Origin of the sequence: Citricoccus alkalitolerans, from assembly GCF_039528175.1 — a bacterium.
Taxonomy (GTDB): domain Bacteria; phylum Actinomycetota; class Actinomycetes; order Actinomycetales; family Micrococcaceae; genus Citricoccus; species Citricoccus alkalitolerans.
On sequence record NZ_BAAALH010000002.1, the window covers coordinates 1,765,235 to 1,822,905 of the forward strand.

Here is a 57,671-nt window from a genome sequence, read left to right on the forward strand (position 1 = left end):
CACGTGCTTCGCCTACGCCGTCGGCTGGACCCAGCACACCGTCGGTGCCCAGTACATCCGCACCGCCACCATCCTGCAGTTGCTGCTGGGCAACATGGGCCGTCCGGGTGGCGGGATCATGGCCCTGCGCGGCCACGCCTCGATCCAGGGCTCCACGGACATCCCCACCCTCTTCAACCTGCTCCCCGGCTACCTCCCAATGCCGACCGTGGAGAAGGAGGACCTGTCCACCTACCTGGACGGGATCGCCTCGAAGAAGCAGAAGGGCTATTGGGCCAATGCGGACGCCTACACCATCAGCCTGCTCAAGGCGTGGTGGGGAGATGCCGCCACGGAGGAGAACGACTGGGGCTATGGCTACCTGCCGCGACTGACCGGGCCACACGGGACCTACCAGACGGTCGAGGGCATGATGGCCGGAGAGGTCGAGGGCTACTTCATCCTCGGCCAGAACCCGGCGGTGGGGTCGGCCAACGGACGCATGCAACGGTTGGGCATGGCGAACCTGAAATGGCTTGTGGTCCGCGACTTCCAGCTGATCGAGTCCGCCACCTGGTGGAAGGACGGGCCGGAGATCGAGACCGGCGAGCTGCGCACCGAGGACATCGAGACCGAGGTGTTCTTCTTCCCCGCAGCGAACCATGTGGAGAAGGCGGGCACCTTCACCCAGACCCAACGGTTGGTGCAATGGCGTCATCAGGCGGTACAGCCGCCAGGGGACGCTCAGAGCGAGCTGCAGTTCTTCTACGAGGTCGGCCAGCGCATCCGGGCCCGCCTGGCGGACTCCACCGACCCTCGCGACCGCGCCCTGCTCGACCTGACGTGGGACTACCCAGTGGACGAGCACGGCGAGCCGGAGGGCGACGCCGTGTTGCAGGAGATCAACGGGCGGCACCTGACCGGACCCGACGCCGGGAAGCACCTGTCCACGTTCAATGAGATGAAGGCGGACGGCTCCACCGAGGGCGGCTGCTGGGTCTACACGGGCGTCTACGCGGACGGCATCAACCACGCCGCGGACCGGGAGACCGGTGTGCCGGACGGTCCCGCCGGCAAGGAGTGGGGCTGGGCCTGGCCGGCCAACCGCCGCATCCTCTACAACCGGGCCTCCGCGGACCCCGAGGGCAAGCCCTGGAGCGAGCGCAAGAAACTCGTCTGGTGGGACGAGGATCAGGGCCGCTGGGTCGGCAACGACGTGCCCGACTTCCCGATCACCCTGGCCCCCGGGACCATCCCGGACCCAGAGGCCGGCGGCCCTGCGGCCCTGGCCGGGGACGACGCATTCATCATGCAGGCCGACGGCAAGGGTTGGCTGTTCGCTCCGAAGGGCATGGTGGACGGGCCGCTGCCCACGCACTACGAGGCCCAGGAGTCCCCGGTCCCGAACGTGATGTACGCGCAGCAGCACAACCCCACCCGGGTGACCGTTCCGCGTCCAGACAACTACAGCAAGCCCAGTGCCGGGATGCCCGGCGCGGAGGTGTATCCGTTCCTGTTCACCACCTACCGACTGACCGAGCACCACACGGCTGGCGGCATGAGCCGCTGGCTGCCCTACTTGTCCGAGCTGCAGCCCGAGATGTTCTGCGAGGTGTCGCCGGAGCTGGCGGCCGAGCGCGGGTTGGAGCCCTATGGCTGGGCGACCATCGTCTCGCCGCGAACGGCCATCGAGGCGAAGGTGCTCGTCACCGAACGCATGCGGCCGTTGAGGATCGGCGGCGCGGAGGGGCAGACCGTCCATCAGATCGGCCTGCCCTACCACTGGGGCGTGGGCGGTGACGCCGTGGTCAGCGGAGACTCCGCCAACGACCTGATCGGTGTGACCCTGGATCCGAACGTACTCATCCAGGGGTCCAAGGTGGCTGCCTGTGACATCATCCCGGGCCGCCGTCCCCGGGGCACCGACCTGCTCGACTTCGTCGCGGGCTATCAGCGGCGGGCAGGCCTGACGGTCGACAGCGGCAACGAGGGCGTTACGGGAACCGGTGAGGACGCCGGGCCGGCGGCGGACCCGATGGCACCGTCGGAGATGACGAGCGCACGGCCGCACCCGCCCACGGACGGGCCGGTCCTGCCGCACGACCCACCGGGTCCGCTCGGCCGGAACCCAGACCAGCAGCACAGCCACCGACCCCCGGCCACCGAATCACGCACAGGAAGGGAGGACTAGATGGTGCAGATGACACAGGGCCCGGATGCGACTGTAGAGGGCAACCCCACGGCGGACGCTCACTACGAGCACCCGCACCCGCGCAAAGGCTTCTTCACAGACACCTCCATCTGCATCGGCTGCAAGGCCTGCGAGGTGGCCTGCAAGGAGTGGAACCGCAACCCGGTCGACTCGGATTACACGCTTTCCAACTCCTCCTTCGACAATTCCGAGGGCCTCGGGGCGGACACCTGGCGCCATGTGGCGTTCGTCGAGCAGGACCGGCAGCGCGTGGAAGAGGCCCGCGAGTCCGGACGCGCGCTGGTCAGCCTGGGCATGCCCACCCTCCGGCGAGCGCCCGGAAGCGGAGCCGGGGGAGCGGACGACGCCGGCGCCATCCGTCCCAGCACCCGCACCGGTACCCGCTCGGGTCCGTTGGACGGCCCGATCGACGCCAGCCTGGTCGGCGGTCTGCAGGCCGGACCCGATATGGGCGGTCTGGACGTGCTGTCCTCCCTCGGCTCGGCGGTTGATTCCTCGGCCGTGGACATCACCCCGCCGGACACACCCGAGTTCCGTTGGCTGATGTCCTCGGATGTCTGCAAGCACTGCACCAACGCCGGTTGCCTGGACGTGTGCCCCACTGGTGCGCTGTTCCGCACCGAGCATGGCACCGTGGTGGTCCAGGACGATGTCTGCAACGGCTGCGGGACCTGCGTGGCCGGTTGCCCGTTCGGCGTGATCGAGCGTCGCAAGGACGGCATCGCGCAGCCCAAGACGGACCGGTCGCCGGCGCCGGGTGTGCACGCCCAAGCGTCATCGACGGTGAGCGAGAAGGCGGAGAAGGCGGAGAAAAAGGCCGCGAAGAAGTCGTCTCAGCACCAGAAGGCCGCCCAGCCGAAGAAGAACAAGAACTCCGGCGTCGCCCAGAAGTGCACGCTCTGCTACGACCGGATGACGGATGGGCAGACCCCCGCCTGCGCCCAGGCCTGCCCCACCACCTCCATCCGGTATGGGGAGCGCGAGGACATGGTCGCCTCCGCGCAGGAGCGCGTGGCCCAGCTCCACGCGCAGGGCCGCACCGAGGCCCGCCTCTACGGCGCGAACCCGAAGGACGGGGTCGGCGGCACCGGTTCCGTGTTCCTCCTGCTGGACGAGCCCGAGGTCTACGGCCTGCCACCGGACCCGAGGGTCCCCACCCGGGATCTGCCCCGGATGTACGCCCGAGCCGGGATCGCCATGGCCGGCATGGTCGCCGCCGCAGGACTGGCGTTCCTCGGTGGGGGTCGCCGGTGACGACCTCCGAGTTCGACAGTTACCGTCCGCCAGAGGAACCCCGCCGGCGCCGGCGCCGGGACCGCCCGGAGCAGGACAACCGACGGCACCGCAGTGGCCTGGCTCCGTCCACCTCGGACGGCGGCCGCGAGATGGCGATGGTGCCTGAACCACAGTTCAGCAACACCGCATCCAACTCCTACTACGGCCGTCCCATCGTCAAGGCCCCGCCGTGGGACGAGCGAGTCGCCGCCTATCTCGTGTGCGGCGGCATCGCCGGGGGGTCCTCCCTGCTGGCCTTCGGTGCCCAGTTGACCGGTCGGGACGTACTGCGCCGCAACACGCGCATCACCGCCCTGGCCGCGGCCGGCGTCGGCGCCGTGGCCCTGGTGGCGGACCTCGGCCGTCCCGAGCGGTTCTACAACATGATGCGCACCGTGAAGCTGTCCTCGCCGATGAGCTTGGGTTCCTGGGTGCTGGCCGGCTTCAGCACCGGTGCCGGCGTGGCCGCGGCGGCGGACGTGGACCGCATGCTGGGGGAGAAGCTGCCCCTGGGGCCGCTGCGCGGGATGCTGCGGGCCGTCGAGGGGCCGGCCGGCGGACTGGCCGCGCTGCTCGGGGCCCCGCTGGCCGGGTACACCGCCGTACTGCTCTCGGACACCGCCATGCCCACCTGGAACGATGCGAAGGAGGACCTGCCGTTCGTGTTCGTCAGTTCCGCCTCCATCGCTGCCTCCGGAATGGCCATGATCACGACGCCGGTGCGCCAGACGGCGCCCGCCCGGGCACTCGCGATGCTCGGCGTGGTGGCGGATGTCGTGGCCACCCGCTACATGGAGGCCCGGATGGACCCGGTCGCGGTGGAGCCGCTGGAGACCGGCCGTCCCGGGATGCTGATGAAGTGGAGCGAGCGGCTGGCGATCGCCGGCGGCGTCGGCACCCTGCTGGGCGGCCGCAACCGCGTGGTGGCTGCCGTCTCCGGCGCCGCCCTCGTCACGGCCTCCGCGTTCACCCGCTTTGGGGTGTTCTACGCCGGCAAGGACTCCGCCCGGGACCCGAGGTACACGGTCGAGCCGCAGAAGCGGCGCCTGGCCGCCCGCCGTCGGGCCGGCATCACGGACGATTCGATCACGACAGTCGGTTAGCGGCCGTCCCTTCGAATCACCGGTGGCGAGGCGTACGGTGTTGCACATCACGCCATCTGTCCTCGTCACCCAAGGAATCCCATGGTCACCAAAGACCCCACCAGCCGGCTCAATGCCCGCGTCATCGGCATTTGCATCGCCGCTGCGCTGGGCGGTTTCCTGTTCGGCTTCGACACCTCGGTCATCAACGGCGCGGTGGATGCCCTGTCCGAACACTTCTCGCTCGGGGCGGGGCTGACCGGGTTCGCCGTGTCCTCGGCGTTGCTCGGCTGTGCCGTCGGTGCCTGGTTCGCCGGCCCCGTGGCCAACCGGCTCGGACGTGTGCCGGTGATGCTGCTGGCCTCGGTCCTGTTCCTGGTGTCCGCGATCGGTTCCGGCCTGGCCTTCGGCGTCTGGGACCTGATCGTCTGGCGTGTGATCGGAGGTCTGGGCGTGGGGGCGGCCTCGGTGATCGCCCCGGCCTACATCGCCGAGGTCAGCCCCGCCGGGGTTCGCGGACGTCTCGGCTCCCTCCAGCAGCTGGCCATCGTCACCGGCATCTTCGTGGCGCTGCTCTCGGACGCGATGTTCGCCAACCTGGCCGGGGGCGCGGCCGAACCGTTCTGGTGGGGGCTGGAGGCCTGGCGGTGGATGTTCATGGCAGAGGCCGTCCCCGCGGCCCTGTATGGGATCTTCGCCTTCCGGCTGCCCGAGTCGCCGCGGTTCCTGGTGGGCCGGGGGAAACTGGACCAGGCCGCTCAGGTGCTCTACGACTTCACCGGGGTGGAACAGGTCAACCTGAAGATCCAGGAGATCAAGAACACCTTGGACTCCGAGAAGCGGGAGTCCCTGCGTGACCTGGCCGGCTCGTTGATGGGGCTGAAGCCGATCGTGTGGGTCGGCATCGCCCTCTCGGTGTTCCAGCAGTTCGTCGGCATCAACGTGATCTTCTACTACTCCACCACGCTCTGGCGTTCCGTCGGGTTCGAGGAATCCGATGCCCTGACCGTCTCGGTGATCACCTCGGTGACGAACATCGTGGTGACGATCATCGCCATCCTGCTGGTGGACCGGGTCGGCCGGCGTCCCATGCTGCTCGTGGGCTCCCTCGGCATGACGTTCTCCCTCGCCCTGATGGCCGTGTCGTTCTCCTTCGCGGTCACCACGACGGCCCCGGACGGCACCACCAGCGCCGAGCTGGGCGGTCCCTGGGCGACTGTGGCGCTGGTGGCGGCCAACGCGTTCGTGGTGTTCTTCGGCGCCACCTGGGGACCGCTCGTCTGGGTCCTGCTGGGGGAGATGTTCCCCAACCGGATCCGCGCCGGTGCCCTGGCCGTGGCGGCCGCAGCCCAGTGGGCGGCCAATTTCACGGTGTCCACCACGTTCCCGATGCTGGCCGACGTCGGGCTGAGCCTGGCCTACGGCCTCTACGCGGCCATGGCCGCGCTGTCCTTCGTCTTCGTGTGGAGGTTCGTGGCGGAGACCAAGGGCCGAGAACTGGAAGAGATGACGGACTCGGTCAACGCACGGCGATCCCGGACGCGCTCACCGTCTCGCCGATGACCGGATAACCCGGCACCTCACCGACCACGAGCAGGCCGCCCGAGGTCTGCGCGTCGGCCAGGAGCAGCAGGTCGTCCTCGGTGACGCCGGCCCCCGGAGTGAGGTGCGGCCGCACCCAGTCCAGGTTGCGTCGCGTGCCGCCGGAGACGTATCCGTCCCGCAGTGCCTCGGCGGCCCCGTCGATCAGGGGTACGGCGGCACGGTGGATCACGGCGCCCACGCCGGAGGCCCGGGCCATCTTGTGCAGGTGTCCGAGCAGTCCGAAGCCGGTGACGTCCGTGGCGGCGGTGCGGCCCGCGGCCAGGGCGGCCGCGGCGGCCTCCCGGTTCAGGGAGGTCATCGACTCGATGGCGGCCGGGGAGGGCTCGCCGGTCTGCTTCACCCGGTTGTTCAGCAGCCCGACGCCGATCGGCTTGGTGAGGGTGATCGGCAGCCCGGGCTGTGCGGCGTCGTTGCGCAGCAGCCGGTCCGGGTGGGCGGTGCCGGTCACGGCCATGCCGTAGATCGGTTCGGGGTTGTCGATGGTGTGGCCGCCGATCACGGGAGTGTCGGCGAGCCGGGCCACGTCCAGGCCACCCCGGAGCACCTCGGTCAGGACCTCCATCGGCAGCACGCCCCGGGGCCAGCCCACGAGGTTGATCGCGACCACGGGGGTGCCGCCCATCGCGTAGATGTCGGACAGGGCATTCGCGGCGGCGATCCGTCCCCAGTCGTAGGCGTCGTCCACCATGGGGGTGAAGAAGTCCGCGGTGGACAGGACGGCGAGCCCGTCCCGGATGAGCACCGCCGCGGCATCGTCACCGTCGTCCAGTCCCACGATGACGCCGGGATTCGTCTGCCCGCCGAGCCCACGGACGGCCTCCTCCAACTCACCCGGCGGGATCTTGCACGCGCAGCCACCGCCGTGGCCGTACTGGGTGAGCCGGATCTGAGTGATGTCGTCTCGGGTGGTCTCGTTGGGCTCCATGGCCACACCCTAGCCCGCTGCCCGTCGGGCTGCCCGGCCCGCTGCGGATCTGCTGGTAGTTTCAGGGGCGGAAGCGTCTGTGTCCTGGTGGTCACCCCGGTCTTCAAAACCGGTGAGACCGAGCATCTCGGTCTGGCGGGTTCGATTCCCGTCCGCTTCCGCCAACGTCACCGCCCGCAGATGCCGCGGGCCGGCCGATCACCACCACCGCAGAGCGGTACCGGAAGGAGAACCCGTGACCGCTGCACCACTGGACCGCGCGGAGGATCCCCGGCGCCGGATCCCGCGCACGGACACCCTGCTCGCCCTGCCCGAGATCGTCGAGGCGCGGCCCCGTCTCAGCGAGGCCGTGCTCCGCTCCCTGATCACGCACGCCCAGTCGCGCGCACGGAGCGGGGAGATCACCCCGGAGGACGTGGTGCCAGCCGTCCGCGCCGCCGTCGCCGCCCGGAACGCCACCACCCTCCGGCCGGTCCTCAATGCGACCGGCGTGGTGGTCCACACGAACCTGGGCCGGGCCCCGCTGCCGCAGGCCGCCGTGGAGGCGCTCGTCGCCTCCAGCGGTTACGTGGACGTGGAGCTGGATCTGGCCAGCGGCCAGCGCTCGAAACGGGGCACCGGCACCCGGGGGGCCCTGCTGGCCGCCCTCCCCGCCGCGGTGCTTGAGGCCGTGCCAGACGGGGTGGACGCCCTCGTCGTCAACAACGGCGCCGCGGCCCTCGTCCTGGCCACCACGGCCCTCGCCGGGACCGGGGAGCTCATCGTCAGCCGGGGAGAGCTCGTGGAGATCGGTGCCGGCTTCCGGCTGCCGGACCTCATCGCCTCCACCGGATCCAGGCTGCGTGAGGTCGGCACCACCAACCGCACGCACCGGGCCGACTACGCCGACGCCATCGGTCCGCAGACCACCGGCCTGCTCAAGATCCACCCCAGCAACTTCCGCGTCGACGGCTTCACCTCCTCCGTCTCGATCGCGGAGCTTCGCACGCTGGCTGACGAGGCGGAGATCGACCGTGGTGATGGCAGGCCGTTGCCGCTCATCGTGGACATCGGCAGCGGTCTCCTCACACATGACCCCCTGCTGCCGGACGAGCCGGACCTGGCCGAGGCCCTGACCGCGGGGGCCGACGTCGTGATCGCCAGCGGGGACAAGCTGCTCGGCGGGCCGCAGGCCGGGATCCTCCTGGGCCGCAGCCGCACCATCCAGCGATTGGCCACGCACCCGCTCGCCCGCGCCGTGCGGGCAGACAAGTTGACCCTGGCCGCTTTGGAGGCCACCCTCACCGCCGGTCCCAGCCCGGTGGCCCAGTCCCTGCACGCGGACCCCGCGCGTCTGCGCGAGCGCGCGGACCGGCTCGCTGCCGCCGTCGACGCACCGGTGGTGGCGCACGAGGGCCGGGTCGGGGGAGGGGGCGCCCCGGGCGTCCCCCTGGCTGGATGGGCGGTCCGTCTCCCCGAGGAGCTGGCGCCGCTGCTGCGCACCGGGGAGCCCGCTGTGCTGCCCCGTGTCCACGACGGTGCCTGCCTGGTGGACCTGCGCTGCATCCCCGAGCCCGACGACGGCCGGCTGGCCGACGCGGTCCGCGCGGCCCAGACGCGGCTCGCCTGCACCAGGGGTCCCGGCAACACCGGTGACCTTCCCGACCTGCCGCCCGGGCCCGGGCGCTGACATGTACGTCGTCGCCACCGCCGGGCACGTGGACCACGGCAAGTCCACCCTGGTCCGCGCCCTGACCGGCATGGAACCGGACCGCTGGGCCGAGGAGAGGCGGCGGGGGTTGACCATCGACCTCGGTTTCGCGTGGACGCCGCTGCCCTCGGGGGAGGACGTGGCCTTCGTGGACGTCCCAGGGCACGAGCGGTTTCTCGGCAACATGCTCGCCGGCCTCGGCCCGGCCCCGGCCGTCTGCTTCATCGTCGCGGCGGACGAGGGCTGGCAGGCACAGTCCGCTGACCACCGGGACGCCATCGCCGCCCTCGGGATCAAGTACGGGCTCATCGTGATCACCAAGGCGGACCGCGCCCCGGAGCGGGTGGACGCCGTGCTGGCGCAGACCCGGGCCGAGCTCGCCGGAACCGCGCTGGCCGGGGTGCCAGCCGTCGTCGTGTCCGCCGTGACCGGGGCAGGACTGGAGGACCTGCGGCACCAACTGGGCCGCATGCTGGCGGACGTTCCCGCCCCCGCGGTGGCCGGACGTGTCCGGTTCTGGGTGGACCGCTCCTTCACCGTCAAGGGGTCCGGCGCGGTGGTGACGGGCACCCTGACGGCCGGGACCCTGGCCGAGAACAACCGGCTCGAGGTGCTCGGCGCCGATTCCCCGCGTGCCGTCTCGGTGCGTGCCCTGCACAGCCGCAATCGCCCGCACCCGTCGATCGGACCGACCCAACGCGTGGCCGTGAACCTGCGGGGCGTCACCGCGGACGACGTTCACCGGGGCGACGCCCTGGTGACGCCCGGGGTCTGGCCGGTGGCCGGCGTCGTGGACGTCCGGCGCACCACTGGCACCGATCTCGACCAGGCGCCCGGGCAACTGCTGGTGCACGTCGGTACGGCGACGGTGCCCGCGCGCGTGCGGCCCTTCAACGCCGGGCACGCCCGGCTCATGCTCGAGCGGGAATTGCCGCTGGTGCCGGGAGACCGGCTGGTGCTGCGTGACCCCGGCAGCCGTGCTGTCTTCGGTGGTGCCCTGGTGCTGGATGTGGACCCGCCGGAGTTCACCCGACGAGGGGCCGGGACCCGGCATGCGGCCTACTTGGAGACGGTGCCCGACGGCGGCGACGCCCGACTCGAGGTCGTGCGGCGGGGCGCGGTGAGGGTGGGGTTCCTCCAACGGCTCGGACTGGTGGGTCTGGAGGCGGGGGCGGCTGGTGAGGAAGCACCTGGTGAAGACAACGGGATTCCTGAGGACGTCCGGGTGTTCGGCGACTGGTGGGTCCATGCCCCCGTACTGGACCGGTGGGCCGCACGACTGCGGGAGGCCGTGGAGACGCTGGCCATCAGCGATCCGCTAGCCGCCGGGGTCAGCAGGGGTGCGGCGGCCTCTTTGCTCGAGGTGGACGGGGACGACACCCTCGTCAACGCCATCGTCGTGGAGGCGGGTATGGAACAGGGAGGTGGCTACATCCGCCTATCCGGCCAAGGCACAGGGCTGGGCCCGGCGGAACAGGCCATCGTGACCTTGGAACACCGCCTGGCGGCACACCCCTTCGACGCCCCCGAGGGTGACGACCTCACTGCCCTGAGACTTGGCCCCAAAGAGTTGGCGGCCGCCGAACGAGCCGGCCGGATTATACGGCTGGACGGGTCAGTGGTGCTGCTGCCCACGGCCCCGGCCCGGGCCATGCGCGAACTGGCCGGGCTCGAGCAGCCCTTCACCACCAGCCAGGCCCGGAAGGCGCTGGGGACCTCCCGCCGGGTGGCGATCCCCGTGCTCGAGCACCTCGACTCCCGCGGCTGGACCCGTCGCGTGGACGGCTCATACCGCGAAGTGGTGCGGTAAGTCAAGTCCTGGCTGCCTGCTAGCGTGCACTGGAGTCATCTGGTCGGCAACGGTTAAGGGTATTGATGGAAGCGACAACGGTTGGGCTGGCGGTCCTGCTCCTGGGACTGCTCGCCTTGGTGGGGATGCTGGTGCGTGCCACCTGGAAAGTGAGCCAGAAGCTGTTCCTGCCGGTGTCCATCATCGCCGGGTTCATAGGCCTGCTGCTCGGCCCCCAGATCCTGGGGCGCCTCGCCGGGTGGGCCGGCCTGCCGGCGTGGGAAGACGGGGGGCTGTTCGGGGCTGAGGTGCTGGAGGTCTGGGGTGAGCTGCCCGGCCTCCTCATCAGCGTCGTCTTCGCCACGCTGTTCCTGGGCACACGCATTCCGTCGCCCCGGCGCGCGGTCCGACTGCTCGGCCCCCAGCTCTCGCTAGGGGTCACCTTCGCCAGTGGCCAGTACGTCATCGGTATCCTGCTGGTGGTGCTCCTGCTGGGGCCCGTCTTCGGAGTGAGCCCGATGTTCGGGGCCCTGATCGAGATCGGCTTCGAGGGCGGTCATGGGACGGCTGCCGGGATGGCCCCGGTCATGGCCGAGCTCGGCTTCGAGGAGGGCGGCGACCTGGCCCTGGCGATGGCGACCGTGGGCATCGTGTCGGGTGTCATCATCGGTGTGATCGCCGTCAACTGGGCAGCCCGCAGCGGTCGGTCCGCCGTCTTGAGCTCCGCCGCGGAGATGTCTGGCTCGGAGCGCCGCGGTATCCATCCGAAGGGCGAACGTCCCTCTGGGGCCACGCTGACGACCCGTGGATCGGCCATCGAGTCGATGACCTTCCACATCGGCATCGTGGCCGGGGCCATCCTCATCGGACAGGCGCTCCTCTCCGGACTGCAGGCCCTCGAAGGCGCGCTGTGGGCGGACACCGTGGAGATTTTCGCCTACGTGCCGCTGTTCCCGCTGGCGATGCTCGGCGGCGTCATCATCCAGGTCTTCGTGGATCGTTTCGACAAGGCCGAGATGATCGATCGCGGCACGATGGAGCGCATCCAGGGGATGTCGCTCGACGTGCTCATCATCGCGGCGCTGGCCACGTTGTCCCTGGACGCCATCGCGAGCAATCTCGAGCCCTTCGTGATCCTCGCGGTCGCGGGTGTCGCCTGGAGCGCCCTGGTCTTCTTCGTGTTCGCGCCGCGGTACCTGCGCAGCTTCTGGTTCGAGCGCGGCATCAGCGATTTCGGCCAGTCCATGGGGGTCACGGCAACGGGCCTGATGCTGTTGCGCATGGCCGACCCGGAGGCCAAGAGCCCCGCCTACGAGGCGTTCGGATACAAGCAGCTGGTCTTCGAGCCGTTCTTCGGCGGGGGCATCATCACCGCCGCTTCCATTCCGCTGCTCGTTCAGTTCGGCCCCTATCCGATGCTGGTCGCCATGGCGGTCCTCCTGCTCATCGCGATTCTGTCCGGATTCTTCTACTTCGGACGACGGCCCTCCTTCGACGTGGGAAAGGCCGATGCCTCCACGGGGTAGATCGCCGGGGCCTGGCCGACGGTGTCCGCCGGCGACTCGGGTGGGTTCAACTCGCCCTGGCCTCCGTGAGGAAGGGAACCAGCTGAACGGAGGCCTCCCGGTAGACTCTTCGGGGCGCGAAACCGTTGGCGCCAACGCGCACCCGTGCATCCCACCGCGCCGTCGTATCGGCACCTGAACCCGAGGTCAACACCGTCGTGCTCCTGAACCCCGTCGTCGTCTCCGTCCTCGTGCTCGCGGCACTGAGCCTGGCCCGGGTGAACGTCATCGTCGCCTTGCTGATCGCCGCCCTGGTGGCCGGACTGATGTCCGGACAATCTGTCGAGGACACCATGAGCCTCCTGGTGGGCGGGCTCGGCGGGCAGGGGGAGACAGCGCTGAGCTATATCCTGTTGGGCATCCTCTCGGTCATGGTCGCCCGTTCGGGCATCACCGAGAAGCTCATCCGCTGGGTCCTGCCGAAGATGCGCGGCAAACGTGCCATGACCGTCTTCGGGATCGCTGGATTGGCCTGCTTCTCCCAGAACCTGGTCCCGGTCCACATCGCCTTCATCCCGATCCTGATCCCACCTCTGCTGACGGTGTTCAACCGGATGAAGCTGGACCGCAGGGCCGTGGCCACCGCCCTGACCTTCGGGCTGAAGGCCCCCTACATGCTGATCCCGCTCGGCTTCGGGCTGATCTTCCAAAACGTCATCCTGGACGAGATGGCCGCCTACGGCATGGACGTGGACCTCGCCGAGATCTCTCTGGCCATGGCCATCCCCGTGGCCAGCATGCTGATCGGCCTGGTGATCGCGGTTCTGGTGACCTACCGCCGACCCCGCGAGTACCGGGACGCGACCGCCGGTCTGGCGGCGACCTTCCTCGGTTCCACGTCCGTCGGGGAGTCGGCTGGGGGATCCGCCGGGGGAGCAGGTGGTGCGGCCGGTCTTGAGACCCGTGCTGAGAACACCGGCTGGACCCGTCAGCACATCGTGGTGCTGATCGCCCTTGCGGTCACCCTCGTGCTCCAGGTCGTGTTCGGCTCACTCGTCATCGCCGCACTCGGCGGTGTGCTGGTCATCTTCGTGTTCCGGGGCGAATACTGGCGGACCTCCGATGAGCTCGCCCACGGAGGCGTGACCATGATGGGCACCATCGCCTTCATCATGCTCGTGGCGTCCGGCTACTCCTCCGTGCTCACCGAGACCGGAGCCGTGGACGACCTGGTCACCTCCGCGACCGGCTGGATCGGGGACAGCCAGCTGCTGGCCGCCGTCGTGATGATGGTCGTCGGCCTGCTCGTGACCATCGGCATCGGCTCGTCCTTCGGCACCATCCCGATCCTGGCGGCGATCTTCGTGCCGCTGTGCGCCGCCGTCGGCTTCAGCCCCCTGGCCACCGCGGCGCTGGTGGGCGCGGCCGGGGCCATCGGTGACGCCGGCTCACCCGCCTCGGATTCCACGCTCGGCCCCACGTCCGGCCTGAACGTGGACGGTCAGCACCACCACATCTGGGACACCTGCGTCCCTACCTTCCTCCACTTCAACATCCCGCTGTTCTTCGGCGGCATCATCGCCGCGATGGTGCTGTAGCGCCCCTGGTGCCATCATGGGTTCATGAAGACCCGGCTACCCGGCGACGGGGATCAAGGCCCCCGCGCCGGCGTCGTGGACGGCCACACCGGTCGCGGCCGTATCGAGGTCATCACCGGTCCGATGTTCGCCGGCAAGACCGAGGAGCTCATGCGGCGGGTCCGACGGGCCACGATCGCCGGGTTGCGGGTGCTGGTCATCAACCACGCCCTGGACGACCGTCGCGGAGCGAATACGGTGTCTTCTCACGCAGGAGGCAGGATCTCCGCCCGATCGGTGTCCGACTCGGCGGATCTGCGGACCTGGGTGGACAGGGCTGATCTCGCTGACGGCGGCTCACTCGACCTCGTGGCCATCGATGAAGCCCAATTCTTCGGATCGGACCTGGTGACAGTGGCGATCGACCTGGCAGACCGCGGCGTCACCGTCGTGGTGTCCGGGCTGTGCCTGACCTTCGATGATCAGGCGTTCGAACCCCTGCCTGCACTCATGGCCGCAGCCGAGTCGGTCACCAAGCTGCTGGCCGTCTGTGCCGTGTGCGGAGCCGATGCGGCCTTCCACCGACGTGTTGACGGTCATGGCGTGGTGCGGTCTCCCGACGCTGACGGTCGGGCACCCGGCACTGACATGGCGGCGCTGGGCACCGGGGCTGCGGTGCCCGTCACTGCGGAGGCGGCGCGCGCCGGCATCGGGAAACCGCTGGTGGCCGCGGCAGAACACGTGGGCGGCGCGGGACAGTACCAGGCACGGTGCCGCCTGCACCGCTGACCGGGCATCGGGCACGGGTCAGACACACGGCGCGGTCGGACACACGTTCCGCCAGCCGAACGCCAAGGTTTCGTTCAGAAAACCCTGACAGCGTGGCTCGAATGAGTTTTGTCCGCAGAGCCACGTCCACCACGGTCGGCAAGATCCTCTCGTTCCTCGGGGTGAGTGCCCTCGCCGGACTCCTCGTGGCGGGGTTGTTCCTGCCCCTGGCCGTCACCGGCGGGGCCACCGCGTCTACGGGTTCGGACATGATCGAGCAATTCCCCGCCGAGTTGCGTGAGGAGCCCGTCAGTGTGCCCTCCCGCATCCTCGCGGAGGACGGCACGGAGCTGGCCACGTTCTATGCGGAGAACCGCCAGCCGGTCGAGCTGGACCAGATCAGCCAGGACATGCAGGACGCGATCATCGCGATCGAGGACGAGCGGTTCTTCGAGCACGGCGGGGTGGACCCGCAGGGCATCGGCCGCGCGCTGGTCACCAATGCCTCTTCGGGGTCCCAGCAGGGAGCCTCCACCATCACGCAGCAGTACGTGAACAACATGCTCATCAATGCGGACATGCTCCGGGGCGAGGAACGGCTGACCATCTCCGGCACGAAGACCTATGCGGACAAGCTCAAGGAGATGAAGCTGGCGGTCTCGGTGGAGCAGGAGATGTCCAAGGAGGACATCCTCGAGGGGTATCTCAACATCGTGCTGTTCGGCGGCCGTACGTACGGCGTGGAGGCGGCCGCGCAGTACTACTGGGGCATTCCCGCCGCGGAGTTGGACATCGCCCAGGCGGCCACCCTCGCCGGAGTGGTGAAGTCCCCGAACGGCTACAACCCGGAGACCAACCCCGAGGCCTCGATGGAGCGGCGCAACATCGTGCTGAACTCGATGCTGTCCCAGGGGAAGATCACCGAGCAGGAGCACGAGGAGGCCAGCAACGCGGAGCTCGGACTGGACGTCCACCGGGAGGCCACGGGCTGCATCTCCGCGTCCCAGGCCCCCTACTTCTGCGACTATGTGCACCGCGAGATCCTCGCGAGCGAGGCCTTCGGGCCGGACGTCGAGTCCCGTGAGCAACTGCTGAACCGCGGCGGCCTGGAGATCACCACCACGCTGGATTCCGGTCTGCAGGACCAGGCCCAACAGTCCGTGGAGAAGACCGCCCCCGCCGGGGATGCCTCAGGCGCGGGTGCCTCCCTCGTGACGGTGGAGCCGGGGACCGGCAACATCAAGGCGATGGCACAGAACACCCACTACTCGCCGGAGGAGAGCGAGGACGCCGGCAACACCGTGCTGAACTTCAACGTGGACGCGGCCCGGGGTGGCGGCAACGGCTTCCAAGGTGGCTCCTCGCTCAAACCCTATGTGGCAGCGTCCTGGCTCGAGAGCGGCCGGTCCATGTATGACATGGTTGACGCCTCCCAGGACCACTGGCCGCAGGGATCCGAGTTCAAGGCGTCCTGTCAGGAGGGGGGCTCGATCTCCATTCCCGACGAGGGTGGCTGGAAGGTCAACAACGTCATAGACAACATGAAGCGGGAGATGACCGCCGACTTCGGCCTCTACTGGTCCACCAACACCGTCATGGTCAATATGGCCGAGGAACTGGACCTGTGTGACATCACGGACCTGACCACGCGCCTCGGCGTGCACCGCGCGGACGACGGCCAGCCCCTGAATCCCGCCAACCCCTCGTTCATCCTCGGCGCCGAGGAGTTCGCGCCCATGACCCAGGCCGCCGCCTACGCGGCCTTCGCGAATGACGGCCAGTACTGTGCCCCGCGCTCCCTGGTCTCCGTCAAGGGCACCAACGGCAAGGAGTACGACGTCGGGGCACCGGAATGTGAGCAGGCGATCGACCCCGAGGTGGTCGCCCAGCTGAACGAGACGCTCACCAACATCGCCCAGCGCACCGCGGATGAGACCGGCCAGACCGAGACGGTCGAGCAGTCGCCGATGGGTGGCAAGACCGGTACCAACAACGCGCAGTCCTCCACCTGGTACATCGGATTCACCTCCGGGCTGTCCACGGCCAGCTGGGTGGGGCGGTATCAGGACCTGAAGTCCCTGGCCGGCGTTCCCGTCAACGGGCAGCGCCACGAGGACTTCTGGGGCAGCACGCTGGCGGCACCCCAGTGGTTCGACTACATGGGCCAGACGGCGGAGCAGTTCCCGGCCGAGGAGTTCCGGGCGGCCCAGGACTCGCCGATCCAGGACCCCGGATCCCGTGACCGTTACCAGATGGGCGGAAACGGCACCGAACCGGGCAACGAGCCCGAGCGGCCCGGCGATGCCGCTGATGGGACTCCGGACAACCCGGATGCGGACTCACCCTCGGGGCCGGCGCCCAGCGGGACGGCCTCCGAGCCGACGCCCTCCGGATCCGGATCCCCGAGCCCGACGCCGTCGGGTTCCGGTACGCCCGCGGCGCCGTAGAGCGGACGCCACGGGCCGGCCCGGACAGGGACGGGGGTGGAGCGTGGCTCGGATCGCCCCAGCGGACCAGGTCTCGAAACCTAAGCTACTGATGAGTAGTATCTTGGTGTCATACCCAGCCACCACCGCTCCGGGAGGATCACCGTGCGCCGCCGCATATTCGAGACCGAACATGAAGACTTCCGTGATGCCGTAGCCGAGTTCGTCAGCCGCCAGGTCAACCCGAACATCGAGGCGTGGGCCGAGGCCAAGGGCCTGCCGCGGGAGTTCTGGCTGCAGGCCGGCCAGCAGGGCTTGCTCGGGCTGGAGGTCCCGGAGGAGTTCGGTGGTGGCTATCCGCAGGACTACCGCTTCAACGCCGTGGTCTTCGAGGAACTGGCCAAGGCCAGCTTCGCCATCTCCTCCTGCGTGGGGATCGACGCGGACATCGTGCCGCCCTACATCGTTGAGCTGGGGACCGCCGAGCAGCACGCTCGTTGGCTCCCAGGCGTGGCGGAGGGCTCCATCGTCACCGCCATCGCGATGACCGAACCGTCCGGCGGCTCCGACCTGGCCAACCTCAGGACCACCGCGGTGCGCGACGGCGACGAGTGGGTCGTCAATGGTTCTAAGACCTTCATCACCAACGGCTACTCCGCCGACCTGGTGGTGGTCGCAGCCCGCACCAGCCCAGAGAAGAAGGCCAAGGGCATCACCCTGTTCGGTGTGGAGGCCGGGATGGCGGGCTTCGAGCGGGGGCGCAAGCTGGACAAGGTCGGCCAGCCTGAATCCGACACCGCCGAGCTGTTCTTCACGGATGTCCGCGTCCCGGCCGCCAACATCATCGGCCAGGTGGACACCGGCTTCATCCAGATGATGAAGAACCTCCCGCAGGAGCGCCTGGGCGCCGCTGTCTACGGGCTCGCCCATGCCCGTCAGATCCTGGACGAGACGATCGGCTACGCGAAGGAGCGTAAGGCCTTCGGGCAGTCGATCGGTGCCTTCCAGCACAACAAGTTCCTGCTGGCCGAGCTCGTGACCAAGGTCGAGGTCACCCAGGCCTTCCTCGATGACGCCATCATGGCCCACACCGCCGGCGAGCTGTCCGCCGTGGACGCGGCCAAGGCCAAGTACTGGGCCTCGGACGTGCAGAACGAGGTCATCGACCACTGCGTCCAGCTGTACGGCGGCTACGGCTACATGAACGAGTACCGGGTGGCCCGTGCCTGGAAGGATGCCCGCGTCAACAAGATCTGGGCCGGCTCCAACGAGATCATGAAGGAGCTCATCGGGCGTGATCTCGGGCTCTGAGCTGAGTGAGGCGCCCTGGGGCTCGGGTACGGGGCTCTCTCACATGCCTGGGCTCGCCGGCCGTGGGCACATCGGGCGCACTGGGCGCGTCAGTGGGCCGTGGCGTAGGACTCGGCAGCGGAGATCGAGAGCGGGAACCCCACCGGGGCCGCCCCGAACAGCAGCCGTCCGGCGGCTTGGGCAGCTTCCGTGACGATCTGATGCACGGCCGGCGCCTCCTCGGCGGGGCCGTGCAGGACCACCTCGTCGTGGACGAAGAACACCAGGCGAGTCTGCAGGGGGCGGAGGCTTCCGTTGGCCGTGGCGGTGCCCGCGCGCAACCGCCGGCGGATCTCACCCATCCAGCACAGAGCCCATTCTGCAGCGGTGCCCTGGATGACGAAGTTGCGGGTGAACCGGCCAGCCGACCGGCGCGCCGTCCGGGCCCGCGACTCCGCCTCGGCCGTGGCCATGTTTCCAGTGACCTCCAGCCACTCCGGCGCGGCCGGCGGGGAGGTGCGCCCCAGCCAGGTGGAGACCTGTCCGCCCTCCTCACCGCGCCGTGCCGCGCGCTCCAGCAAGCCGATGGCTTCAGGGAACAACCGACGCAGGTGGGGCATCAACGCCGCAGAATCGCCCGTCGTCGCGCCATACATGGCACCCAGTAGCGCCACCTTCGCCCGAGAGCGCTCACCGAGTTCGGAGCCGGCGCGCCGGCCCTGCTCGGCGACGGCCAGGTAGAGGTCGTGACCAGAGCCGGCCTCGGCCAGAGCGCGGTCCCCGGACATCGCTGCGAGGATGCGCGGCTCCACCTGGGAGGCGTCGGCCACGGTGAGAAGATGCCCTGGATCGGCTCGGACGGCGTCCCGGACCACCGCCGGGATCTGCATGGCGCCCCCGCCGTGGGCGGCCCACCGGCCCGTCACCACTCCGCCGACGGAGTAGGCCGGATGGAATCGGCCGTCCCGCACCCACTCGTCCAGCCAATGCCACCCGTTGGCCGTCCACAGCCGGTACAGACGCTTGTACTCCAGCACACCGGAGATCAACCCGGAACGGCGCTGCGAGTCGGCACCGCCCTCAGCGGCCCAGGCCTTCAGGTCCCAGGCCCGGGTGGAGGCCACGCGGATGCCGGCGAGGTTGAGTCCGCGCAACAGGTCCTGGGGTGAATCCGGATTGAGGCCGGGCACTCCGAGGGTGACGGCGATGTCCTCCGCGAGGTTCTGCAACAGTAGGGGGCGCTGTCCCTCCGCCGGGCGGGGGCCCAGCTCTTCGGCGAGCATCCGCTCGTGCAGGTCGCGGCGCCAGGGCAGTCCCTCGTGCAGGATCTCCGCTGCGATGAGGGCGCCCTGGGACTCGGCGGCCAACAGCAGCATGAGCCGGTGGCGGTGCCGAGATTCCGCCACCGCATCCAGCTGGGCCACCAGCTCGCGAGCCAGCTCGGGTGCAGCGGGGGTGTCCTGTCCTCGGAGGCTGGCTGAAGGCAGATCGAAGAAGGTTCCCTGATCCGCGCGTGCGGCTGGTGGTGGCTCTGCTGCCCACGGCTCGGGGTCCAGTACCGGGACCGGGACGGTGGGCGAGTAGGGGGTGGCGGAGGACGTGGAGGTCGAAGTGGTCAGGATGCGCTGGCACAGGCCCAGGTCCCAGCACCGGCCGATCTCCACGCCGGCTTCGAGCAGCGGCCGGTAATCCCGCGCCACGGATGCGAACACCCAACGCACGGTCTCGGGGTCCAGTCCGAGCCGAGCGGGCAGCGCGCGCACCAGGTCGGGGAGCGCGGCGGCGGTGACGGGCGGGAGGAATTCGAGTCGGCCGTCGTCGACCACCACGGGTAGCCACCGCCAGGGGCGACCGGACGGGCCTGGCCGTTCGGACTGGCGGTCCTGCCCCGGCTGGCTGGATGGCCCGGAGTGTGGGCCGGGTGCCGGATCGGGGGCCGGGCCCAGGACGATGTGCATCCGCCCATTCAACACGACCCGAGTCCCTGGAAGCCCTTCGGTGCCGCAGGGCACGGGCGGGGGTCGGGGTGGGGTGCCAGCCTGGCAGCCAGGCAGTCCGCTCGCCGCCCGGTGACTCAGTCAGTCCCTCCAGTCTGGACCAGACCGGTCTGAGGGATGCGAGCGCGTGCGGAGGAATTCGCCCACGACGGCGGCACCCAGGTCTTCCGTCTCCGGTGCCACCACGCGGCCGTCCACCCGGCGGGCCATGGCGGCGAGGAAGTCCACCAGCCCCGGGTCGGATCCCAACCGGAAGAAGGTGGTCTCAGCACCGAGCCGGCCGACGCGGTCGAGTTCGGCGATGGTGGCGCGCAACGTTTCGCGGTCGGGCGGGTAGGAGAACCAGGCCTCGGGGCCGGAACCGCCGTGGTGCAGGAGATGCGCGGTCGGTTCGCCGTCGGTGACGACGAGGAGCACCGGCTGCAAGGTGGGGTGCTGGCGGAAGAATCGGGTGGCGAGCATCAGCCCGTGGTGCAGATTGGTGCCCTGTTCGCGCATGGGCGGCAGGGCGGTGAGCTCGTCGATGTCCACTCGCTGGGCGTAGCGGCCGAACTGCACGAGTTGCAGCTGGTCGCCGCGGAAGCGGGTCGCGACGAGGTGGTGCAGGGCCAGCGCGGTGCGCTTCATGGGCACCCAGCGCCCCTCGGCCGCCATCGAGAAGGAGGTGTCCACCAGGAGTGCCACGGCGGCCTGGGTGCGGGCCTCGGTCTCCTGGACCTCGACGTCGGCCACCTCGATCCGCAGACCGGTCCGGGGATTCCTGCCCTCGGCGACCATGCGGCTGATCGCGTTGGTGACGGTCTGGGTGACGTCCCAGGGCTCGACATCCCCGTACTGCCACGCCCTGCTCGATCCGGTGAGTTCGCCGGCAGCCCCGGCCAGTCGGGTATCGCGCTGGCCCTGCCGGCCCGAGAGGCGGCCCGCGGCGTCCTTGAGCAGGGTGGTGCCGAGTTTGCGAACCGCCTTCGGGGAGAGTCTCACGTCACCGTCGGTGCCGCGTTGCAGCAAGCCACTGTCCCTGAGGGCCTTCTCGAGTCGTTCGAGAGTCCTGGCATCGGCGGCGGCCTCGTCCCCGAGCTGGCGGGACAGGCGGTCCACATCCACGTCTGACAAGGTGGAACCAGGAGCGGACTGGGAAAGCTGGTCGCTGAGCTGATCGAGTTCGGCCAGGTCTTGGAAGACCCCGGTTCCGTCTCCGAGGCCGAGCCCCTGGTCGCCGTCGAACTGTTCGGCACCGGTCCAGTCCTCGCCGGGGCGCAGGCCTTGGAGATTGGCGTCGAGACGGTTCAGCTGGTCCAGGAGGTCCGCCGATCCGAAGGCCTGTGCAGACAGGGCCATCAGTTCTTCACGCTGCTCTGGGGACATGGAGCGGAGCATGCGTTGGGCCGCCGCGGAGCGCTCGGCGAGGGCGTCGATCAGCTCGTCAATGTCTTTCGGATCTTCTGGGAACTGGTCACCGTGCTGGGCCATGAAGTTTCGGAAGTCCTCGGGGGTGTCCTCGCCTCGGGCATGCTTGTCCAGCAGATCGTTGAGGTCCCGGAGCATGGCGGCGATGGCCGTCCGGTCCTGCTCGGTGGCATTCTCCAGCGCGTTCTTCATGCCGGCGAACCGCTGGTCGAGTAGCTCGCGGCCGAGCAGGTCCTTGATCTCCTCGAAGGCGCGGCGCGCGGTGTCCGACTGCCAGTCATAGTCAGCCAATTCCGTGACGGCGGCGGCAGTGGAGGCAGGGAGGTTCTGCAACTGCATCTCCCGGAACGCCCGGTCGGTGTCGTCCATCCGGATGTCGCGGGCCAGCTGTTTGCGCTCCTCGAGTACGGCTTCGTCCAGCAGTTTCTTCGCCTCCTGGAGGGTGCCGTCCAGGCGGTGCCGGTTGAGCAGGTCCCGACGCTTCTGCTGGACGCGGCCGGCGAGTTCGTCCAGACCGGCCATCGTCCGCCCGCCGCGGCGCAGGAACTCGCGCAGGGCCTGCGCGGGGGAGTATCCGGCCATGACGTCATCGGCCACGGCGTCGAGTGCCTCGGAGAGGTCGATCGGCGGTGCGAGTGGATCGGGGCCGCCGTCGTAGCGGCCGTAACGTGAGGACTGGTGGTGTCTCACGGTGACTCCTTCCCCTGATGCGGGGTCTCAGCCTTCCATCGTCACTCTACGTCTTCCCGACGCCGGCGCCACCAGGTTTTCCGGACTCGTTGCGGTGGTCTTGGGGTGGCCGACGGCTTGCCGCCCACTTGCCGGCGTCGCTGTGCGGCGGCCGCCTCCTGCACAGGCCTCCCCTGCTCGGAGTGTTGTCCGCAAGGGAAGGGTGAGGCCTCTGACCACATCCGGGCACTGTGATCGAATGGGTGTACTAGTCAATCCGATGGGCATCGATCGACGGTCTCTCACCTGTCGAGAAGCCTACGAATCGTCATCGGGCATGACATGGATGGTGGGCATGACATGGACGGCGGGCATGACATGGATGAGCAGGACCGGCTTGGGGACAAACGGGGGTGGCAAGGACGGTGTTGATCGATCAGGACGGCGCGTCCTCTCTGGACCTGACCGAACTCCTGGCAGCCGCCGGCGTGCTGGTGGAGGAGGTGGCGGTACGGGCCGCTGACCGTGGCCTGCTGGGGTACCTCGACCGCTTCGCTGCCGAGCCGGAGGTGGATCGGTCGGCGCAGTGGGGCCTCTATGCCCATGTTGCCGATCAGGAACCCGGCGAGGATGTCCACGGTGCCGATGAGACACCCGGCGAGACGGCGACCGATTCCGGTACTGACATCCATCAGGGCCAGGCAACGGTGGCGTCCTTGCCGATCGTTCTGGCTCAGGTGGAGGAACTGTCCCGGTGGCTCGATTCAGCTCGGACCGGATTGGCAGGGCATACGGATCGGGTCTTCGACCTCCACGCCACCCGGCGTGAAGTGTTGGGGATACCGGAGGGCAAGACTGCGTACCCCAATGGCGCGGACTATCTCCGGCAGACCTTGCGCATCCACCGGGTCGAGGCGAAGAAGAGAGTGACGCGGGCGCTGTGTGTGCTGGCCAGCCACGACCCGACCAGCTTGCAACCCGATGCCGTGGTCCCTCCGAAAATGCCGGAACTAGCTCGGGCTGTGGCTGAGGCCACCATGGATTCGGCCTCGGTGGACACCGTGGCGGCAACCCTGGCTGAGGCTGTCCGGGATGCTGGGCTGGCCGGTGCCGATCCAGACCTCGTCCACGACCTGGTCACGGAAGGGGAGCGGATCCTCGTCGGACATGCCTGCCAGTCAGATCCTGAAACCGTGAGAAAGGTCTGCTCGCACTGGCGCCAGCGCTTCGATGCGTTGGTCAACCCGGATGGTCTGGAACCGACGGAAGCCCAGGCCAACGCAGCTCAAGGGTTGTTCTACCAGGGCAGGGGCCAGGCCAACTTGCATCGGTGGCTGCTGATGGCTACGGATCTCCAGCATGAGGTCCTGCAGACCATCGCCGCCGATGCCACCAATCCTCGCAAAGACCCGCGCAAGGACGAGGGCACGGGTACAGAAACCGACTCCGGTGCGTTGACAGGGTACGAGGATGGCACGTCGGCTCACAGTGAGGCTGACCCGGGAAGTGCCACCGTTGCGGAGCCCTGGACCGACCAGGTCCTGGAGATGAAGGCACTGGACCCACGCAGTCTCGCGCAGAAACGGCTCGATGGACTGGTGAGCGCCCTGACCGGCGCCATGGCCCTCACGTCGACGCATACACAGTGGTCGAGGGACGGTGCAGAGGGCACTATGGGCACCGACTGGCCGGACGCAGGCGGTGGGTCACGGCCCCAGGTGCTGGTGACGATCGACTACCAGACCCTGGCCGGACAATTCCGAGAGCATCAAGCCGCCGTTCCGCCGGAAGCGACCAGCCACCTGCTCTCCCAGGCTGCCTATACCGGGCCGGTGAGCCCGGCCATGATCCGGCAGCTGGCCTGTGACAGTGACGTGATTCCGATCGTGCTCGGCGGCAAGGGAGAGGTGCTGGACGTGGGACGGTCCCAACGGCTCTTCACTTGCAAGCTCAGACGGGCGATCACGGCCCGAGACGGCGGCTGCGCGGCACCGGACTGTTCCATCTATGCCCCGTGGTGCGAAGCGCACCACATCCAGCACTGGGAACACGGCGGTCCCACCAGTGTGGACAACGGAGTCCTGCTCTGCTCGCATCACCACCATGCCGTGCATGCCGGAGCCTGGGAGATCGAGGTTGTCGATGGGATTCCGTGGTTCATCCCGGCTCCCTATCACGACCCCACCCAGACGCCGCGTCGCAATCACTATTGGCGGACGGGCTCCAGTAACTCCACCACCACCACCACGAATGGTCAGAGACTTCCGGACGAAGGTGAAGGTGAAGGTGAAGGCGAAGGCGAAGGCGTAGGCGCCGTAGGCGAAAACGACGGCGAAGCAGACCAGCAGGGTGCGGCGTGATTTGGTTCGATGCGGTGGGGTGGCCAGCGGCACCTCTAGCCGTAGACGGTCTGGCCGTCGTCGGACTCCTTGGAGAGCTCACGGGCGAGGTACAGGCCCTCGAGGGCCAGCTCGATGGCGCCAGCCCGATGCCCGAGGGCTCGCCCAGTCGCGTCCGGTCCCTGCTCTTCGTCGGGGTCTCCGGCCGTGAGGTCTCCTCCGGAGTCCGTCTGCGGGGTGGAATCTCGGGTGGCCGTGGCGCTCAGCCGTTGGGCGATCTCGTCGTACAAGGTCGGGTCCTCGAGTTCGGGCAGATCAGCCAGGAACTCGGCCGCTGTCACGCGTTCGCCGGTGGTGGTGCGGTGCCCATCGAAGGCGTCGACCAGCGGTGCGAAGTCGAGGCCGGCAAAATGTTCGCGTACGGTCTGGGCGGTCGCGGTCCGCAACAGGTGCTCGAGGATCTCGTCCTCCCGGCCCTCCTCACCCGCCTCGAATTCGATTTTGCCACCGAGCACCTCCGCAGCGGATTCAAGGTCCACGAGGCGTGCCACCGGTTCGTCGCCTCGGACGGTCGCCCGATGGCGGGCTGCAGCGGCGACGGTCTCGGCACCGGCAATGGCAAAGCGGGCCGAGACTCCCGAGGACTGATTGACAGCGCTCGAGGAACGCAGGGCCCGGGTGAATCTGGCCAAGATCTCCAGGACGACGTCCGGGACCTCCGCGGTCAGTCGTGCCTCCTGCCGGATCACCGCGATCTCGTGGGCCAGCTCAAGGGGGTAGTGGGTGCGGATCTCTGCTCCGAAGCGGTCCTTGAGCGGAGTGATGATGCGGCCACGGTTGGTGTAGTCCTCTGGGTTGGCGGAGGCGACCACCAGTACATCCAGGGGCAGACGCAGCACATAACCCCGGATCTGGATGTCCCGTTCCTCCATGACGTTCAAGAGGGCCACCTGAATCCGCTCGGCCAGGTCTGGCAACTCGTTGAGGGCGACGATCCCACGATTGGACCGGGGGACCAACCCATAGTGGATCGTCTCCGGGTCGCCCAGGCGGCGGCCTTCCGCCACTCGCATCGGGTCCACGTCGCCGATCAGATCAGCCACGGAGGTGTCCGGCGTAGAGAGTTTCTCCACATACCGCTCGGAACGGTGCCGCCACGCCACGGGCAAGCGGCCGCCGTCGCGCGCGGCCCGGGCCCGGCTCTCAGAGGTGATGGGCTCATAGGGGTGCTCGTTGAGTTCTGACCCGGAGATCACCGGCGACCATTCGTCGAGCAGTCCGCTCAGGGTCCGCAGCAGCCGGGTCTTGCCCTGGCCTCGTTCACCCAGCAGGACGACGTCGTGCCCAGCGATCAGGGCCCTCTCCAGCTGGGGAATGACTGTGCGGTCGAAGCCGTGCAGTCCAGGCCACGGGTTTCGACCGGCGGCCAGAGCTGCCAAGAGGTTGGCGCGGATCTCCTCCCGCAAGGACCGCAGTTCGTGGCCGGTGGCGCGTAGTTCGGCGAGGGTGCCGATGGATGGCGGGGCCGTATCAGGAGAGGACGCCGATGGCGAAAAGGTCGTGGGCGGCGAGGGAACAGGAACAGTGGCCATGATGCTCACGCTATCGGCGGCAGCCCAGCGCGTACAGAGACCCAGATCGTGACTGCTCCGGGGCCGCCCACCTAGGCTTGCCGTGATGCCACGAGACGATAAGCCGTCACCCCCACCAGAGGCTCCGACCACCCTGATCCTGCTGGTTCGGCACGGTCAGACGCCGACCACTGGGACGGTGCTGCCAGGCCGCGCGCCCGGCCTGCATCTCTCAGAGGCCGGAGCAAAGCAGGCGGACCGGGTCGCCGAGCGGCTCGCGGTGCTGCCGCTTGACGCCATCTACGCCTCACCCCTTGAACGAACCCTCGAAACGGCGCGCCCGGCGTCGGCTCGGACCGGGGTGCGCGTTCTGGAGGACGACGGGTTGTTGGAGGGGGACTTCGGCGACTGGACCGGAGCCCTGCTCGCGGATCTGTACCACCAGCCCGAATGGAAGACTGTGCAGCAACGTCCCTCGGCGTTCAGGTTCCCCCAGGGGGAGAGCTTCGTGGAGATCAGGGACCGGATGACGGCCACCCTGGAACGTCTGCGGCGCGCCCATGACGGTGGGACGGTCGTCTGTTTCTCCCACGCGGACCCCATCAGAGTGGCCGTTTCCGATGCCATGGGCACGCCGCTGGATCGGTTCCAGCGGTTGAGTATCGGCCCCTGCTCAGTCTCCGCGCTGTCTTACCAAGACGGACGAGATCCTGTGGTGCTCACCGTGAACTCAACGCAGGACACCCTGGCTCAGCTCAGGGCGTCGTAGGCGTCCCGGGAGGGAGGTGGAAGTCATGGATGAGATCGGCGGACGGGATGGAAAGCGTGACGCACGATGCACTGAACGAGACATCGATCTGCTCGAACGGGGCTCGCTCCGGCTCCTCGGCCGATTGGCCCACAGCAGCAACGAGACATTTCTCGTCGAGGTGATCACGGACGCCGACGAGTCTGGTTCGTCACCCGCAACGCGGTGTTGGGCGATCTACAAGCCGGAGTGGGGCGAGAGGCCCCTGAGGGACTTTCCGCCGGGGCTGTACCACCGTGAGCGTGCCGCCTTCCTGCTCAGCGAGTCGCTGGGATGGGGTGTGGTCCCGCCGACCGTCATCCGGGAGGAAGGTCCCTACGGCGTCGGTTCATTGCAGCTGTTCATCGACCATGACCCAGCCGAGCACTACTTCACATTGGCCGACGGCGATCCGGCCCATCTCGACGAGCTGCGGCGCCTGGCCGTCTTCGATCTCGTGGCCAACAACACTGACCGGAAGGCCGGACATGTCCTGCACGGCACTGACGGTCGTCTGTGGGGAATCGACCACGGGCTCTGCTTTGCCGCACCGTTCAAGTTGCGCACGGTGATCTGGGATTTCGCCGGTGAACGGATCGACGCCGGCCTCTTGGCCGACGTCGCCCCGCTCGCCACGGAGGTGCCTGCGGCACTGGCTGAACACCTCATGAGGTTCGAAGCAGCGGCACTCCAGCAACGGGTGGAGCACCTGCTTCAGGAGCAGGTGCTCCCGGTGGACCCCACCGGCATGAGGTTCCCGTGGCCGTTGGTCTGAACCGGGCCCCGTGGCGGGTGGAGCGGACTAGAGCTTCACCTCGACGTCGGCTCCCTCGCGGAGTTCCTCCATCTTCTGGGTCAGGGCCTCGTTCTCCTTCTGGGACTTGACCTGCTCTTGCAGCTGAGGCTTGAGCTCCTCGAAGGACGGGGTCTCAGGCTGGTTGCTTTCGCCGCCTTCGGCCGGGGCGCTCGCGCCTCCCTGGGCCTCGGATTGGGCTGCGATCGAGGAGTCGTAGAGCTCCTTGAGTTCTTCGTCAGTGGCTTCCGGGATGTCCATCTCCGCGATGGACTTGTCCAGCATCAGCTGCTTCTGGGCGTCAGCGCGGACCTGGTCCTCGGGATAGCCCTGCTCCTCGAAGGTGGCCATCAGCTCGTCCACAGAGGCCACACCGCTGGACTTCGCGGTCTCCTCCAGGAAGGCGTTGACGTCCTCCTCGTTGGCCGAGTGGCCCTGCTCCGCTGCGTCCTGAACCAACAACTCCGTGCCCACCAGGGACTCGGCCAGCTGCTTCTTCATCTCGTCCTGGTTCATCTCCTGGCCGGACATCTGCGACTGCATGGCCATCTGCTGGAACTGTGCCTGATAGGCCGCGGTGAATTCCTCCCCGGTGATCTCCTCGCCGTTGACCGTGGCCACGACGTCCGGGACATTCTCGACGTCCGGTTCCGGCATGGACGGCTGGGCGTCCTCGGGAGCCGCCTGGGCACCTTCTGAGGCAGGCTGGGAGGTCCCGGCGCTGGCGCCCTGGCTGCCGTCAGCCTCGGCGGAGCCCCCGGCGTCGCCGCCGCCACACGCGGCGAGACCGAACAGGGAACCGACCAGGGCGACGCTGGTCAGGAGCTTCTTGCTCGTGCTGAATCGTGCACTGGATCGCGTGGTGAGTGGCACAGCGAATACCGTCCTTTCGATGATGGCTTGGGCAACGTAGCAAGCGAGCCTGGGTAACGCGGTCAGGCAGTGACCAGTGAATGTTCAGGTGGGCTGGCCGCAGGACTGACTGCAGGATAGTGAGATGCTCGCCCCGCGCCGCGTTCAGCGATGCAGAAGTCCTTGACGGGGCCATCTGAACTCACTAATGTACAACCACATGGTTGTACATAGCGCAGCCGACGTCACGTCTGGCACGGAGGTTTCCTGGCGGCACCTGGATGAGGACGAGGTGGACCGAATCTTCCAAGCCCTCGCTGACTCCACCCGCAGGGACATCATGAGCCGGACCCTCACGGAGCCGCTGTCCGTCTCCGTGCTGGCCGACGAGTACGAGATGTCGTTCGCGGCCGTCCAGAAGCACGTTTCCGTCCTCGAATCGGCGGGTCTCGTGAAGAAGAACAAGAAGGGCCGCGAGCGGCTCGTCAGCGGGGATCCGGACACCGTCCGGAAGGTCCAACAGCTGCTGGACCGCTATGAACAGCTGTGGCGCCAACGGATCGGACGCCTCGACGCCCTGCTGTCGGACGAGCCAGGCCCTGAGCCCGAAAGCCCCATCGGAAAGGCATGACCATGCCCGTCACCAACGTTTCCAAAGACCCTCAGGCCATGACGATGACCATCGTGGCTGACTTTCCCGTCCCCGTGCGCCGGCTCTGGGACGCCTACGCCGATCCTCGTCAGCTCGAGAAGTTCTGGGGACCCGTGGACTGGCCGGCCACCTTCACCCGGCACGACATGTATCCGGGCGGCGAATCGCAGTACTACATGACCGGTCCGGACGGCGAGAGCTCAGCTGCCTGGTTCGAGTTCGTCGCCGTCACCGAGGGGCGATCCTTCGAGGTCCTGGACGGCTTCAGCAAGGAAGACGGAAGCAGGGACCTCGGATCACCCGTCATGCGCATGGTGTTCGCCTTCGAGGAGACCTCGGAGGGCTCTCGATTGGTGCACACCACCCACTTCAACTCCGCAGCCGACCTGGAGCAGATCCTCGAGATGGGCATGGAGGAGGGCACGCTCTCGGCCATGAGCCAGATCGATGCCGTGGTGGCGGATCTTCAGTCCTTCGCTGCCGGACAAGCCGTGAAGACGCAGCTCATCGGGGATCATCAGGCCCGGCTGAGCCGGGTCATCCGCGGCACCCTCGGCGAGGTGTGGAAGGCCCACCATGACCCCGAGTTGCTCCGCAGGTGGCAACTCGGGCCGGAGGGCTGGACCATGCCGGTGTGCGAGGTCGGCACAGCGGTGGGGGAGACCTATCGCTACGAATGGGAGCGCGAGGGCGGGGAGGACCGTTTCGGATTCACGGGCACGGTCCTCGAGATCGAGGCACCGCACCGGTCGGTCACCACCGAGGCCATGATCGGCCAGGAGGAGGCCGCCACGACCAATGAGCTGACGCTCACACCGGTCGACGGCGGCACCCTCCTGTCCCTCCTCGTCACCTATCCGGATGAGGCGCTACGGGACACCATCCTCGCCACCGGCATGGCCGATGGGATGGAGACCAGCTATGCGCGGCTGGAATCGGAGGTGCTGTCCGGCTGAGACGTGTTGTCCGGCTGAGAGTTGTCGTCCTGGCTGGGTTCTCCTGCCGTGCCGGCCGCCTGGCGGACGCGCCGCCCGGTGTGCGGCCCGACGCGTTGGTGGATCTCCCGTTGCCGTTCGCGGCTGAGGGAGGACCACCACGTGTTGGCCGAGACGGGCCCGGAATCGACGGCGTCGTCGTCGCTCTCCAAGCCGAAGCGGTCTGAGATGTCTGCCAGGAACGCCATCCGGCGAATGGCCTCGGTCCGCTGGACGTTGACGTGGAGCGCCTTGAAGACGGCGATGCACATCAGGACCATGAGGATCGTGAACGGCAGGCCGATGGTGATGGCCAGTGTCTGGATGGCGGAGAGTCCGCCGGCCAGCAGCAGGGCTGCGGCCATCACGGCAGTGGCCACGGCGAACATCACCCGGATGCGGTTCGGGGGCTCGGGGTTGCCGCCGGTGGCGATCATGGCCATCACGAGTGATCCGGAGTCGGAGGACGTGACGAAGAAGATCGCCGAGAGCAGGATCGCTCCGACCACCAGGACGGCGCCTCCCGGCAGCTGTTCCAGGACCTGGAAGAGTGCCGAATTCACATCCACGGAGCCATCGGAGCCGACCACCGAGGTGTACCACTCCGGCCTGGTGTTTTCGTAGAAGATGGCCGTGCCGCCCAGGACGCCGAACCAGACCACGGAGATCAGGGTGGGCACCAGGATGACACCCAGCAGATACTCACGAACCGTGCGGCCGCGGGAGATTCGCGCGATGAAGACACCGACGAACGGCGTCCAGGACATCCACCAGGCCCAGTAGAACGTGGACCAGCTGGCCTGCCAGGCATCGCCCTCGGCCCCGTAGAAGGCGGAGGAGTTGAGGGAGTTGCCGATGAAGTTCTGCAGGTAGTGGCCGAAGGTCTGGACCATCTCCTTGGCCAGGTATTGGGTCGGCCCGACGATGAGGAGGAACAGCATCAGGCCGGCGGCGATGACCATGTTGGTGTTGGACAGCCACTTCATCCCGCGGTTGACGCCGGACACCACGGACCAGATGACGAAGCCGGTGACGACGGCGATCATGGCGTACTCGACCCAGAGGTCACCTTCGCCGACAAGGCCCATGGACCGCAGGCCCGCCGCCATCTGGGTGACGCCCAGTCCGAGCGAGGTGGCAACGCCGAACACGGTGCCGATCAGGGCGAAGCTGTCGATGGCATGGCCCCACCCGCCCCGGGTCGCCTTCTCCCCGATGAGGGGCTCGACCGCCCAGCGCATGGACAGAGGCCGTCCGCGCCGGTGGATGGCGTGCGCGATGGCGAGCCCGACGACGGCGTAGATGGCCCAGGGCTGCAGGCCCCAATGCAGGTAGGTCAGCGCGAGGGCGTCCTCGGCCGCGGCGCCCGTGGAGGGGTCCGTGGCCTCCAAGCCCGGCCGGGGCGTGGCGAAGTGGATGAGGGGCTCGGTCATGCCGTAGAAGACCAGGCCGATGCCCATGCCGGCCGCGAAGAGCAGAGCCAGCCAGGACATGGTCGAGAACTCGGGTTCGTGCTCGGGCCGGCCGAGTTTGATGTTGCCCTTGCGGGAGAACCCGAGGTAGATGCAGAACACCACGAATCCGAAGGCCAGGATGAGGTACCACCAGCTGAAGGTGCTGATGACGGTCTGCTGGACGGCAGAGATCCCGGATTCCATGGCCTCGGGGAAGGCGATCGTCACACCGACGAACAGCACGATGATGATCAGCGTGGGCCACAGAACCCACGGGATGAGCCGGGTGCTGTACCGAATATCGGTGTCGGCGTTGCTGTCGCTCGGCCGTTTCTCGGTGGTGGTCTCGATGGTGCTCTCGCTCGTGACCGGCGGATTTCCGCCGGTGGATTCCAGGGATGACATGGTCTCCACCATAAACCGACCGGTAATGTGGAGCCTATTGAAGGGTCCACGGGGCTAGGCTCGGACCGTGTCTGACCATCCTGCAAGCACCCTGCACACCACCCGCATCGGCGAGGCCGAGGCTGCCGGAGACAGCATCGTCTTCCTGCACGGACTGTTCGGCCGCGGCAAGAACTTCTCCCGGATCGCCAAAGTCCTGGCACCGGAGTACCTCAGCCTGCTGGTGGACCTGCCCAACCACGGCGAGTCCGAGTGGACCGACGTGGTCGATTACCGGCAGATGGCCGATTCAGTGGCCGAAACGCTGAGGGCCGGCGTCGCCGCAGACGGGCCCGTGGCCGTCGTCGGGCATTCGTTGGGCGGCAAGGTGGCCATGGTGCTGGCACTGCGGCACCCGGACCTGGTCTCCCGGCTCATCGTGGTGGACATCGCACCCACGCAGGCCGGGGGTGCGGAGGGCGAGTTCTCACACCTGCTGGACAGCCTGGCCGCCGTGGACCTGAGCGCCATCGAACGCCGGTCCGACGCCGACGAGGCGCTGAAGGATCCCATCCCCTGGGACACCACCCGGCTGTTCCTGCTGCAGAACCTGCGCAGCGGGCCGGACGGCTACACGTGGGAGCCGAACCTGGAGCTGCTGCGGACCAGCCTGGACGCCATCGGCGGGTTCCCGGACACCGGCGGGGCCACCTTTGAGGGCCCCGTGCTGTGGGTGGCCGGTGGCCGCTCGGACTATGTCCGCGATGAGTACACCGCCACCATGCGGGCCCTGTTCCCCAAGACCCACAAGGTCACGATCCGCGAGGCGGGTCACTGGGTACATTCCCAGGCGCCGGAGAAGTTCGTCGAGGTCCTTCGCGGCTTCCTGGAACACAGTTGAGGATCACGTTGAGCACTCGGCGGCGGCCTCCGGATTGAGCTGGGCCTGTGCCGCCTGCCGGTGCTCGGGCACTCCGGACTGCAGGGCGAACAATCCATAGGCCACCGGGCCGGCGGCCATGATCTCCGCCCCGTGATCGCCTATCCGGGGCCAGATGCGCCCACCGCGGCGGACATACTCATCCAGCGTGGCGGCGAATACCTCCGGGGAGACCGCGGAGTGGTGGATCGCGAAGTCCTTGGCGGGATCGCCCACGGACGCCGTCGTCCAATCCAGCACCGCGGTGATCTCCTCGTCCACCACGAGGGTGTGGGCCGGGTACACCTCTCCGTGGGTCAGGACCGAGAACGCCGGCCAGAAACTGTCTTCTGCCAGCCACGCGGACCAACGGTCCTGGAGGGCGGGAGACACCTCGAACTCGGCACCCACCCGCGCGATGTCCTGCGCCCACCGGGTCCTCACCTCATCCGGGTCGTGGACCTCGACGCCGGCCGCGGCGGCTTCGGCGGGATCGATCGCATGCAGTTCGGCCAGGAACGCCCCGAGGGATCGCGCATACCGCTCGGAGTGATGTCGAGGTGCCAGACGGGGGCGCCGTCGGGGTCCAAGGTGAGTCCGGGTTCTCCGGGCAGGGCCGGATAGGCGATGAGGTCGGTGGCCTGGACGCCCCATTGGGGAACGGCCACGGACAGTCGCGGTCCGACCAGGTCCAGGACCCGGGATTCGACCTCGGCTCGTCTCAGGGCATCCGGGCGGCGCGGGATTCGGAGGACCCAGCGTTCCCCGGCGGAGCCGTTCGGACTGGTGGCGCTGCAGGACGCCGTGGTGGCCAGGGCCACGCGGAAGTCGAGGCCCATCTCATTGATGGACAGCGTGGACGGGTCGAGGTCGAGGCCATGGGTAGCCGCCAGGTCCACCAGTGGTGTGGTCAGGTCAGGACTGCGCATCCCTCCACCGTGGCATCCCCGGCCCGTACTGTCACGGCCCGAGGAGAGTGGGGGCGGAGGTGGAAAGGAAGCGAGGTGAGAGGGAGAGGAATACGAGACGTCTATGCCGGGTGCATGCCGGCGATCCGGTCGAGTTCCACGGACGTCGCCTGGTAGGCCAGTTCTGCTCGTTCCGCGGTGTGCTCAAGGGACATCAGCGCCTTGAGCCCGCGGACCTTGGGCCTGCCACCGGTGGGCAGCACGTAGACGGTGACACCCTCGGGGACGTGCTCCAGGGCGTGGGTGAAGCTGTGCCGGCGGGTGATGTCCACGTAGACGTTCAGCGTCTGCACCATGGTGGTGGGGACCGTCATCTGCTTGTCGAGCTGGCCGGCCTGGAGCACGTAGATCGTCGTGGCCCCGCGGCGGATGGCCTGGCCCAGGGGCACCGAGGCGACCAGGCCGCCGTCGAAGTAGTGCTCGTGATCGATCACAGCGGGCGGCAGCAGGCCCGGCACCGTGGCCGAGGCGACGACGGCCGGCACCAGCGGCCCCGTGTCGAAGGAGCGCTCCGCCGCTCGCTCGATCGAGGTGGCCACCGTGACGAAGGGCAGGTCGAGGTCCTCGATCTGGGTGTGGGGCGGGAAGTGCATGGAGATCAGGTCGACGAGGGGCTTGGCGGACAGCGTGTAGGTGCGGCCTCGGATCACCCGGCCGGCCTGGCGGCTCCACGACTGGCCGAAGACGGCCCGGGCCTCGTCTGTCTGCCACATCTGAAGCATCTCGTGGGCCACGTCCGGGTGCGGGTCGCGGGCCACAACGGCGCCGTTGATGGCCCCGACGGAGGTGCCGACGATCAGGTCCGGGGTGATGCCACGCTCGAACAGTGCTCTCAGCTGCCCCACATGCACGGCCCCACGGACGCCGCCGCCCGCGAAGACGAATGCGGTTCCCGAGGATGTCGCTCTCACACCTCGACTGTATTCCTGCCGTCTGGAGGGTCCAAGGGCTCGGTCCCATGCCCTGCTTCTCGTTGAACTGTCCGGACGGATGCGCAGGATCGGAGGTGCGGCCCTCTCCCCGAGGGAACATGCTGGTGTCACAGCCTGACCAACCAGTCACAACCTGAACCACCTCGAGTGGGGCGCGACACCGCCCCGAGAACGACACGGCCCTGAGAACTAGGAGCACCCCATGAGCACCTCCCTTGCGACGTATATCTCCCTGCCCGGGCAGACCGCCGAGGCGTTCGAGCACTGGCATGAGGTGTTCGGCGGCACGCTGGATCTGTTGCGCTATGGCGATATGCCCATGGAAGGCATGCCCTTCGAACCAGACCCGAAGGCGGTGGCCCATGTGACCCTGTCGCTGCCGGGCGGCGAGCTCGCGGGCGGTGATGTCATGGACAGCAAGGACTACCCGATCAAGGACACCGCGTACTCACTGCTCTACACCGTGGAGAGCCCGGAAGCCGCCCGGGACCTGATCGGGAAGTTGATCTCCGGCGGCGGTTCCGAGAACATGCCGTTCGAGAAGGCCCCCTGGGGCGACTGGTACGGCCAGGCCTTCGACCGCTTCGGCGTGATGTGGGCCTTCTCCGTCGAGTCCGGAGAGTCCGTGGAGACCGGCGAAGCGGCCCCCTAGGCCGGCGGCTCGGACTCCGGGTCTTGACCTGGACCCGGATCCGGGCCTTGCGCCGCGGGACGGCCGCCCGGACGGTGACCGGCCACAGCGGCCCGGAGGGACCCCTCCTCGTGGCCGGCGCCCTCCACAGCGTCCGACGCCTTGCCGATCGGCAGTAACCGGAGCAGGGGATGCAAGACGACCATGACGGCCAGGCCCCAGATCAACCCGATCATGGCGGAGCACAGCGTGTTCACCAGCCAGCCGAGGAACCCGCCTACGGCGGACAGCGCGGCAGCGGGCGCCTCGAGCGAATGGACCAGGTCGTAGGGGGCATGCAGCCCCAGCTCGGCCGACTGCTGAAGCAGGATATGCCCGCCGACCCACAACATCGCGATGGTCCCGATGAACGTGATGGCGGCCAGGACCTTCGGCATGGCCTTGACCAGCATCTCACCGAACCGCCGGGTTCCGTTGCCGTCCTTCTGTGCGAGGTGCAGGCCGACGTCATCCATCTTGACGATCAGCGCGACGGCGCCGTAGACGAGCACGGTGATCGCAATCGCCACCACGATCAGTATGAGGGCTCGGAACCAGATGCTCTCGTCGGCCACCTCGTTCATGGAGATGACCATGATCTCGCAGGACAGGATGAAATCCGTGGTGATGGCTCCCTTGATCACCTTGTCCTCGGCCTCGGGGCCCTTCTCCGTGGCCGGGGTCTGCTTCTCGGCATGGTGGCCGCGGAGCTTGTGCCAGACCTTCTCAGCCCCCTCGTAGCAGAGGTAGGTGCCGCCCAGGATGAGGATCCATGGGATGAGCCAGGGGATGAACGCGCTGATCAGCAGGAGCGCGGGCAGGATGATCAGGATCTTGTTCCGCAGGGAGCCCCAGAAGATCCGCTTGATCATCGGCAGCTCCCGTGACGGGTCGGCCCCGGTCATGTACTGCGGCGTGACGGCCGCGTCGTCGATCACCACGCCCACGGCCTTGGTGCCGGCCCTCGCGGCCCCGGCGGCGATGTCGTCCACCGAGGCCGCCGCGATGCGGGCCAGAGCGGCGACGTCGTCCAGGAGGGCGACCAGGCCGCCGCTCACCGGTTGCCCCGTGACTGGCTGCCCCGTGACTGGCTGCCCCGTGATTGACCCGGCCGTGCGGATCGCACTGCGGAGGGGTCCTGTCGCGTGGGGCCCGCCCGGGGTGCCGGCGCTACCGGGGCGGGCGGGGTCTCGCGGTCATCTCGCGTGATCGGCATGCTCAGAGCATACGACGACGGCGGCGCGTCGGCCCATGGCGGGGTCGGCGGCTCTCCGGTCGACCCGTCCGGTCACCCGTCCGGTCACACGTCCCGCCGGATGAGTTCGTCCAGGGCGACGGGGGAGAGCAGGTACGGGGCGACCTCCAGCACGGTGAACGCTCCGCTCTTCCCCTCGGCCCGGAGTCGGGCGGCGGCCCGGCCGTAGGCGACCTGGGAGGCGGCGGTGAGGCGACCGGGAACACCGGGGTGTCCGTGTCCAGCTCAGAACGTCGGGAGAAAATTCCCACCAGGTCCATGTCCGGCTGGGTGCGGATCAGCTTCTCCACGCTCTTGCCGAGGTTGCCGTATCCGACGATGGCGGCCCGGATACTCAGGGGGGAGCTCGACATGGGTGGGAGCCCCTTTCTGTTCAGGTGGGTGCAGGTGTGCAGGTACGCGGTCCTCCTCATCGAAGGTGTTGAATCGTCGGTGCTGTCCCGGTCGGCCAGGGAATAGCCGCGTCGGACGAGGGGTTCAACCTTGGTAGAATCATCACACGGCGTCACGGGACCACCGGTCCCCATCGATCCGCATCCGGTCAGCCTCGGTTTCCCCTGGGCCTGCCGGTCGATCGGTCCGGGACGCCGAGCATCCGCTTCCATGGACGCGAAACCGGTCGAGGACTTCCCATGGACACATCTTGGAGGTTTCTTCGTCATGCCCAGCACTGCGCCCCACCCTGCCAGTGAGCCCTCACCCGACTCCACTGTCGACTCAGCCAGCGACTCCATCGTCGACCCCACGTCAGACGCCGCCCAACGTGAGGTGCCCTTGGCCCCCGGTGGCCGCCGGGCCCTGATCGGTCGCCGTGTCTTCCCGACGCCGGCCGTTCGCCGTGTGGTCTACGCCGTCATCTTCGAGGCGCTCGCCATCGGCTTCACCACGGTCATCCTCTCGCTGCTGGGCAACCCGGCCGGCGCCAGCGCCGCCGTCGGGGTGTTGTCCTCGGTGGTGGCCCTGATCTGGAACATGGTGTTCAACACGCTGTTCGAGCGCTGGGAGCGGCATTCGGGTCACACCGGCCGGCCTCTGCGGATCCGCCTGCTGCACACGCTGCTGTTCGAGCTCGGCCTGGTGATTGTCCTGGTGCCTGCCGTCGCGGTGCTGCTGCAGGTCAGCCTGTGGGAGGCCTTCCTCTACGAGGCGGCCCTGATCGTCTTCTTCCTCATCTACAACGCGGTGTACGCCTGGCTCTTCGACCGCGTATTCGGGCTGCCTGACTCCGCGCAGTAGCGGTCAGCCCGCATCGATCGGACGGCAGCTTCACACCGCCGGCAAGCCGAGGAACTCCCGGATGGCCGGCAGTTCCCGGCGAGCCTGCGCCAGCCCGGCCTCGTGCGCGGCGGCGAGCTTGACCACGTCCTTCTCGCCATTGGACACCGGCATGGTCACCGGCACGAAGAGGTAGGCGCGGCCCTCCCGCTCGAGCTCGAACAAGCGCTCCCGCGTCGCGTTGTACCGCTGCCACCGGGTGAGCAGGGCCTCGGCGATCGCCGGGTGCTTGCGGAAGTAGCGAAGGTAGAACCGGGGAAACCGTTCGGGGGCCTTGACGTAGCCGCGTTCCCGGGTGAGCACCGCTAGGAACCGTTCGTGGCCGGCGTCGACGGCAGCGGACAGGGGGATCCCGCCGTCCGGACCCAGGGCCCCGTCCACGTAGGTCCGACCGTTCAGCCGCACCGGCGGCATGAGAACCGGCATCGTGGAGGAGGCGCGGACCCGCACCATCAGGTCGGGGAGCTCCTGGATGTCCTCGCGGCCCCACCAGATGGCCTGACCGGACTCGGCGTCGAACGCACCCAGACGCAGCGTCGCAGGGTTGGCCAGGAAGGTCTCCCACGGGTAGGGGAGGGCCTGATCCGGCAGGCCGGTCTCCTCATAGATGTACTTGGCGTTGAACAGGCCGTCACCGCGCAGGAATGTCTTCCAGTTGCCGAACTTCGGGTCGGCGGCGAAGTCCACGAACGAATGCCGCGCCCGCCACGGATCCCTCGCCAGGTAGTTGGCTGTATTGGACGAGCCGGCCGAGATACCGGCCACGAAGTCCAGGTGGATACCCGATTCAAGGAGGGCGACCGCCACGGCGGACGTATAGGATGCCCGCATTCCGCCGCCCTCGAAGAGCAGTGCGGTATCGGTGACATTGCTGCGCAGTTCCACCTCGCCAGCCTAAACCGCTAGGTTGGAGCGCATGGCAATCACCGCATTCAAGTCCAGCCCCGTCAACACCGTCGGGGAGCTGCCCGCCGAGGGCGCCCCCGCCCCCGCCTTCACCCTCACCGGGTCCGACCTGGCTCCGATCACCCTGGAGTCCCTGGCCGGACGCACGATCGTGCTGAACATCTTCCCCTCCATGGACACCGGCGTCTGCGCCCAGTCCGTCCGCACGTTCAACAAGGCGGCCGCTGACCTGGAGAACACCACCGTGGTGGCCGTCTCCGCGGACCTGCCCTTCGCCGCCGGCCGCTTCTGCACCGCCGAGGGAATCGAGCACGTCACCACCGGCTCGGTGTTCCGGTCCACCTTCGGCGAGGACTACGGGGTCACCCTGGCCGACGGTCCCATGGTCGGCCTGCTGGCGCGCGCTGTCATCGTGATCGACCCGCAGGGGACGGTGACCTACACCGAGGTGGTCCCGGAGATCACCACCGAACCGGACTACGACTCCGCCCTGGCCGCCGTCCGCGGCTGATCTCGTTCCGCCCGGTCCACCACGTCCCGTTCTCATCACCGGAGTACCGTGAACGACCCTGAGAACACGGGGGATCCCGACCGCCCGCCGGTCGGGATCCCCCGCTTTCCGGACCGGCCGCCCGCGGTCGGCCCGATCTATGGCGTGCCCGAGCAGCGGTATCAGCCCCCGCCCCAACAGCCGCACGAGCCCGCCCACCCACAGCCACGCCCTCGACGCCGGAGCCCCGCCTACCGTCTGATCGTCGCCTCGGGATTCCTGGCCGCAACCATCCTGGCCGGTGGCGTGGGCCTGTTGGTTTTCGAGGAGATCCGGGACATCGTGGCGGCGCAGGATCACGGACCGGCGCTACCGGCCACCGGAGGCGTCCCCCTCGGCGAGGCCCTGCAGCACAGCCACGAGGGGATCCAGGTGGACTGGGCGGCCGGCCCGAACCTAGGTGACGCCGGCCTGGACCAGGGCTCCCGGGTCACGGATGCCCCGGGGGTGCTCATGGTGGACACCCAGTTGATGAGCGGTATGGGCACCGGGACAGGCGTCGTCCTCACCGGCGACGGACTGGCCATCACCAACTACCACGTCGTCGAGGACGCCTCCGATGTCACGGTGACCGTCGCTGACTCCGGCGAGGTCTACACGGCCATAGTGCTGGGACGCGATTCCCTGCATGATGTCGCCGTGCTGCAGATCGAGAACGCACCCTCCCTGGCAACGGCCTCCATCAACACCGAACTACCGGACCGGGGCGAACCCACGGCCGCCGTCGGCAACGGTGGTGGCCAGGGCTACCTCACTGCCGTGACGGGTGATTTGACGGGACTGGACGAGTCGATCGTGGCCTCCTCCGGTGCCCCCGACGACATGTCCCGGCTGTCGGGTCTCATCGAGACCAGCGCGGACGTGATTCCGGGCTACTCGGGCGGCCCCTTGGTGGATGGGGACGGCCAGGTCATCGGCATCACCACGGCGGCATCCCAGGGCGAGACCGCCGAGGAAGTGGACGGGTATGCGATTCCCGTGACCGTGGCCCTGGAGGTGGTGGAGCAGGTCCTCTCCGGTGAGGAGACAGACTCCGTCAGCATCGGGATGGACGGTGCCCTGGGCATCGTGGTGGGCACCGAACAGGAGCAGGCGGTCGTCATCGAGGTGACGCCGGGCTCCTCGGCCGAACAGCTCGGCCTCCGGGAACGGGACATCGTCCGCACCGTGGACGGCCAGCCCGTGACCTCGGCCGCCGAACTCTCGCAGATCGTCAACGACCACAACGTGGGGGATGTCATCACTGTCGAATGGACCACGGAGGCAGGCGAAGACCGGTCAGGTGAGGCCACCCTGCAGGAGGCTGTCGTCTACTGACCGGTGACCCGTGGTCGATTAGTCCCGCTGCACCGTGATCTCGTCGTCCACATAGACGCGGGCGGACACGCGGAGCCCGGCCAGCGCCATGACGATTCCGGAGCAGGCGAGCAGGACGAGTACCAGAGTCCAGTTCCCCGTGGCCGCATGGATCAATCCAACGGCCATCGGTCCGATGGCGGCCACGATGTAACCATAGGGCTGAACAAAGCCGGACAGCCGTGCGGTGACATGCGGCTGCCGGCTGCGGGCGGGGATCAGGGCGATCGCCGTCGGGAAGGCGAAGCCGCCCAAGCCCAGCAGGATAGCCCACCACAGGCCGCCCTCGGCCGGAGCCAGCAGCATCCCGGTCCAGCCGGCCACGGTGGCGATGCCGAAGCCGATCATCCACGGCGCCAGGGTCCGGGACCGGTCGATCACGGTGGGCATCACGAGCCCGCCGGCCACGCCCAGTGCCGCGACCACGGACAGCAGGGCACCGGCCAGATTGGCGTCCAGTCCGGCATCCCGGTACATCTGCGGCAGCCAGCCGAACTGAACATAGGCATTCATGGACTGCATCCCGAACAGCACCATGAGAAACACGGCAGTGGGGGAGGACCGCAGCGGCCGGTCTGGTTCATCCTGAGGCGGGGTTCCCGGGAAGTCGTGCCCTGCGCGGCGGGCCACCAGCAGCCACAACACCAGGGGGACGACGGCGGCCAGCCCCCAGAATCCGAGCGACCACCTCCAGCCCTCTGCCGGGTCCCCTGCGGACAGGGTGGTCCCGGCCGCTTCGGCCAGGGGTGCGGCGAGGCCGGAACCGGCGGATCCGCCGACGGTGAGGAACATGCTGTACAGGGTCATCAAGGCCACCGTGCGGCCGCCGCCGTGCCGCTTGATCCACGCGGGGACCAGGACGTTGCCCACGGCCATGCCGGCCAGCGCCAGGGCGGTGAACGGGATAAAGACCCAGATGGACGGGGCGAAGGGGCGCAACAGCAGGCCCACGACCATCACGATCAGGCTGAGGGCGATGGTCAGGGACAGCCCGGCCCGGCGCCCCAGGCTCACCGCCACCAATCCCACAAGTCCGAACATCAACCCCGGCAGTGCTGTGATGATCCCGGCCACGGTGCCGTCGATTCGCAGGGATGCGGACGCCTCGGCCAGAACCGGTCCCAGGGCGGTGGCCCCGGGACGCAGGTTGACGGCGATGAACACCACGGCCAGCACAGCCAGAGTGACGCCGATCGTTCCCCGCGCAACCCGCCCATCCCGCCCATCCCGCCCCGCAGGGGGGACGGGGGGTACGCCGGGAGAGGGCGCGGCGGAGGTCTCGGGATTGGTGCAAGGGTCGGAGGTCATGGGTCAGTTCTACAGCGTCGCGAACAGCAACAGCGAAACCGCCATGACGGCCATGCCGGCCACGAGCCCGTACATGGCCAGGTGGTGCTTTCCGTATTCGCGTGCGGTGGGCAGCAGCTCATCGAGGGAGATGAACACCATGATGCCGGCCACCAGGGCGAAGGTGAGTCCCAGGGTGAAGTCGTTCATGAAGGGCATCAGCAGGGCGAATCCGATCAACGCCCCGGCCGGTTCAGCCAGTCCGGAGAGGAAGGACCACCGCACGGCCTTGCGGCGGGAACCGGTCGCCTCGCGGATCGGAACGGCAACGGCCACACCCTCTGGGATGTTGTGCAGGGCGATCGCCAGGGCCACGGGCAGGGCGACCTGCAAGTCGGTCAGCCCGGCGATGAATGTGGCGAAGCCCTCTGGGAAGTTGTGCACGCCGATGGCAAGGGCGGTCACGGTGCCCGTCTTCATCATCCGACGGCGCTTCACGGCCGCGGCCGGATCATGGACCAATCCGGGCTCGTGCGGGTTGATCTGCTCGGGTACCAGGCGGTCGATGACACCGATCAGCAGGATTCCGGCGAAGAACGCGGCTCCGGCCGCCCACGGTCCGGCAGCCGGTCCATTGGCCGCGGTCAGGGACTCCAGGGCTTTGGGCATGATCTCCATGAAGGAGACGTAGAGCATGACTCCGGCCGAGAACCCGAGCGAGACGGACAGGAAGGCGCCGGACGCGCGGCGCGGGACCACCGAGATCAACCCACCGATACCGGTGCAGAGGCCGGCGAGCAGTGTCAGCCCGAAGGCCAGCCAGAAGTTCTCCACCAGCCGAGTGTAGGTCGGTCATGGTCCGCGACCGGCACGGGACATGGCACGTGGGCTTCATTACGCTGGGTCTGTGGATCCCTCCGACCTCCTCCGGCTGGCGGGCTCCCGGGGAGCCTCCGTGCAGCTCGCGGTGATCCTTGGCGGGCGGACGGTGGTGGACGGGGCCGTCCGCTGCCGGACCGACGCCCTCGGCTGGCTGTTCTCCGCCTCCAAGCCCTTCACGTCGCTGCTGGTGCACCGGCTCGCCGGAGAGGGCGTGCTCGATCTCGATGCGCCCGTGGCCGCGTACTGGCCGGACTACGGTTCCGCCCGAGGGTGGCCACGGAGTGAGAGAACCTCGAAAGCCGGCACCACGCTTCGCGACGTCCTGACCCACCGCTCCGCCGTCCCCTCAGCGGGGCCCTATCCAGCGGCCGTGATCGCCATGCATCGCACTGAGGCGTCGCTGCAGCGGGTAGCGGGTGGCCGGCGCCGGGACCGGAGATACGGTGCCGGGCCCGCCTATCAGCCATTGGACTTCGGGTTCATCCTCGCGGAGGTGGCACGGCGGGCTGCCAGTCGGGCTGGCGGGCGCGCCGTCGGAGGGGACGGAGATGTGGGCTGGGCCGGGTTGCTCCGAACGCTGGTCCTGGAGCCGGCTGGACTCCGGGATGTCCATCCAGGCGTGCCGGATGCCGAGCTGCCCCGCTGCCTGCCCTTTGATGCCTCCTTCCGTGCCGCCCCGGGAGGGCCGCTGATTGCGGCCCTGCTGAACCGCAGGATCGTCCGGCAGGCTCAGATCCCGGCGGCCGGAATCTCGACCACCGCGCTGGAGCTAGCACGGTTCTATCACCATCTGCTCCAGGCCCCGGAGCGGGAGGCGCTGTGTACGCCGAGCTCGGACGGGGGCCCGGACGGCTGGACCGGGCTGCCCACCCGCTGGGGAACCGGGGTGCAGTTGGGCGGCACCGGAGCGGGATGTCCGCTGGGAGAGACCAGCACGGAACGGACCTTCGGCCACAACGGATCGGATGTCTGCCTGGGGTGGGCGGACCCGGACCTGGACCTGGCGGTCGGCCTGGTGTCCGACAGGGCTAGCGGCCATCCGGCAGATCGCAGGCTGCTCGTGGACGTCTCCGACGCAATTCGTTCGCTGGCGGCGAACAGCTCCACAGGCGCGTCCGAAATCTTGACTACTTAAAGGGGCTCACCTTGACTGCCTTCGAAGACGACTGATCGGTGTCACGCGGGGGCACCTGGCTTCGGTAGGGTGTGTCGCATGTCGATCGCCCTCACGCTTGCCCTACTGGCGGTCGGACTCATCCTCACCCCGCTGTTCTGCCGCTGGCTGGGACGTAATGCCGGCTGGCCGCTGGCCGCTGTCTACCTGGGCGCCGCGGTGCTCTACCTTCCCGCCCTCCAGGCCGCCGGCACTGCAACGGAGACCGATGCCGGGTCAGCAGCCAACACCTGGTCCATCCCCTGGATCCCGGCATGGGGGGTCGATCTGTCCTTCGCGGCCGACCCGATCTCGAGCGTCTTCACGCTGATCTCCCTGCTCATCGGCGCCGTCGTGCTGGTGTACTCGACCCGGTACCTCGACGCCGGGATGCCTCCCTCGGCCTACCTGAGCTTTTACCTCGGCATGGCCCTGTTCACGGTGTCCATGGTGGGCCTGGTCACCGCCGACGATCTGATGGTGCTGTTCCTGTGCTGGGAACTGACCTCGCTGGCCTCGTTCCTGCTCATCGCTCGCTCCGGACGACCAGCCTTCGCCCCGTCCATGCGCACCCTGCTGGTGACGTTCCTCGGCGGGTTGGCGCTGCTCGTGGCAGTCGTCCTGGTGGCCGTGCGTGCCGGGACCACGGACCTCACCGAGATCCTGGACCCTGAGGCCTCGGCCGGGCTGTGGACGTCCGACCCAGCGTTCACCACGACCATCGGGCTGCTCATCGCGCTCGCCGCCATGACCAAGTCAGCGCAGTTCCCCTTCCACTCCTGGCTGCCGGACGCCATGGCTGCCATCACCCCGGTGTCCGCCTACCTGCACGCTGCCGCGGTGGTCAAGGCCGGCATCTTCCTGCTCCTTCGGTTCTCACCGGTGTTTCATGACAACGCGCTCTGGTCCGTGCTGCTCGTCACCGCCGGCCTCGTCACCGCCCTCGTCGGGGGGTGGCGCGCCCTCCAGCAGCACGACCTCAAGAAGCTGATGGCCTATTCGACGGTCAGCCAGCTCGGGCTCATCGTCGCTGCCATCGGCACCGGCACAGAGGCCGGCATCGCCGCCGCCCTGATCCACACCATCGCCCACGCCCTGTTCAAGTCAGGCCTGTTCATGATGATCGGGGTGGTGGACCACGCCACCGGAACCCGCGACCTCCGTCAGATGCCCGTCCTGCGCGGAGTCCTGCCCGGCACCTTCGCGGTGACGGTCCTCGGCGCCGGGGCCATGGCCGGTTTCCCGCCGCTGTTCGGCTTCGTCTCCAAGGAGTCCATCTTCACCGCTCTCAACGCCTGGTCGGTGGACTGGATGGGCGCCGGCGAGTCCGTTGGAAGCCTGCCCTCCTGGGCGGGTCCCGTGGCCCTGGCCGGTGCGGCCCTCGGCTCCGTGCTGACGGTGGCCTACTGCGCCAAGATCGTGGTGGGCGGCTTCTGGGACCCGGCGCGGGCCCCTGAGGGTGCGTCCGGTTCGGCACCGAATGGTCAGCAACACGCCGGCCATGCACCGGGTGCCATCCTCGTCGTCGCCACCGCACTGCCGATCGTGACCTCCGTCGCCGCGTTGTTCGCCCTGCCCCTGTTGGACTCCGCCGTCGGAGCGGCGGCCACGGCGGCCCTGCCCGGAGCGGAGGTGCACCCGCACTTCGTCCTGTGGCACGGCGTCACCCCGGAACTGCTGACCACCGTGGCGGTCCTGGCCCTGGGATTGGGCACCCTGGCAGTCCGTCACCGTCTCTGGCCGGCTCTGGAACGGGCCGAACTGCCCTTCAGCGGGTCCGGGCTGATCGAGTCCGCAACCGCCGGGCTGACGGCGCTCGGTTCGGGAGTCAACCGCCTCACCGCCCGGGACGCCGCCGCCTCCCACGCGGCCATGATGGTGCTGTCTCTGGCCGCCATCGTGGTGCCCGGAGTGCTCCTGCTGAACGCCGGCGGAGAGCTGCCGCCGCTGCAGCCGAACCTCAACCAGGCGTCGGACATCGTGCTGCTGATCCTGCTGGCCGTCTCGGCCCTGGGCGTCGCCATGGCCCGCTCACGCCTCGGCGCCACCGTGGCACTGTCCGCTGTCGGAATCCTGGTCACCGTGCAGATCGTCTCCCTCGGCGCCCCGGACGTGGCCCTTACCCAGCTGCTGGTGGAGTCCCTGACCGTCATCGTCATCATGCTGGTCCTGCAGAAGCTGCCCCGGACCTTCCGGCGTGTCCGCACCCGGCGCGCGGTACCCGCCGCCCTCATCTCCGTGAGCGCCGGACTGGCGACCGGCCTGGCCGTCTGGGGGCTGACCGGCCGCCGGGGCAAGTCGGAGGTCGGCACCTACCTTCTCGAGAACGGCCAGGACATCACCGGCGGTGCCAACATCGTCAATGTGATCCTGGTGGAGTTCCGGGCCCTGGACACCCTCGGGGAACTGGCCGTGCTGGGCATGACGGGGGTGGCCATCGCCGCCATCCTCTCCACCATCCGCAACCGCCACCTGGACCCTCAACTGATGCCTGCAATGCCTGGCGAGGACGACGGTTCCGGCGCCCAGGAAGGCCCCGAGCTGGGCACCCCGACCGCTCGGCGCGCCATTCTGGACTCGTGGGCCAACACCAGCCAGTTGCAACTGATGCTCAAGGTGATCCTGCCGATCCTCGCCGTGGTCTCAGCGATCCTCTTCCTCCGCGGTCACAACGAGCCCGGCGGCGGGTTCATCGCTGCACTGGTCGGCTCGGCCGTGGTGGGTCTGCTGTACCTGTCGACCTCGAAGGATCGTCAGATCGGTCCTCCACGCGCCCCGTTGTACCTGATCGGTGGCGGCGTGGTGATCGCCGTGGCCATCGGCCTGGTGAACATGGCCTTCACAGGAACCTATATGGAACCCCAGCACGGTTATCTCCTGGGGGAGCACGTGACCACGTCCATGGTCTTCGACGCCGGCGTCTACCTCGCCGTGATCGGACTCGTCATGCTTGCCTTCAACGTCCTCGGTACGGCACCCGCCTCCGCAGAGCAGGAGGGCGGCGAAAGCACCAGGGAGCGCGTGGACGAGGCCTTCCTGGGCGAGATCGACACCCCGGCACCGGACACTCAGGAGGAAGCCGTACCCGTGACCAGCTCCATCCCCGTCCGGCCGCAGACGCAGCACATCTCCTCCGGCGTCCGGCCTGAAGAATGGGGGCGGTGACATGTTCGACTCGATCTTCGTCCTTGCCATCACCGTCGGGGTGCTGACCACCGCCGGAGTCTGGCTGCTGCTGCAGCGGGACATGGTGCGCGCCATCTTCGGGCTCACCCTGATCTCCCACTCCGCGAACCTGCTTCTGCTCGCCAGCGGGGTGCCCGGCTGGCGCCATGAGCCGCTCATGGACAGCACCTCCGTCGCCGAGTCCGCCGATCCTTTGCCACAGGCCTTCGTGCTGACGGCCATCGTCATCGCCATGGCCACCACCATCCTCATGCTCGCCCTGGCGGTCATCGGGCGGAACGATGATCAGGAGAGGGCACCCACCGTCAGCGACCACGACGAGCCAGGCCTCGAGCACGAGAGCCAGCAGGATATCCAGCCAGACAACCAATCCGAGGATCAGCGGGGGGTGAACCACGCATGAACGACCAGTTCCTCGGTTCCCTGCTGCCGCTCTTCGTGGCCGTCCCCCTGCTGTTCTCCGCGATCTCGGTGATCCTGCGCCGCCGGGCGCTGGACCGCATCCTCATCATCGCCGTCCCGGTGCTGGTGCTGGCCTCCGCCGTCGCGCTGATGGTCCATCACCAGGACGCCCCGGTCCTGGCCAGTGCGATCGGCAGCTTTGAGGGCGGGATCGCCATCCCGTTAGTCTCCGACACCCTGACTGCGGCGCTGCTGGCGACCACCGGCCTGGCGACCGCGGCCTCGTGCTGGTTCCTCACCGCTTCCGGCGAGGACCGGCTGCGGTTCGTCCCGGCTCTCGCCCTGCTGCTGATGTCCGGCGTCAACGGTGCCCTGCTGACAGGGGACCTGTTCAACCTCTTCGTGTTCGTCGAGGTCATGCTGCTGCCCTCCTATGCACTGATCGCCGTGACCGGCACATGGCGCCGATTGGGCATCAGCCGCATGTTCGTGATCGTCAACCTCGTCACCAGCGCGATCCTGGTGATGGGCGTGGGCCTCGTCTACGGCTCGGCAGGTACTGTCAACCTCGCCGCGCTGGCAGGACGCGCCGGCGAGGACCCCCAGGTGGCCCTGGCAGTCACCGTCGTGTTGCTGGCCCTGGCGATCAAGGCGGGCGTGGTCCCCGTCCACGGCTGGATGCCGCGTGCCTACCCGGGCACATCAGCCGGCATCATGGCACTGTTCTCCGCCCTCCACACCAAGGTCGCGCTGTACGCGATCTTCCGGATCTACTTCACCGCCTTCGCTCCCGGGAGCTCAGCCGGCACGGCCGAAGCCACGGTCGCGACGCCGGCCGCGCACGGCACCGCGACAACGGTCGCAGTGGTGATTGCCGTCGTCGTGCTCGCCACCATGGTGCTGGGTGCGTTCGGGTCGATCGGCGAGAACCGCTTCCGCGGGGTCATGGCCTTCCAGATGATCGCCGGAGTGGGTCACATCCTCATCGGCATGGCCATCGCCTCACCGGCTGCCGTGGCCGCCGGCCTGTTCTACCTGATCCACCACGTGGTGACCATGGCGTCCCTGCTGACCACTGCCGGCGCCGTCGAACAGACCTACGGCACTGGAATCCTCGGCAAACTCTCCGGGCTGCTACACCGGGACCGGCTGGCCGCCGTCGTGGTGGCCCTCGGTCTGCTGTCCCTGGCCGGCCTGCCACCGACCTCGGGTCTGTGGGCGAAGCTGGGGCTGGTCCGTGCGGTCGCCGGGCCCGGAGACGGCAATCCCTCGTGGTATGCCCCGGTTTTCCTGACAGCGATCGTGCTGGCCTCCGTGGCGACTCTCGTGGCCCTGCAGCGCTTGTGGGGCAGGTCCTTCGCCGGCGAGCCACTGAGCGTGTACCGGCCCGTCCTGACCGGTGGCAGCCGGGACCGAGGCCCAGAGGTGGCGGTGCCTGACTCCGTCCGGATCCCGGGACGCCTGTTGGCTCCCGGCGTGGCGATGATCGGAGTCTCCGTGCTGCTTTTCGTCTTCGCCGGTACGCTGATGCCATTCGTCGAGACCGCGGCGGCCGGTCTGTTCGAGACCGGGCCCTACGTGGAGGCCGTCCTGGGAGGTGACGTCGAATGAGAGACCATTGGCGCTTCAGCGTGTGGAACATGGTGCGCTATCTGCTCTGGCTGATCGGTCAGGTCATCTCGGGGTCGTTGCTGGTCGCCCGGCGGACCCTCACACCCGGCACGTTCGCCCAACCGTCGATCGTGAGTTTTCCACTGCGGGGTGCCACGGATCTCGAGGTGACGTGGATGGCCTCCTCCATCACCATCACCCCGGGAACCCTGGTGATCGGCACGGCACACGGCACAGACACCGAACCGGTCACGGTCTTCGTGCATTCCGTCTTCGTCGCGGACCGGGACTCTGTGCGCGAGGGACTGCGGGACATGGAGGATCGGTTGCTGAGGATGACACGCGGCAGCGGCTGGGATGATCGGCCCGAGGTACGAGCAGAAGCTCAGGAAGGGCGGCGTCCATGATCTTCGACTCCATCCCGGACCTCATACTGGCCCTGGCCATGGGAATTCTCGCCGCCGCGGTGATCCTTGGCCTCTACCGGGTCTACTCCGCCACCTCGGCTGCCGAACGGGCGGTGGTCGGCGACCTCGTGTTCTTTGCGTCCATCGGCATCCTGATGATCATCGGCGTGCAGACCGAATCGGCCATCGTCCAGGATGCCGCCATGCTGGCCGCCTTCCTGGGCATCCTTGCCACGGTGGCCCTGGCCCGCATCCTCACGAGGGGAGAACGCTGATGACCGCATTCGACGTCTATGAGTTGGTGTCGGCCGTGTTCATCCTCGGCGGGGCCCTGTTCGTGTTGCTCTCGGCCGCGGCCATGCTCAGGGCGAAGGACGCTCTGCAGATGATGAACGTGTTCTCTTCGGCCACCGGTATGGGACTGCCACTGGCAGTCATTGGCGTCTTCGTCCACCTGACTGGCCGGGACGGTTTCGAATGGTGGACGCTGTTGGTATCCCTCATGACGATCGCCGCACTGGTGATCGTCTCCTCCATGGCGTCGAACACCCTGGCCCGTGCGGCGTATCAGTCCGGGGCGCCCCTGGACCCAGCCACTCGTCCGCAGGACCTGGCCGGCGACGGCTGAGTCACTGGTTCATCGAAATCTCATCCACGGCTCATCGACGTCTCATTCCGGCCCTGCAGGATATTCACAGGATCGTCAAAGGACGGAAGCAGACTCCATGGCTCAGCAGACACCGCAGCACAGGACAGGTTCGCAGGCGGCGCGTATCAGCGGCAGCCGGAGGGCCGTCGTCGTCGGATCCGGGCCGAACGGGCTCACCGCTGCCGGCGTGCTGGCCCGAGCCGGCTGGGAGGTGGACGTCTATGAACGCCATTCCGCCTACGGCGGCGCCTCCGCATCCACAGACCTCCTGGGCCCGGGAACGATCGTGGATCTGGGGGCCGCCGGACACTCCTTCGGCGTGGCCAGTCCAGTCTTCCGCGACCTGGGCCTGACCGATCACGGCCTGGAATGGCTCCATCCCGAATACCCGATGGCGCACCCACTCGATGGGCGGCCCGCGGCCTTCCTGCAGGATTCGATGGAGGCCACGGCCCGTGGACTGGGCCGTGACGGAGGGGCCTGGCGGCGATTGCACGCACCACTGGTCGAGGACGTCGACGCCCACCTGGAGAACATCCTCGGCCCGTCGCTGATCCGCCTGCCCCCGCACCTGCTCAGCATGGCCCGGTTCGGGGCACGTGCCTTCTGGCCGTCCGGGGCCCTCGGCCGCACGATGTTCCGGGACGAACCGGCCCGGGCTCTGTTCGCGGGATCATCCATCCACGCCATCCTGCCGCCATCGCACCTGTTGACCTCGGCCTTCGGCCTGATCTTCGGGGCCCTTGGCATGACGCGCGGCTGGCCCGTCGCTCGGGGCGGCTCTCAGGGGATCGTGGACGCGCTGGTCTCCGTCCTGCACGCCAATGGGGGCCGCATCCACCTGAACCACGAGGTCACGGACCTCGGCGAGTTCGCTGGTGCCGACGCGATCCTGCTCGACTTGACGCCGCGTCAGTTGCTGCAGCTCAAGGGCACCGACCTCACCGATCGCTACGCCGGCCACCTCAAGCGGTGGAGATACGGCACCGGGGTGTCCAAGATCGACTACCTGCTCGATGGACCCGTCCCGTGGACGGACCCGCGGGTGGGTGGTGCAGGGACCGTCCACGTGGGCGGGACGCTCGCTGAGATGGAGTACGCCGAGCGCGAGGCCAAAGCCGGACGGCTCCCGCAGAGACCGTTCGTCATGGTCTGCCAGCAGCAGGGGGCAGATCCTTCGCGGGCCACCGGTGAGGCGGCTGGCAAGACCGTGCTGTGGACCTACGCGCACGTGCCCGGCGGCTACGACGCCCCGGTCAACGACCTGATCGAAGCGCAGATGGAGCGCTTCGCCCCCGGCTTCCGGGATCGCATCGTGCACCAGGTCGCCACCCCGCCGTCAGCACTCGAGTCCTGGAATCCCAACCTCATCGGAGGTGACGTGGCTGGCGGGTCCATGGGCGGGCTGCAGCAGGTCTTGCGCCCCGCTCCGGTCCTCAGCCCCCACCGGACCTCCACTCCCGGCCTGTACCTCGCCTCGTCTTCCACGCCCCCCGGTGGAGGAGTTCACGGCATGGCAGGACTTCACGCTGCTCGAGCCGCCATGGCGGACGCCGCCGCTCACCGCTGACGGGGTCCGGGCCGCCGTACCCCCAGCATCTCTGCTGTACCCACCCCTACCCACCCGTACCCACCCGTATCCACTTCCACGCCCGCACCGGAAGGATCGATCGTGACCATTGACCTCTCGCACCATCTCTCACGCCCCACCCCACACCGCCTTGCCTCGGCGGACCTGGCCCATGCCGTGAGCCGGTCCGGCGCCCTCACCTCGCACCACGCAGCAGCGCGGCCGGCGGTGGTGAGAGCCATCGTTCCGGCGCCGCGCGCAACGGAGCGCGACCTCTGGGCGCTGACGGTCGGCGTCACTTTCGCCGCCGTGCTGCTCTCTCCCGTCCGCCACTACTTCAACGGCAGGGACAAGAACGAGGAAGACTCATTCCCGCTGTCCACCTATCCGATGTTCTCGGAGGACCGCAAGGACCGGACCCGGGTCCCGCACGTGGCCGGATTCACCGCCGACGGCGGCCGGGTCGTCCCGCACTACAGTCATTTCGGTGCCGGTGGGCTGAACCAGGTCCGCAAGCAGGTCACCCGCATGGTCCGCCAGGGCCGCGCGGTGGAGGTCGCTCAGCGCTACGCCGATGCACTGGCCGTACAGCAACGTAGAACCGCGGGCCTGGGCATGAGCCCAGCCGCCCAGCGGCGGCGCAAGGAGGCCGGCATCGTGCGTGTGGAGGTCGTGCGGTCTCGTTACTTCTTCGACACCTACTTCGCCGGCAACACCACACCGCAGGTGGAGACCGTCCATGCACGGGCCGATGTGGGCGGGACTGCGACGGCCGTGTCCGATACTCGGCATGATGACGCGCAGGATGCGCAGGGGCCTCCTACCGGACCCATGGCCCGGTCCGAGCTGGGCAACGTCCCTCCGCGTCCGCTCGGCACCGGCAACACTGCGGACAACTATGTCACCGAGAACACCGCACCCCAGGCCGCACCCCAGGCCGCAACCGAGCAGGAGCCCACACCGTGAACGGCGCCGGCAGCACTTTTCCGTCCTTTGATTCGCCGACGTTCCAGAAGGCCGTCGACCTGTTGAGGCCTGCGGCCCAGCCGATCCGTCCCGCGGTGCTGAGAGTCGCCACCGGCATCTTCTCGGCCGCCCACAACATCAGGCGGCGAGCCATGTTCCGTAAACTCCACGCCCAGGACGCCTCCCAGTTCACTCCGGTGGGAGTGGTCAAGATCCTCAGGAAGCCCCTGCCGCCGAAGGTGGCCGATGGGATCTTCGATGCGGCCCAAGCCGTGAACATCGCCGCCACCCTCGGCGTCGGCCATCGGTTCACGGGGCCCCTGAATGCGGCCCTGCAGCTGTGGACCATCAGCTACCGCAACTCCTGGACCATGCTGCTGCACAGCGACAACATGCTGACGATGCACCAGATGGTCCTGGGTGCCACGCGATCCGCAGACGCCCTCAGTGTCGACTCGCTACTGCGGGAGGGGACTCTCTTCCCCCAGCGCTATGACCGTACCTATGGGGCGGTTCCGACCGCCATGAACGTGGCCACGGTGGTCGTGTACTTCATCTCCGGGATGGCGAAGATCCGCGGACCGCTCGGTCTGAAGTGGGCCGGGGGAGACGTGTTGCGCGGCCAGATCGCCGTGGACGGTATACGCAAGGACCTCTTCGGTTCCACGAAGCCGGAGGCCGGGGCCGCGCTGTATCGGCAGAAGGAGCTGTTCACCGTGATGGCGGCCGTCTCCCTGGCCGTGGAGCTCGGGGCGCCCCTGTCCCTGATCCACCGCCGACTGGGTCAGTGGTTCGCAGTAGGCGCGTGGGGGATGCACGTGGGAATCCGCATCATCATGGGGATCAAGTTCAAATACAACATCTCCGGGGTGTCCTACCTGCCCTACTTCCCGGTGGGTCCACAGCTCCCTCGCTGAGCGGTGGAGTCGAAGGTGGGCACTGCGGGCCTGCCGGATGGCGCGTAGCCGAGGACGATTCGGCGGGAACGTGCTGGTCGTGATGTGAAACACCCATTTCGGGGACCATGGCTACATAGATAGTCACCTCCTGTAACGCCCCGGAAACACGCGGGATTACGGGACGCCCGGCTAAGTTACGGGATGGTAACGATTGACTCTCCGGTGGACTATTCAATGTTGCTTTCGTATGTGGCGAGGCTATTCTCTTGCACACCTTGTGGTGTTGCTCACCCTGCGGTACCGAAGCCGAAAGCTGGTTTTAGTGCCGGAAACGGACCGGCCCTCCCACCCCAATATCGGGTCGGATCGGGAGCATCCCACGTCTCGCACCTGTTCGAATGGAGACGCTTTGATGAAACACACAAAGCTTTCTGCCGCTGTTGCCCTTCTGGCCAGCTCGGCGCTCGTCCTGTCCGCCTGCGCGCCGGGTGGCCCGGCAGAGAACGAAGAAAACGGCACTGCCGCCCCGGAGGGCGGCAATGGTGAGGTGATGACCGGCGAAGCCGGCAACAAGCTCACGGTCGAACCCACGGACACCGGCAAGGCCGACCTGGGAGAGATCGAGACCCAGGACGGCTCGATCTCCTATTCCGTGGGCGAGGACGAGTTCATCTCCTACAACTCGATGACCCCGGAGACATACTCCACCTACAACTCGGCCATTACCGAGCGCATGATCTCGACCTTCTCCTACTTCGGTACCGACGGGGAGATCTACCAGAACGAGGACTACGGCACCTACGAGAAGATCTCGGATGAGCCGCTCCAGGTCAAATACACGATCAACGAGGACGCAGTGTGGTCTGACGGCACCCCGGTGACCGCAGCCGACTACATCCTCAAGTGGGGCGTGGAGAACCCGAGGATCGCCACCGGTGAGGGCGAGGACGCCACACCGCTGTTCAATTCCATTGCTCACGAGTTCGGCCTGCGGGTCCCGGACGCGCCGGAAGGTGACGTGGACGGCAAGGAATTCACCATCACCTTCGATGAGCCCTATGCCGACTGGCCGATCCTCCTGGACGCCGCGCAGCCGGCCCACGTGGTCGCCGAGCAGTCCGGCATGGGCATGGAGGCCATGATCGAGGCCGTGAAGAACGAGGATGCCGAGGCTCTGGCCCCGGCAGCCGAGTTCTGGAACACCGGCTGGAACACGTCGCCGGGCGAGTTGCCCTCCGAGGAGATCGCTCCCTCCAACGGCCCCTACAAGTTCAAGAGCTGGGAGCCCGGTCAGTCCATCACGCTGGAGGCCAACGACCAGTGGTGGGGCACTCCGCCGGCCACTCAGGAGCTGGTCATCCGTTTCGCCGCGGCTGACACACACGTCCAGGCGCTGCAGAACGGCGACCTGAACGTCATCGAACCGCAGGCCACCGTGGACACCCTCGAGCAGCTGGAGGGCCTGGGCGACCAGATCGTCATCCAGCAGGACGCCTCTCTCACCTGGGAGCACCTGGACTTCAACTTCATGGAGGAGTCAATCTTCTCTGACAGCCCCGAGCTGCGCGAGGCCTTCGCCCTGTGCGTGCCGCGGCAGACCATCGTGGACAACCTGATCAAGCCGCTGGACCCTGAGGCCGTCGTCATGAACGCCCGCGAGGTCTTCCCGTTCCAGGAGAGCTACCAGGAGGTTGTGGACGCCTCCTATGACGGCCAGTTCGATGAGGTCGACATGGAGCGTGCCACTCAGCTGGTCGAGGAGTCGGGGGAGACCAGCCTGGACGTCCGCATCGGCTACAGCGCACCGAACCCCCGCCGTGCCGAGACGGTCGCCATGATCAAGTCCTCCTGTGATGAGGCGGGCTTCAACGTGGTCGACGCCGGTCATGCCGACTTCTTCGGCGTGGTCCAGCCGCAGGGCGACTGGGAGGTGGCCCTGTTCGCCTGGGCCGGTTCCGGCCAGATCGCCTCGGGCCGCAATATCTATCACACCGAGGGCATCGGCAACCAGAACTACAGCGAGTACTCCAATGAGACGGTCGACGCCGCCTGGGATACCCTCGCCTCGTCGGTGGATCCGGAGGTCCACGCCGAGCAGGTGAAGATCATCGAGCGCGGGCTGTGGGAGAGCCTGCACGGCATTCCGCTGTATGCACACCCGGGCATCGTGGCTCACTCCGCGGACATCGCCAACGTCCGCAACACGGCCACCCAGTCCGGTGCCGTGTGGAATGCAGAACAGTGGGCACGGGTCGAGTGAGTGCGTGAGCTGATCAGGTCTCCCTGATCTCCTTCAAACGCCTCCGCAGTTGGGGCCCGACCATCTCCGGCCGGGCCCCGACTGTTTCCCCTCCCTGCATGGAAGGCAACGCCCCGTTGTGCTGAAATTTATCCTCCGCCGTTTCGGCAGCTCATTCCTGGTACTCCTCGGTGCCTCCCTGTTGCTGTACGTCCTCACCATCAACTCCGGTGACCCGCTCAAGGACCTCCGGGAGTCCAATGCGGACAACCGTGAGTACCTGATCGAACAGCGCATCGACTTCATGGGGCTGGACCAGCCTTGGTACGCGCGGTACTGGGACTGGCTGAGCGGCGTCGGCAAATGCGTGATCGGCCAGTGCGATCTCGGCACCAACCGCTCCGGGCAGCAGGTCATCGACCTCCTGGGTCTGGCCGCGGCGTCGACCCTACGGCTCGTGGTGCTCGCAACCGTGATCGCCATGGTCTTCGGCGTCCTCATCGGCATCCTGACGGCCATCCGCCAGTACTCCGGGATCGACTATGTGGTGACCTTCCTGACCTTCATGTTCTTCTCGTTGCCGGTCTTCTGGGCCGCTGTGCTCCTGAAGGAGTATCTGGCCATCGGGTTCAACGACTGGCTCGCGAGTGCGGACCCAGGATTCTCCTGGCCCACGATCATTCTCGTTGGCCTGGTCCTCGGGCTCGCCCTCCAGGCAATCCTCGCCGGAAACGCGCGACGCCGGCTGCTGACCTTCCTCGGTGCGTTCGCCTTCACCTGTGCCGCTCTTCCCTATATGGATTGGCTGAACTTCGCCCGCTACCCGCAGCTCGGTCCGGTCGTGATCACGTTGGTCGGACTGGCCGCGGCTGTCGGGGCCACTGTCCTGGGGGCAGGCCTGAAGAACCGCCGAGTGCTGTACGCCGGTCTGGTCAGCGCTGTGCTCGGCCTGGTCGCCTACTACGCCACCTATGGCCTGCTATGGGATCCGAATTGGCTGATCATCCTGGTCCTCGCCGTGGTGGCCATCGGTGTCGCCATCGCGGTCGGCCGCCTGATGGGCGGCTACTCCAAGGGCGCGGCCACCATGGTCTCGGTGTTCACGACCGTGGTGATGGGTGGATTGATCATCGTCGAGCACCTCTTCCGCGCGTGGCCGTCCTACCTGGAGATCGTGGGGCGCCCGATCGCCACCATAGGCTCGGAGACCCCGAACTTCAGCGGCACGTTCTGGGAGGACTTTTTGGACAAGGGCACCCAGCTGTTGCTGCCGACCATCCTGCTCGCCCTGATTTCCCTGGCCAGCTACTCGCGCTACACACGGGCGTCCATGCTCGAGGTCAGCCAGCAGGACTACATCCGCACGGCACGGGCGAAGGGCCTGAACGAGCGGCAGGTCGTCCTCAAGCACGCCTTCCGCAACTCGCTCATCCCCATCACGACGATCATGGCCTTCGACTTCGCCGGCCTGATCGGCGGCGCGGTGATCACCGAACAGGTCTTCGGCTGGAAGGGCATGGGCGAGCTGTTCCGCACTGGCCTGACCCAGGTCGATCCAGCGCCCGTCATGGCCTTCTTCCTCGTCAC

45 protein-coding genes, 1 tRNA gene and 1 pseudogene (1 of these 47 cut by a window edge) are annotated in these 57,671 nt (G+C 68.1%); 34 read left to right on the top strand and 13 right to left on the bottom strand.

Features of this window, described 5'->3' with window-relative positions:
• From ABD134_RS14045 to ABD134_RS14060, 4 genes and pseudogenes are all read left to right on the top strand, one after another.
• Window positions 1-2,065 (top strand): annotated as a pseudogene (locus ABD134_RS14045) (molybdopterin dinucleotide binding domain-containing protein); the annotation flags it as partial.
• Window positions 2,066-2,170: 105 nt separating this feature from the next.
• On the top strand, window positions 2,171-3,445 hold the full coding sequence (locus ABD134_RS14050; protein ID WP_344230457.1) for a 4Fe-4S dicluster domain-containing protein: 1,275 nt from the start codon (window positions 2,171-2,173) through the stop codon (window positions 3,443-3,445).
• The gene (gene nrfD, locus ABD134_RS14055; protein ID WP_344230459.1) at window positions 3,442-4,569 is read left to right on the top strand and encodes an NrfD/PsrC family molybdoenzyme membrane anchor subunit; all 1,128 of its coding nucleotides are present in this window, start codon (window positions 3,442-3,444) and stop codon (window positions 4,567-4,569) included. Before ABD134_RS14050 ends, nrfD begins: the two co-directional genes overlap by 4 nt.
• An 81-nt stretch (window positions 4,570-4,650) precedes the next feature.
• On the top strand, window positions 4,651-6,111 hold the full coding sequence (locus ABD134_RS14060; protein ID WP_344230461.1) for a sugar porter family MFS transporter: 1,461 nt from the start codon (window positions 4,651-4,653) through the stop codon (window positions 6,109-6,111).
• Here ABD134_RS14060 and selD read toward each other — a convergent pair.
• Window positions 6,068-7,078, bottom strand: a complete 1,011-nt coding sequence (gene selD / locus ABD134_RS14065) for a selenide, water dikinase SelD (protein ID WP_344230463.1) — start codon at window positions 7,076-7,078, stop codon at window positions 6,068-6,070. The genes ABD134_RS14060 and selD overlap by 44 nt on opposite strands.
• Window positions 7,079-7,147: 69 nt before the next feature.
• Here selD and ABD134_RS14070 point away from each other — a divergent pair.
• The 8 genes from ABD134_RS14070 (at window position 7,148) to ABD134_RS14105 (ending at window position 18,144) form a co-directional block, all read left to right on the top strand.
• Window positions 7,148-7,242 (top strand) — tRNA-Sec (locus ABD134_RS14070).
• A gap of 71 nt (window positions 7,243-7,313) precedes the next feature.
• Window positions 7,314-8,747 carry an L-seryl-tRNA(Sec) selenium transferase gene (gene selA, locus ABD134_RS14075; protein ID WP_344230465.1) on the top strand — a complete coding sequence of 478 codons (1,434 nt, stop codon included), beginning with the start codon at window positions 7,314-7,316 and terminating at the stop codon, window positions 8,745-8,747.
• 1 nt (window position 8,748) lies between these two features.
• Window positions 8,749-10,578: a selenocysteine-specific translation elongation factor gene (gene selB, locus ABD134_RS14080; RefSeq protein ID WP_344230467.1), complete on the top strand. Its 1,830-nt coding sequence runs from the start codon at window positions 8,749-8,751 to the stop codon at window positions 10,576-10,578.
• A gap of 65 nt (window positions 10,579-10,643) precedes the next feature.
• A complete protein-coding gene (locus ABD134_RS14085; RefSeq protein ID WP_344230468.1) occupies window positions 10,644-12,083 on the top strand; it encodes a sodium/glutamate symporter in 1,440 nt (479 codons plus the stop codon).
• A gap of 197 nt (window positions 12,084-12,280) precedes the next feature.
• Window positions 12,281-13,660, top strand: coding sequence for an SLC13 family permease (locus tag ABD134_RS14090; protein ID WP_344230469.1), 1,380 nt, complete (start codon window positions 12,281-12,283; stop codon window positions 13,658-13,660).
• A 24-nt stretch (window positions 13,661-13,684) separates the two neighbouring features.
• On the top strand, window positions 13,685-14,428 hold the full coding sequence (locus tag ABD134_RS14095; protein ID WP_344230470.1) for a thymidine kinase: 744 nt from the start codon (window positions 13,685-13,687) through the stop codon (window positions 14,426-14,428).
• Window positions 14,429-14,529: 101 nt separating this feature from the next.
• A complete protein-coding gene (locus ABD134_RS14100; RefSeq protein WP_344230472.1) occupies window positions 14,530-16,854 on the top strand; it encodes a transglycosylase domain-containing protein in 2,325 nt (774 codons plus the stop codon).
• A gap of 144 nt (window positions 16,855-16,998) precedes the next feature.
• Window positions 16,999-18,144: an acyl-CoA dehydrogenase family protein gene (locus ABD134_RS14105; protein WP_344230474.1), complete on the top strand. Its 1,146-nt coding sequence runs from the start codon at window positions 16,999-17,001 to the stop codon at window positions 18,142-18,144.
• Between the two features lie 89 nt (window positions 18,145-18,233).
• Here ABD134_RS14105 and ABD134_RS14110 read toward each other — a convergent pair whose 3' ends face one another.
• On the bottom strand, window positions 18,234-20,081 hold the full coding sequence (locus ABD134_RS14110; protein ID WP_344230476.1) for a bifunctional 3'-5' exonuclease/DNA polymerase: 1,848 nt from the start codon (window positions 20,079-20,081) through the stop codon (window positions 18,234-18,236).
• Between the two features lie 120 nt (window positions 20,082-20,201).
• Complete coding sequence (locus ABD134_RS14115) at window positions 20,202-22,217, bottom strand: vWA domain-containing protein (protein ID WP_344230478.1); 2,016 nt, start codon at window positions 22,215-22,217, stop codon at window positions 20,202-20,204.
• Window positions 22,218-22,624: 407 nt separating this feature from the next.
• On the opposite strand from ABD134_RS14115, the gene ABD134_RS14120 reads away from it, so the two are divergent.
• Window positions 22,625-24,556, top strand: a complete 1,932-nt coding sequence (locus ABD134_RS14120) for an HNH endonuclease signature motif containing protein (RefSeq protein ID WP_344230480.1) — start codon at window positions 22,625-22,627, stop codon at window positions 24,554-24,556.
• 35 nt (window positions 24,557-24,591) lie between these two features.
• On the opposite strand, the gene ABD134_RS14125 is transcribed toward ABD134_RS14120, so the two are convergent.
• Entirely contained in the window at window positions 24,592-26,127 is a 1,536-nt protein-coding gene (locus tag ABD134_RS14125) for a sigma 54-interacting transcriptional regulator (protein WP_344230482.1), read from the bottom strand.
• 85 nt (window positions 26,128-26,212) lie between these two features.
• Between ABD134_RS14125 and ABD134_RS14130 the strand changes: the two genes are divergently transcribed.
• Both ABD134_RS14130 and ABD134_RS14135 read left to right on the top strand, forming a co-directional pair.
• A complete protein-coding gene (locus ABD134_RS14130; protein ID WP_344230484.1) occupies window positions 26,213-26,875 on the top strand; it encodes a histidine phosphatase family protein in 663 nt (220 codons plus the stop codon).
• 25 nt (window positions 26,876-26,900) lie between these two features.
• On the top strand, window positions 26,901-27,668 hold the full coding sequence (locus ABD134_RS14135) for an SCO1664 family protein (protein WP_344230486.1): 768 nt from the start codon (window positions 26,901-26,903) through the stop codon (window positions 27,666-27,668).
• Window positions 27,669-27,695: 27 nt separating this feature from the next.
• Here the strand turns inward: ABD134_RS14135 and ABD134_RS14140 are convergent, their stop codons facing one another.
• Complete coding sequence (locus tag ABD134_RS14140; RefSeq protein ID WP_344230488.1) at window positions 27,696-28,559, bottom strand: SurA N-terminal domain-containing protein; 864 nt, start codon at window positions 28,557-28,559, stop codon at window positions 27,696-27,698.
• A gap of 199 nt (window positions 28,560-28,758) precedes the next feature.
• On the opposite strand from ABD134_RS14140, the gene ABD134_RS14145 reads away from it, so the two are divergent.
• Together ABD134_RS14145 and ABD134_RS14150 are read left to right on the top strand one after the other, a co-directional pair.
• Window positions 28,759-29,169 carry an ArsR/SmtB family transcription factor gene (locus ABD134_RS14145; RefSeq protein ID WP_344230490.1) on the top strand — a complete coding sequence of 137 codons (411 nt, stop codon included), beginning with the start codon at window positions 28,759-28,761 and terminating at the stop codon, window positions 29,167-29,169.
• A 38-nt stretch (window positions 29,170-29,207) separates the two neighbouring features.
• Entirely contained in the window at window positions 29,208-30,146 is a 939-nt protein-coding gene (locus ABD134_RS14150; RefSeq protein ID WP_344230492.1) for an SRPBCC family protein, read from the top strand.
• Here ABD134_RS14150 and ABD134_RS14155 read toward each other — a convergent pair.
• Window positions 30,110-32,023 (bottom strand): BCCT family transporter, encoded by a 1,914-nt coding sequence (locus ABD134_RS14155; RefSeq protein WP_344230494.1) that lies wholly within the window; start codon window positions 32,021-32,023, stop codon window positions 30,110-30,112. The genes ABD134_RS14150 and ABD134_RS14155 overlap by 37 nt on opposite strands.
• Window positions 32,024-32,090: 67 nt before the next feature.
• Here ABD134_RS14155 and ABD134_RS14160 point away from each other — a divergent pair, with 67 nt between their 5' ends.
• Complete coding sequence (locus tag ABD134_RS14160) at window positions 32,091-32,903, top strand: alpha/beta fold hydrolase (protein WP_344230496.1); 813 nt, start codon at window positions 32,091-32,093, stop codon at window positions 32,901-32,903.
• A 3-nt stretch (window positions 32,904-32,906) separates the two neighbouring features.
• On the opposite strand, the gene ABD134_RS14165 is transcribed toward ABD134_RS14160, so the two are convergent.
• The 3 genes from ABD134_RS14165 to ABD134_RS14175 form a co-directional block, all read right to left on the bottom strand.
• Window positions 32,907-33,437, bottom strand: a complete 531-nt coding sequence (locus ABD134_RS14165) for a phosphotransferase (RefSeq protein WP_344230927.1) — start codon at window positions 33,435-33,437, stop codon at window positions 32,907-32,909.
• Window positions 33,362-33,850 (bottom strand): protein kinase family protein, encoded by a 489-nt coding sequence (locus ABD134_RS14170; protein ID WP_344230949.1) that lies wholly within the window; start codon window positions 33,848-33,850, stop codon window positions 33,362-33,364. Before ABD134_RS14170 ends, ABD134_RS14165 begins: the two co-directional genes overlap by 76 nt.
• 101 nt (window positions 33,851-33,951) lie before the next feature.
• Window positions 33,952-34,800 carry a patatin-like phospholipase family protein gene (locus ABD134_RS14175; RefSeq protein WP_344230498.1) on the bottom strand — a complete coding sequence of 283 codons (849 nt, stop codon included), beginning with the start codon at window positions 34,798-34,800 and terminating at the stop codon, window positions 33,952-33,954.
• A gap of 223 nt (window positions 34,801-35,023) precedes the next feature.
• Between ABD134_RS14175 and ABD134_RS14180 the strand changes: the two genes are divergently transcribed.
• Entirely contained in the window at window positions 35,024-35,473 is a 450-nt protein-coding gene (locus ABD134_RS14180) for a VOC family protein (protein ID WP_344230500.1), read from the top strand.
• On the opposite strand, the gene ABD134_RS14185 is transcribed toward ABD134_RS14180, so the two are convergent.
• A complete protein-coding gene (locus ABD134_RS14185; RefSeq protein WP_344230502.1) occupies window positions 35,470-36,549 on the bottom strand; it encodes a DUF808 domain-containing protein in 1,080 nt (359 codons plus the stop codon). The two genes, ABD134_RS14180 and ABD134_RS14185, sit on opposite strands and share 4 nt — an antisense overlap.
• A gap of 857 nt (window positions 36,550-37,406) precedes the next feature.
• Between ABD134_RS14185 and ABD134_RS14190 the strand changes: the two genes are divergently transcribed.
• Window positions 37,407-37,982, top strand: coding sequence for a PACE efflux transporter (locus ABD134_RS14190; protein WP_344230504.1), 576 nt, complete (start codon window positions 37,407-37,409; stop codon window positions 37,980-37,982).
• Window positions 37,983-38,012: 30 nt separating this feature from the next.
• On the opposite strand, the gene ABD134_RS14195 is transcribed toward ABD134_RS14190, so the two are convergent.
• The gene (locus tag ABD134_RS14195; protein ID WP_378108296.1) at window positions 38,013-38,852 is read right to left on the bottom strand and encodes a patatin-like phospholipase family protein; all 840 of its coding nucleotides are present in this window, start codon (window positions 38,850-38,852) and stop codon (window positions 38,013-38,015) included.
• An 85-nt stretch (window positions 38,853-38,937) separates the two neighbouring features.
• Here ABD134_RS14195 and tpx point away from each other — a divergent pair, with 85 nt between their 5' ends.
• Both tpx and ABD134_RS14205 read left to right on the top strand, forming a co-directional pair.
• The gene (gene tpx / locus ABD134_RS14200; protein WP_344230508.1) at window positions 38,938-39,438 is read left to right on the top strand and encodes a thiol peroxidase; all 501 of its coding nucleotides are present in this window, start codon (window positions 38,938-38,940) and stop codon (window positions 39,436-39,438) included.
• A gap of 48 nt (window positions 39,439-39,486) precedes the next feature.
• Window positions 39,487-40,794 (top strand): S1C family serine protease, encoded by a 1,308-nt coding sequence (locus ABD134_RS14205; RefSeq protein WP_344230510.1) that lies wholly within the window; start codon window positions 39,487-39,489, stop codon window positions 40,792-40,794.
• A gap of 18 nt (window positions 40,795-40,812) precedes the next feature.
• On the opposite strand, the gene ABD134_RS14210 is transcribed toward ABD134_RS14205, so the two are convergent.
• Window positions 40,813-42,141, bottom strand: coding sequence for an MFS transporter (locus ABD134_RS14210; RefSeq protein WP_344230512.1), 1,329 nt, complete (start codon window positions 42,139-42,141; stop codon window positions 40,813-40,815).
• A 9-nt stretch (window positions 42,142-42,150) separates the two neighbouring features.
• Window positions 42,151-42,954 carry a zinc transporter ZupT gene (zupT, locus tag ABD134_RS14215; protein ID WP_344230513.1) on the bottom strand — a complete coding sequence of 268 codons (804 nt, stop codon included), beginning with the start codon at window positions 42,952-42,954 and terminating at the stop codon, window positions 42,151-42,153.
• 73 nt (window positions 42,955-43,027) lie between these two features.
• Between zupT and ABD134_RS14220 the strand changes: the two genes are divergently transcribed.
• From ABD134_RS14220 to ABD134_RS14275, 12 genes are all read left to right on the top strand, one after another.
• On the top strand, window positions 43,028-44,137 hold the full coding sequence (locus ABD134_RS14220) for a serine hydrolase domain-containing protein (protein ID WP_344230515.1): 1,110 nt from the start codon (window positions 43,028-43,030) through the stop codon (window positions 44,135-44,137).
• Between the two features lie 78 nt (window positions 44,138-44,215).
• Complete coding sequence (locus ABD134_RS14225; RefSeq protein ID WP_344230517.1) at window positions 44,216-47,320, top strand: DUF4040 family protein; 3,105 nt, start codon at window positions 44,216-44,218, stop codon at window positions 47,318-47,320.
• Window position 47,321: 1 nt separating this feature from the next.
• A complete protein-coding gene (locus tag ABD134_RS14230; RefSeq protein WP_344230519.1) occupies window positions 47,322-47,744 on the top strand; it encodes a sodium:proton antiporter in 423 nt (140 codons plus the stop codon).
• Window positions 47,741-49,354: a proton-conducting transporter transmembrane domain-containing protein gene (locus tag ABD134_RS14235; protein WP_344230521.1), complete on the top strand. Its 1,614-nt coding sequence runs from the start codon at window positions 47,741-47,743 to the stop codon at window positions 49,352-49,354. The genes ABD134_RS14230 and ABD134_RS14235 overlap by 4 nt, the downstream gene beginning before the upstream one ends.
• Window positions 49,351-49,761 (top strand): Na+/H+ antiporter subunit E, encoded by a 411-nt coding sequence (locus ABD134_RS14240; RefSeq protein ID WP_344230523.1) that lies wholly within the window; start codon window positions 49,351-49,353, stop codon window positions 49,759-49,761. The genes ABD134_RS14235 and ABD134_RS14240 overlap by 4 nt, the downstream gene beginning before the upstream one ends.
• Window positions 49,758-50,036 (top strand): monovalent cation/H+ antiporter complex subunit F, encoded by a 279-nt coding sequence (locus ABD134_RS14245; RefSeq protein WP_344230524.1) that lies wholly within the window; start codon window positions 49,758-49,760, stop codon window positions 50,034-50,036. The genes ABD134_RS14240 and ABD134_RS14245 overlap by 4 nt, the downstream gene beginning before the upstream one ends.
• The gene (locus ABD134_RS14250; RefSeq protein ID WP_344230526.1) at window positions 50,036-50,389 is read left to right on the top strand and encodes a cation:proton antiporter; all 354 of its coding nucleotides are present in this window, start codon (window positions 50,036-50,038) and stop codon (window positions 50,387-50,389) included. Before ABD134_RS14245 ends, ABD134_RS14250 begins: the two co-directional genes overlap by 1 nt.
• A 97-nt stretch (window positions 50,390-50,486) precedes the next feature.
• A complete protein-coding gene (locus ABD134_RS14255) occupies window positions 50,487-51,980 on the top strand; it encodes a phytoene desaturase family protein (protein WP_344230528.1) in 1,494 nt (497 codons plus the stop codon).
• Between the two features lie 102 nt (window positions 51,981-52,082).
• Entirely contained in the window at window positions 52,083-52,946 is an 864-nt protein-coding gene (locus tag ABD134_RS14260; protein ID WP_344230530.1) for a hypothetical protein, read from the top strand.
• Window positions 52,943-53,863: a hypothetical protein gene (locus tag ABD134_RS14265; RefSeq protein ID WP_344230532.1), complete on the top strand. Its 921-nt coding sequence runs from the start codon at window positions 52,943-52,945 to the stop codon at window positions 53,861-53,863. The genes ABD134_RS14260 and ABD134_RS14265 overlap by 4 nt, the downstream gene beginning before the upstream one ends.
• A gap of 394 nt (window positions 53,864-54,257) precedes the next feature.
• Window positions 54,258-56,105, top strand: coding sequence for an ABC transporter family substrate-binding protein (locus ABD134_RS14270; protein ID WP_344230534.1), 1,848 nt, complete (start codon window positions 54,258-54,260; stop codon window positions 56,103-56,105).
• Between the two features lie 118 nt (window positions 56,106-56,223).
• Window positions 56,224-57,671 carry the 5' portion of an ABC transporter permease gene (locus ABD134_RS14275; protein WP_344230536.1) on the top strand. Its footprint extends 76 nt past the window's final position, so 1,448 of the gene's 1,524 nt are visible here — the first part of the coding sequence; the start codon lies at window positions 56,224-56,226; the stop codon falls past the right edge of the window.

What these genes read in the sequence shown, in the direction of transcription:
- ABD134_RS14245 (WP_344230524.1), top strand. Translation starts at nt 49,758, where the DNA reads ATGATCTTCGACTCCATCCCGGACCTCATACTGGCCCTGGCCATGGGA.
- selD (WP_344230463.1), bottom strand. Translation starts at nt 7,078, where the DNA reads ATGGAGCCCAACGAGACCACCCGAGACGACATCACTCAGATCCGGCTC.
- tpx (WP_344230508.1), top strand. Translation starts at nt 38,938, where the DNA reads ATGGCAATCACCGCATTCAAGTCCAGCCCCGTCAACACCGTCGGGGAG.
- ABD134_RS14135 (WP_344230486.1), top strand. Translation starts at nt 26,901, where the DNA reads ATGGATGAGATCGGCGGACGGGATGGAAAGCGTGACGCACGATGCACT.
- ABD134_RS14100 (WP_344230472.1), top strand. Translation starts at nt 14,530, where the DNA reads ATGAGTTTTGTCCGCAGAGCCACGTCCACCACGGTCGGCAAGATCCTC.
- ABD134_RS14270 (WP_344230534.1), top strand. Translation starts at nt 54,258, where the DNA reads ATGAAACACACAAAGCTTTCTGCCGCTGTTGCCCTTCTGGCCAGCTCG.
- ABD134_RS14250 (WP_344230526.1), top strand. Translation starts at nt 50,036, where the DNA reads ATGACCGCATTCGACGTCTATGAGTTGGTGTCGGCCGTGTTCATCCTC.
- ABD134_RS14110 (WP_344230476.1), bottom strand. Translation starts at nt 20,081, where the DNA reads ATGCACATCGTCCTGGGCCCGGCCCCCGATCCGGCACCCGGCCCACAC.
- ABD134_RS14190 (WP_344230504.1), top strand. Translation starts at nt 37,407, where the DNA reads ATGCCCAGCACTGCGCCCCACCCTGCCAGTGAGCCCTCACCCGACTCC.
- ABD134_RS14195 (WP_378108296.1), bottom strand. Translation starts at nt 38,852, where the DNA reads ATGCGGGCATCCTATACGTCCGCCGTGGCGGTCGCCCTCCTTGAATCG.
- ABD134_RS14125 (WP_344230482.1), bottom strand. Translation starts at nt 26,127, where the DNA reads ATGGCCACTGTTCCTGTTCCCTCGCCGCCCACGACCTTTTCGCCATCG.
- ABD134_RS14060 (WP_344230461.1), top strand. Translation starts at nt 4,651, where the DNA reads ATGGTCACCAAAGACCCCACCAGCCGGCTCAATGCCCGCGTCATCGGC.
- selB (WP_344230467.1), top strand. Translation starts at nt 8,749, where the DNA reads ATGTACGTCGTCGCCACCGCCGGGCACGTGGACCACGGCAAGTCCACC.
- ABD134_RS14180 (WP_344230500.1), top strand. Translation starts at nt 35,024, where the DNA reads ATGAGCACCTCCCTTGCGACGTATATCTCCCTGCCCGGGCAGACCGCC.
- ABD134_RS14095 (WP_344230470.1), top strand. Translation starts at nt 13,685, where the DNA reads ATGAAGACCCGGCTACCCGGCGACGGGGATCAAGGCCCCCGCGCCGGC.
- ABD134_RS14145 (WP_344230490.1), top strand. Translation starts at nt 28,759, where the DNA reads ATGGTTGTACATAGCGCAGCCGACGTCACGTCTGGCACGGAGGTTTCC.
- ABD134_RS14240 (WP_344230523.1), top strand. Translation starts at nt 49,351, where the DNA reads ATGAGAGACCATTGGCGCTTCAGCGTGTGGAACATGGTGCGCTATCTG.
- ABD134_RS14210 (WP_344230512.1), bottom strand. Translation starts at nt 42,141, where the DNA reads ATGACCTCCGACCCTTGCACCAATCCCGAGACCTCCGCCGCGCCCTCT.
- ABD134_RS14225 (WP_344230517.1), top strand. Translation starts at nt 44,216, where the DNA reads ATGTCGATCGCCCTCACGCTTGCCCTACTGGCGGTCGGACTCATCCTC.
- ABD134_RS14050 (WP_344230457.1), top strand. Translation starts at nt 2,171, where the DNA reads ATGGTGCAGATGACACAGGGCCCGGATGCGACTGTAGAGGGCAACCCC.
- ABD134_RS14085 (WP_344230468.1), top strand. Translation starts at nt 10,644, where the DNA reads ATGGAAGCGACAACGGTTGGGCTGGCGGTCCTGCTCCTGGGACTGCTC.
- ABD134_RS14235 (WP_344230521.1), top strand. Translation starts at nt 47,741, where the DNA reads ATGAACGACCAGTTCCTCGGTTCCCTGCTGCCGCTCTTCGTGGCCGTC.
- ABD134_RS14230 (WP_344230519.1), top strand. Translation starts at nt 47,322, where the DNA reads ATGTTCGACTCGATCTTCGTCCTTGCCATCACCGTCGGGGTGCTGACC.
- ABD134_RS14155 (WP_344230494.1), bottom strand. Translation starts at nt 32,023, where the DNA reads ATGTCATCCCTGGAATCCACCGGCGGAAATCCGCCGGTCACGAGCGAG.
- ABD134_RS14255 (WP_344230528.1), top strand. Translation starts at nt 50,487, where the DNA reads ATGGCTCAGCAGACACCGCAGCACAGGACAGGTTCGCAGGCGGCGCGT.
- ABD134_RS14130 (WP_344230484.1), top strand. Translation starts at nt 26,213, where the DNA reads ATGCCACGAGACGATAAGCCGTCACCCCCACCAGAGGCTCCGACCACC.
- ABD134_RS14170 (WP_344230949.1), bottom strand. Translation starts at nt 33,850, where the DNA reads ATGCGCAGTCCTGACCTGACCACACCACTGGTGGACCTGGCGGCTACC.
- ABD134_RS14150 (WP_344230492.1), top strand. Translation starts at nt 29,208, where the DNA reads ATGACGATGACCATCGTGGCTGACTTTCCCGTCCCCGTGCGCCGGCTC.